At 53.5% G+C, this 57671-nt stretch carries 49 protein-coding genes and 2 pseudogenes (2 of these 51 cut by a window edge); 19 read left to right on the top strand and 32 right to left on the bottom strand.

Annotation, left to right across the window (positions count from 1 at the left end):
* From SYN7336_RS04175 to SYN7336_RS04160, 4 genes are all read right to left on the bottom strand, one after another.
* Nucleotides 1-860 carry the 5' portion of a sulfotransferase gene (locus SYN7336_RS04175; RefSeq protein WP_071590739.1) on the bottom strand. It extends 133 nt beyond the left edge of the window, so the window shows 860 of its 993 coding nt (coding positions 1-860); its start codon is at nt 858-860; its stop codon lies off the left edge, out of view.
* A gap of 108 nt (nt 861-968) precedes the next feature.
* The gene (locus tag SYN7336_RS24410) at nt 969-1943 is read right to left on the bottom strand and encodes a glycosyltransferase family 2 protein (protein WP_017324667.1); all 975 of its coding nucleotides are present in this window, start codon (nt 1941-1943) and stop codon (nt 969-971) included.
* A 54-nt stretch (nt 1944-1997) separates the two neighbouring features.
* Nucleotides 1998-2768: an SDR family NAD(P)-dependent oxidoreductase gene (locus SYN7336_RS27670; protein WP_156820021.1), complete on the bottom strand. Its 771-nt coding sequence runs from the start codon at nt 2766-2768 to the stop codon at nt 1998-2000.
* Between the two features lie 5 nt (nt 2769-2773).
* A complete protein-coding gene (locus SYN7336_RS04160) occupies nt 2774-3655 on the bottom strand; it encodes a phytanoyl-CoA dioxygenase family protein (RefSeq protein ID WP_017324665.1) in 882 nt (293 codons plus the stop codon).
* A gap of 277 nt (nt 3656-3932) precedes the next feature.
* On the opposite strand from SYN7336_RS04160, the gene SYN7336_RS04155 reads away from it, so the two are divergent.
* On the top strand, nt 3933-4733 hold the full coding sequence (locus SYN7336_RS04155; RefSeq protein ID WP_202951136.1) for an RNA methyltransferase: 801 nt from the start codon (nt 3933-3935) through the stop codon (nt 4731-4733).
* 184 nt (nt 4734-4917) lie between these two features.
* Here SYN7336_RS04155 and SYN7336_RS04150 read toward each other — a convergent pair whose 3' ends face one another.
* Nucleotides 4918-5454, bottom strand: a complete 537-nt coding sequence (locus SYN7336_RS04150; protein WP_017324663.1) for a Uma2 family endonuclease — start codon at nt 5452-5454, stop codon at nt 4918-4920.
* Between the two features lie 290 nt (nt 5455-5744).
* Between SYN7336_RS04150 and SYN7336_RS04140 the strand changes: the two genes are divergently transcribed.
* Both SYN7336_RS04140 and SYN7336_RS04135 read left to right on the top strand, forming a co-directional pair.
* On the top strand, nt 5745-7526 hold the full coding sequence (locus SYN7336_RS04140; RefSeq protein WP_017324661.1) for an ABC transporter ATP-binding protein: 1782 nt from the start codon (nt 5745-5747) through the stop codon (nt 7524-7526).
* Between the two features lie 227 nt (nt 7527-7753).
* A complete protein-coding gene (locus tag SYN7336_RS04135; protein ID WP_193789875.1) occupies nt 7754-8014 on the top strand; it encodes a hypothetical protein in 261 nt (86 codons plus the stop codon).
* A 177-nt stretch (nt 8015-8191) separates the two neighbouring features.
* Here the strand turns inward: SYN7336_RS04135 and SYN7336_RS28615 are convergent, their stop codons facing one another.
* Entirely contained in the window at nt 8192-8509 is a 318-nt protein-coding gene (locus SYN7336_RS28615; protein WP_071590738.1) for a transposase, read from the bottom strand.
* A 12-nt stretch (nt 8510-8521) separates the two neighbouring features.
* On the opposite strand from SYN7336_RS28615, the pseudogene SYN7336_RS24400 reads away from it, so the two are divergent.
* Nucleotides 8522-9644 (top strand): annotated as a pseudogene (locus SYN7336_RS24400) (IS256 family transposase); the annotation flags it as partial.
* A 60-nt stretch (nt 9645-9704) separates the two neighbouring features.
* Here SYN7336_RS24400 and SYN7336_RS32895 read toward each other — a convergent pair.
* From SYN7336_RS32895 to SYN7336_RS04115, 4 genes and pseudogenes are all read right to left on the bottom strand, one after another.
* Nucleotides 9705-9887, bottom strand: a pseudogene (locus SYN7336_RS32895) (transposase); the annotation flags it as partial.
* Complete coding sequence (locus tag SYN7336_RS24395; RefSeq protein ID WP_051039748.1) at nt 9827-10354, bottom strand: IS110 family transposase; 528 nt, start codon at nt 10352-10354, stop codon at nt 9827-9829. The pseudogene SYN7336_RS32895 and the gene SYN7336_RS24395, both read right to left, overlap by 61 nt.
* 251 nt (nt 10355-10605) lie before the next feature.
* Entirely contained in the window at nt 10606-12159 is a 1554-nt protein-coding gene (locus tag SYN7336_RS04120; protein WP_017324658.1) for an ATP-binding protein, read from the bottom strand.
* Entirely contained in the window at nt 12156-12656 is a 501-nt protein-coding gene (locus SYN7336_RS04115; RefSeq protein WP_156820020.1) for a hypothetical protein, read from the bottom strand. Before SYN7336_RS04115 ends, SYN7336_RS04120 begins: the two co-directional genes overlap by 4 nt.
* Nucleotides 12657-13663: 1007 nt before the next feature.
* On the opposite strand from SYN7336_RS04115, the gene SYN7336_RS04110 reads away from it, so the two are divergent.
* Together SYN7336_RS04110 and SYN7336_RS04105 are read left to right on the top strand one after the other, a co-directional pair.
* A complete protein-coding gene (locus SYN7336_RS04110; RefSeq protein WP_026100678.1) occupies nt 13664-15040 on the top strand; it encodes an efflux RND transporter periplasmic adaptor subunit in 1377 nt (458 codons plus the stop codon).
* Between the two features lie 17 nt (nt 15041-15057).
* Entirely contained in the window at nt 15058-18282 is a 3225-nt protein-coding gene (locus SYN7336_RS04105; RefSeq protein WP_017324655.1) for an efflux RND transporter permease subunit, read from the top strand.
* A 50-nt stretch (nt 18283-18332) separates the two neighbouring features.
* Here the strand turns inward: SYN7336_RS04105 and SYN7336_RS04100 are convergent, their stop codons facing one another.
* Together SYN7336_RS04100 and SYN7336_RS04095 are read right to left on the bottom strand one after the other, a co-directional pair.
* Nucleotides 18333-18965, bottom strand: coding sequence for a pentapeptide repeat-containing protein (locus SYN7336_RS04100; protein WP_017324654.1), 633 nt, complete (start codon nt 18963-18965; stop codon nt 18333-18335).
* Complete coding sequence (locus SYN7336_RS04095) at nt 18962-20374, bottom strand: HD domain-containing phosphohydrolase (protein ID WP_017324653.1); 1413 nt, start codon at nt 20372-20374, stop codon at nt 18962-18964. The genes SYN7336_RS04100 and SYN7336_RS04095 overlap by 4 nt, the downstream gene beginning before the upstream one ends.
* Before the next feature lie 237 nt (nt 20375-20611).
* Between SYN7336_RS04095 and SYN7336_RS24390 the strand changes: the two genes are divergently transcribed.
* The gene (locus SYN7336_RS24390) at nt 20612-21370 is read left to right on the top strand and encodes a peptidylprolyl isomerase (RefSeq protein WP_017324652.1); all 759 of its coding nucleotides are present in this window, start codon (nt 20612-20614) and stop codon (nt 21368-21370) included.
* On the opposite strand, the gene SYN7336_RS24385 is transcribed toward SYN7336_RS24390, so the two are convergent.
* The 4 genes from SYN7336_RS24385 to SYN7336_RS32145 form a co-directional block, all read right to left on the bottom strand.
* On the bottom strand, nt 21351-22898 hold the full coding sequence (locus tag SYN7336_RS24385) for a hypothetical protein (RefSeq protein ID WP_017324651.1): 1548 nt from the start codon (nt 22896-22898) through the stop codon (nt 21351-21353). The two genes, SYN7336_RS24390 and SYN7336_RS24385, sit on opposite strands and share 20 nt — an antisense overlap.
* 103 nt (nt 22899-23001) lie before the next feature.
* Nucleotides 23002-24705, bottom strand: a complete 1704-nt coding sequence (locus SYN7336_RS04080; RefSeq protein ID WP_017324650.1) for a glycerol-3-phosphate dehydrogenase/oxidase — start codon at nt 24703-24705, stop codon at nt 23002-23004.
* A 180-nt stretch (nt 24706-24885) separates the two neighbouring features.
* Nucleotides 24886-26400: a glucosylglycerol-phosphate synthase gene (gene ggpS, locus SYN7336_RS04075; RefSeq protein WP_017324649.1), complete on the bottom strand. Its 1515-nt coding sequence runs from the start codon at nt 26398-26400 to the stop codon at nt 24886-24888.
* Between the two features lies 1 nt (nt 26401).
* The gene (locus SYN7336_RS32145; protein WP_156820019.1) at nt 26402-26635 is read right to left on the bottom strand and encodes a hypothetical protein; all 234 of its coding nucleotides are present in this window, start codon (nt 26633-26635) and stop codon (nt 26402-26404) included.
* Between the two features lie 949 nt (nt 26636-27584).
* On the opposite strand from SYN7336_RS32145, the gene gghA reads away from it, so the two are divergent.
* The 4 genes from gghA to SYN7336_RS04055 all read left to right on the top strand — a co-directional run bounded on the left by gghA (nt 27585) and on the right by SYN7336_RS04055 (nt 32880).
* Nucleotides 27585-30242: a glucosylglycerol hydrolase gene (gghA, locus tag SYN7336_RS04070; RefSeq protein ID WP_017324648.1), complete on the top strand. Its 2658-nt coding sequence runs from the start codon at nt 27585-27587 to the stop codon at nt 30240-30242.
* Between the two features lie 25 nt (nt 30243-30267).
* On the top strand, nt 30268-31770 hold the full coding sequence (gene glpK / locus SYN7336_RS04065) for a glycerol kinase GlpK (protein WP_017324647.1): 1503 nt from the start codon (nt 30268-30270) through the stop codon (nt 31768-31770).
* A gap of 529 nt (nt 31771-32299) precedes the next feature.
* The gene (locus SYN7336_RS04060) at nt 32300-32635 is read left to right on the top strand and encodes a DUF6883 domain-containing protein (protein ID WP_017324646.1); all 336 of its coding nucleotides are present in this window, start codon (nt 32300-32302) and stop codon (nt 32633-32635) included.
* The gene (locus tag SYN7336_RS04055) at nt 32632-32880 is read left to right on the top strand and encodes a hypothetical protein (protein ID WP_017324645.1); all 249 of its coding nucleotides are present in this window, start codon (nt 32632-32634) and stop codon (nt 32878-32880) included. Before SYN7336_RS04060 ends, SYN7336_RS04055 begins: the two co-directional genes overlap by 4 nt.
* Before the next feature lie 94 nt (nt 32881-32974).
* On the opposite strand, the gene stpA is transcribed toward SYN7336_RS04055, so the two are convergent.
* Nucleotides 32975-34264, bottom strand: coding sequence for a glucosylglycerol 3-phosphatase (stpA, locus tag SYN7336_RS04050; protein WP_017324644.1), 1290 nt, complete (start codon nt 34262-34264; stop codon nt 32975-32977).
* Nucleotides 34265-34498: 234 nt separating this feature from the next.
* Between stpA and SYN7336_RS04045 the strand changes: the two genes are divergently transcribed.
* Nucleotides 34499-36013 (top strand): YcjF family protein, encoded by a 1515-nt coding sequence (locus tag SYN7336_RS04045; protein ID WP_017324643.1) that lies wholly within the window; start codon nt 34499-34501, stop codon nt 36011-36013.
* Between the two features lie 27 nt (nt 36014-36040).
* Here SYN7336_RS04045 and SYN7336_RS04040 read toward each other — a convergent pair whose 3' ends face one another.
* The 6 genes from SYN7336_RS04040 to SYN7336_RS04015 all read right to left on the bottom strand — a co-directional run bounded on the left by SYN7336_RS04040 (nt 36041) and on the right by SYN7336_RS04015 (nt 42926).
* The gene (locus SYN7336_RS04040) at nt 36041-38104 is read right to left on the bottom strand and encodes a cation:proton antiporter (RefSeq protein ID WP_017324642.1); all 2064 of its coding nucleotides are present in this window, start codon (nt 38102-38104) and stop codon (nt 36041-36043) included.
* 198 nt (nt 38105-38302) lie between these two features.
* Nucleotides 38303-38764 (bottom strand): YaiI/YqxD family protein, encoded by a 462-nt coding sequence (locus SYN7336_RS04035; RefSeq protein ID WP_017324641.1) that lies wholly within the window; start codon nt 38762-38764, stop codon nt 38303-38305.
* Nucleotides 38765-38830: 66 nt separating this feature from the next.
* Entirely contained in the window at nt 38831-39865 is a 1035-nt protein-coding gene (locus SYN7336_RS04030; RefSeq protein WP_017324640.1) for a DMT family transporter, read from the bottom strand.
* Between the two features lie 41 nt (nt 39866-39906).
* Complete coding sequence (locus SYN7336_RS04025; protein WP_017324639.1) at nt 39907-41706, bottom strand: sugar phosphorylase; 1800 nt, start codon at nt 41704-41706, stop codon at nt 39907-39909.
* Nucleotides 41707-41937: 231 nt separating this feature from the next.
* Nucleotides 41938-42633: an ATP-dependent Clp endopeptidase proteolytic subunit ClpP gene (gene clpP, locus SYN7336_RS04020; RefSeq protein ID WP_071590860.1), complete on the bottom strand. Its 696-nt coding sequence runs from the start codon at nt 42631-42633 to the stop codon at nt 41938-41940.
* A gap of 11 nt (nt 42634-42644) precedes the next feature.
* Entirely contained in the window at nt 42645-42926 is a 282-nt protein-coding gene (locus SYN7336_RS04015) for a hypothetical protein (protein WP_083885876.1), read from the bottom strand.
* A gap of 166 nt (nt 42927-43092) precedes the next feature.
* On the opposite strand from SYN7336_RS04015, the gene SYN7336_RS24380 reads away from it, so the two are divergent.
* From SYN7336_RS24380 to SYN7336_RS04000, 3 genes are read left to right on the top strand one after another with little or no spacing between them, the layout of a single operon-like run.
* Nucleotides 43093-44400 carry a CRISPR-associated endonuclease Cas3'' gene (locus SYN7336_RS24380; protein ID WP_071590737.1) on the top strand — a complete coding sequence of 436 codons (1308 nt, stop codon included), beginning with the start codon at nt 43093-43095 and terminating at the stop codon, nt 44398-44400.
* Between the two features lie 34 nt (nt 44401-44434).
* Entirely contained in the window at nt 44435-44800 is a 366-nt protein-coding gene (locus SYN7336_RS04005) for a type II toxin-antitoxin system RelE/ParE family toxin (protein WP_017324635.1), read from the top strand.
* Nucleotides 44801-44802: 2 nt separating this feature from the next.
* Nucleotides 44803-45135, top strand: a complete 333-nt coding sequence (locus SYN7336_RS04000) for an XRE family transcriptional regulator (RefSeq protein ID WP_017324634.1) — start codon at nt 44803-44805, stop codon at nt 45133-45135.
* Between the two features lie 292 nt (nt 45136-45427).
* On the opposite strand, the gene SYN7336_RS24375 is transcribed toward SYN7336_RS04000, so the two are convergent.
* Nucleotides 45428-46348, bottom strand: coding sequence for a Sll0314/Alr1548 family TPR repeat-containing protein (locus SYN7336_RS24375; RefSeq protein ID WP_017324632.1), 921 nt, complete (start codon nt 46346-46348; stop codon nt 45428-45430).
* A gap of 305 nt (nt 46349-46653) precedes the next feature.
* Here SYN7336_RS24375 and SYN7336_RS03985 point away from each other — a divergent pair, with 305 nt between their 5' ends.
* A complete protein-coding gene (locus SYN7336_RS03985) occupies nt 46654-47289 on the top strand; it encodes an ABC transporter ATP-binding protein (RefSeq protein ID WP_017324631.1) in 636 nt (211 codons plus the stop codon).
* A gap of 87 nt (nt 47290-47376) precedes the next feature.
* Here SYN7336_RS03985 and SYN7336_RS03980 read toward each other — a convergent pair whose 3' ends face one another.
* Together SYN7336_RS03980 and SYN7336_RS03975 are read right to left on the bottom strand one after the other, a co-directional pair.
* Nucleotides 47377-48996: a glycoside hydrolase family 57 protein gene (locus SYN7336_RS03980; RefSeq protein ID WP_017324630.1), complete on the bottom strand. Its 1620-nt coding sequence runs from the start codon at nt 48994-48996 to the stop codon at nt 47377-47379.
* Nucleotides 48997-49198: 202 nt separating this feature from the next.
* On the bottom strand, nt 49199-50422 hold the full coding sequence (locus SYN7336_RS03975) for a DUF4912 domain-containing protein (protein WP_026100676.1): 1224 nt from the start codon (nt 50420-50422) through the stop codon (nt 49199-49201).
* Between the two features lie 370 nt (nt 50423-50792).
* Between SYN7336_RS03975 and SYN7336_RS03965 the strand changes: the two genes are divergently transcribed.
* The gene (locus SYN7336_RS03965; RefSeq protein ID WP_017324627.1) at nt 50793-51209 is read left to right on the top strand and encodes a thioesterase family protein; all 417 of its coding nucleotides are present in this window, start codon (nt 50793-50795) and stop codon (nt 51207-51209) included.
* On the opposite strand, the gene SYN7336_RS03960 is transcribed toward SYN7336_RS03965, so the two are convergent.
* From SYN7336_RS03960 to SYN7336_RS03940, 5 genes are all read right to left on the bottom strand, one after another.
* Nucleotides 51206-52582, bottom strand: a complete 1377-nt coding sequence (locus tag SYN7336_RS03960; RefSeq protein ID WP_026100675.1) for an AMP-binding protein — start codon at nt 52580-52582, stop codon at nt 51206-51208. The two genes, SYN7336_RS03965 and SYN7336_RS03960, sit on opposite strands and share 4 nt — an antisense overlap.
* Nucleotides 52573-53520, bottom strand: coding sequence for an o-succinylbenzoate synthase (locus SYN7336_RS24370; protein WP_017324625.1), 948 nt, complete (start codon nt 53518-53520; stop codon nt 52573-52575). The genes SYN7336_RS03960 and SYN7336_RS24370 overlap by 10 nt, the downstream gene beginning before the upstream one ends.
* A 28-nt stretch (nt 53521-53548) precedes the next feature.
* Nucleotides 53549-54511, bottom strand: coding sequence for a DUF4351 domain-containing protein (locus SYN7336_RS03950; protein WP_026100674.1), 963 nt, complete (start codon nt 54509-54511; stop codon nt 53549-53551).
* Nucleotides 54512-54659: 148 nt separating this feature from the next.
* Entirely contained in the window at nt 54660-55505 is an 846-nt protein-coding gene (locus SYN7336_RS03945) for an undecaprenyl-diphosphate phosphatase (protein ID WP_227498595.1), read from the bottom strand.
* A 74-nt stretch (nt 55506-55579) separates the two neighbouring features.
* Complete coding sequence (locus tag SYN7336_RS03940) at nt 55580-56134, bottom strand: DUF2808 domain-containing protein (protein WP_071590736.1); 555 nt, start codon at nt 56132-56134, stop codon at nt 55580-55582.
* A gap of 101 nt (nt 56135-56235) precedes the next feature.
* On the opposite strand from SYN7336_RS03940, the gene queG reads away from it, so the two are divergent.
* Nucleotides 56236-57198, top strand: coding sequence for a tRNA epoxyqueuosine(34) reductase QueG (gene queG, locus SYN7336_RS03935; RefSeq protein ID WP_017324621.1), 963 nt, complete (start codon nt 56236-56238; stop codon nt 57196-57198).
* Nucleotides 57199-57231: 33 nt separating this feature from the next.
* A complete protein-coding gene (locus SYN7336_RS03930) occupies nt 57232-57468 on the top strand; it encodes a hypothetical protein (protein WP_017324620.1) in 237 nt (78 codons plus the stop codon).
* 98 nt (nt 57469-57566) lie between these two features.
* Here SYN7336_RS03930 and SYN7336_RS03925 read toward each other — a convergent pair whose 3' ends face one another.
* Nucleotides 57567-57671: the 3' end of a 2Fe-2S iron-sulfur cluster-binding protein gene (locus tag SYN7336_RS03925; protein WP_026100673.1), read on the bottom strand. 210 nt of this gene lie beyond the right edge of the window; the window shows 105 of its 315 coding nt (coding positions 211-315); the start codon falls outside the window, past its right edge; it ends in the stop codon at nt 57567-57569.

The raw sequence follows: 57671 nt of genomic DNA, 5'->3' as shown, positions 1-57671 counted from the left end.
AATAGGCCAGAGAAGTATCTTTTCTGACCTACCGTATCCATGGCAGAACCTGCGTAAGCCTCAAAGATTGCCAAATGAACTTTACTCATCGCTGTTTTCCAACGATTAATATCTGAAGGACTGGGGGGACGACTAACCTTAGAATGTATAGAGTTCTCTTTTTCCCAAGGCGATATCTCGCCACTTGACTTGAGGTAGAAGTGATTTAATTCTGGCTCGTAATGTTCGCCCAAAAAATGACAGATATTTTTAAGCATTGCTTCCGTTTTGAGAACTAAATCTTCATAGTTTATCTGCAAATAATACTTGCCGCCGAGCTCGTTCCCCGCAGATATGCCCGACGTTACCGAATGACTCCAATAATTTGCGATATCCTCAATTGAGTGGCCGTACCAACCAACTCCTCCTAAAGAAAGACAGACATCGCGGCCATCGCGGATGACATGTATAAACTTGGCGTTCGGGAACAGCTCGTGCAAGCGAAGCACTTCATGAACGTACTTAGGTGTCTTGTCTCCCCAGCGAGGTTTGCCTAGTGGGTTACTACAGTGGCGGAAGATTGCATCAATCAACTCAGACAATGTGGGTTGATTTAAATTTGTTAACACAGCCATCAATTCATCATTGGAAATCTCCCATTCTTGCCATCGACGATGATTGGCAATTAGTTGAAAGGCATCTTTGACTTCTTGGGGTGTGAGAGGTCGATCGATAGAAAAACTATCCATTAGCTCAGGAATGAACCAGGATTCTCTAGGAATGCGTAAACGAGAATGCATGTTCAGCATTAATCTGAGCATGGTTGTGCCCGAGCGATCGGAGCCAACTATGAAAAATGGTGTATTATCAAAAACTTCCATATTAATACTCCAAAACGGCAAGATAGAGATTAGCAAACACAGGCTCTAAGAAAAACAATCATATAGTCAAATAATTAATTTTACTCATTTCTAGAAGAGATTTTTAGTTTATAAAAAAAATCTCTTCTTCCATCGATAAGAAAGCAAGTTTAAAGTATGTAAAAAATAAAGGAAAAATTGAATTGGATCGCCTCTAAAATCTCTAACGATCTCTGTCAATCGACGATTGCGAGTATTTTCTTTGACTGCATGATAGGCATAGATACGCATTAAAGCTCGATGTCTTCGATCGATGGCTGAAATAATAGTACTGTCTCTATATTTCTTCTTAAGATATAAACTAGACGATATTCTTTGCCGCAACCCTAACATTGCTTCTCTTGAACGGGTTGTGCTCGATTCGTGTCTGCGATAAAAATAGTAAGCTTGAGGTACAACTTGTAGCTTTGCACCATTCATCAAAGCCTCAAAATAAAATAGTGTATCTTCGCAATAAGCGATCTCTTCGTTAAAGGTGATATTATTTTCGGCTAGGAACTCTTTTTTAAAGATGGGCTTGATGAGACCCATCATTGGATTGCCAGGACCGGGCATATTGCCTATGATAAATTCTTTGGCTGTCAGAAAGTAGGGCTCGGCCTCAAAAAAGCTATCAGAAAAGAGAAGTTTATGGGCCTTAAAGTTGTTTCTCGATAATTTTCTACCGTATAGGATAATGTTATCTGCGATCGCATCAACATCCGACTTTTGGGCTTGAATCAATAGCTCTTGGATTCTAGAAGGTTTCCAGAAGTCATCAGCATCCAATAAAGCAACCCATTCCCCTCGCGCTTGTGCTATCGCAAAGTTTCGTGCTGCTGAGACACCGCGGTTGCGTTCCAAACAGAAGAGACGGATGCGCTCATCCTTAAACTGCTGTATGACGCTAACTGTATTGTCACTTGATGCATCATCAACAATAACTATTTCAAGATTATCCTCAGTTTGATCGAGTACCGACTGAATACATTCCTCAATATATTGACTGGCATTGTAGGCGGGAACGATCGCAGAGACTACTGGTCTTTGTAAGGAAGAAGTCACTTTACATCCAATGCATACATAAATGAATAGCTTTTACACATCATAGAATTACAACTATCTTCCACGAATAAAGTTGAGGATTTTCAGGATGCCATCTTTCCAAGTCTCGGTGCTGCTTGAAGAATCGCAATAATTGTATAGTTTATCTCTCAGAAATATTTTCCCATGGGTTCTCGATGCTGGCATCGCTAAAATATTTCTCAGCATTGGATAGACATTCTCGGGAGGTTGGCCTCCAGGACACATACTTGTCTTCGTTGGCCCAGGGATAAAATCGCATATAGAAATATTGCTGTAGTGATGAGGTTCTAATTCGACGGCTAGGGCTTTAGTGAGAATGCTGACTCCCATTTTCGAGACAGAGTAAGCGGAACTTCCCTTAACAGGGGCCATCGCCTGTCGAGAAACAATATTGACTATTTTGCCGCGCTCTTGAGGGATTATATGCTGCATTAATGCATGACGAGTACATAGCGCTACCCCAAATAAATTAATCCCAATCGTGTTGAGCCAATCATCGTGCTCCATCTTTAAGAATTCCTGATTTGGATGGACTCCAGCATTGTTGATTAGCATGTCGAGTCTGTCATGTTTTGATTTCACCAAATCGAATAGTTCCTTCACATTAGATTCCGATCGGACATCACCCACGATATAGTCATGTTCTCCATGACAAAGCGCAATGGTTTCCTGAAGAGCGGCTTCAGAGCGTGCAATTAATACTAGTTTTGCCTCGTCTTTGCTCAAACCAATCGCTACTGCTCTACCGATGCCACGACTTGCACCGGTCAAAACGATGACTTTTTGACTCAAAGATGATTCCATTGCCTTCACACCTCTGTTGTCATGTAATTTTTGATTTCATCTTCGTACTTCTTGGTTTCTCCTGTGAGGGGGACACATTTATCAACTCTTGGTAGAGTCTGTTGGAATGCCTTTGGATATACTTCAACCTCTGGCGTTGTGACCCGCATTCCCAAGGCCAAACGGACTGTCGAGGGGTTCTTTTTTTCGCTATGAGGCCGATCGTTCCAAGATTCCATGGCCCGACTAAGCTTGTGCAAAGCTTTGGAGATTGGAGATGTTTTCTTAAACCTCTGACTCATTTCATGAGAATGATTAGATGCCTTACGATCGATCGATCCATGCATGAGTTGGGGATGAAAAACAATGAACTCTCCAGGTTGTAGCAAAATAGGAACCTTATTAATTTCTATCTGTGGCTCTCTCTCGAAATGAGGCGTTCCATAGGAATCTTTTTCAGTGCCCGGTATTAATGTGAATCCTTTCTGCTTCAATTCAGATGATGGCCATTTGTGCGAACCCGGTATGACTGACAGGCAGTTATCGGGAAAAGATTGTGTAATCCCCAAGTGAACCGAAACCTGTTTGGCTGTATCTTCTATTAAGGTATTATATTGGTCTTGATGCCAGCCTAGTCCCATGCCTTGTTTCATGGCAAAAAAATTGGATCTCCACAACGTCAGATCTTTGCCAAGAATTTGCTCGATACTTTCATAAATAACTGATGATTGACAAAGTAGATCGACTGAACTGAGATCCAAATGTCTATTTCGACTGAAAGCAATTCCTTTCTTAGCAAATACATCCCTTTCAAGTTCGTCAAGCAACTGGCTCATGCGATCGGGGCTAAATGCTTGAATGGGACCAATGAAGCCATCGCGCTCGTACTTTTCGGTTAGTGTCAGCATAAATCAACCTTGAGGAATTACGTTTGCTCAAATATTAATGTGCGTAACTTGCTGTAAAGCTCGCCATCCACTGTCGGTAAATATACTAATTCTTCAATAATTTTAAATCAACCTAGCTGCCCCTGCGAGTTTACCCCGAATTGCCCATTGCCATTTTTGAACGGTGTCTTAAAGCCTTACAAAGACTTGGTTCTAGAGCTTTTCCACAAGCAGCAGCCTGTCACGTTTCAAGGCTCCTATTAACAGGCGTCAACTCCTTACAGGACAGGGATTCTAGTTGATTGAGCCTGTAGGCTTGCGAGAGATGCAGGTATTCTGGCTTAGGCTGGGGAAACGCATGGGGATGTCAATGGACGATCGCACGTTAGAGGCTCTGATTGATTATTTTGCGCAGTTTGTGACGGAGCACAAGCGATCGCGGATGGAGGAGGTGTTGGCCCAGCGCACCCGCCACATTGCGGTGGTGGTGGAGGATATTCTAAAACCCCACAATGCCAGTGCAGTGGTGCGCAGTTGCGATTGTTTTGGGGTGCAGGATTTTCACGTGGTGGAGAATCGCTACGAGTACGATGTCAATCCGTCGGTGTCGCGGGGGGCGTCGAAGTGGGTGGATGTGATTCGCTATCGGCAGCCGGAGGTGAATAACACGGAGACTTGTTTTGGCTGGTTGAAGGAGCGGGGATATACGATTTATGCGACTACACCTCATGGGGACAGTATGCAGTTGCCGGAGGTGGGGGTGGGGGGAAAGGTGGCATTGCTGTTTGGCAATGAGTTGGAGGGGGCGAGCGAGTATGCTCTGCAGTATGCCGATCGCCGTTTGGCGATTCCGATGTATGGGTTTACGGAGAGTTTTAATTTGTCGGTGAGTGCGGCGATTTGTCTGTACGATTTGACCTGCAAGTTGCGGGCTTCTGGGGTGGATTGGCGGTTGAGCGATCGCGAGGTGAAGGAGATTAAGTTGCGCTGGTACAAGCGGTTGGTGAAGCATGCGGAGCGTTTGCAGGAGCAGTTTTTAAAGGTCCCCACCCCTAGCTCCTCTCGCCAGTTTGGGCGAGGAGAGTCATCTGTGCTCTGAGGGGCGATCGCAATCTTTGAGGAGCGATCGCAGTCTGTCAATATCTGAGTTCGATGGCGCTGCATTGCCCTCACCCCCGGCCCCTCTCCCTCGGGAGAGGGGAGAAACAGCCTCAAATCCTCAATCTGGCGTTCGGTTCTCTTCCTCCAATGCTGGGGGCACTTCCCCGCTCCTCATAATGGGTTCATTGCTGCTGGGTCATTGCGATCGCAGTTGCCACAGTCAAGTTTGAAATGCTGCCGAGGGTGGGAAGTACGTCAGTACCGGAATAAATCATGGGTAGCTCTCGATCCTGCCAAACCCAAATTTGCTGGCGCTGAATATCGATGAGCCAGACGAGCTCAGTCCCGTTGCTCAAACAGTGCAGAACTTTACTCTGTAGATCCAATGTGCTTTGCTCGGGGGAGCGAATTTCAATCAGCCAGTCCGGTGGGCCTTGCAACGGACCATCCTCCTGTGAGAGACGATCGATCTTAACAACCGCAATGTCAGGTACGGGAGAGAAGGGTGGGACGATGCAGCGGAGTTCTTGGATAGCTTCGTAGGCTTTGGTTTGATTGTTAATCGCGTTAACGAGGTTGTGTTGGAGGCGGGAGTGAAAAAGCGTTGGTATGGGCTTCTGTTGGGCGCGTCCGTGAAAGAACTCCCATGCAGGAGACGCTTCAATGTTGGGTTGCTGAAGAAAAGCTTCTAAGGGGCTAGTTGCGGTAGGAGATTGCATAGTTGCCTGAGAAGCATGAGGGCGGGCGGTAACAGGGTCTTAGATTTATTGTAAAGTTTAGGATATGTCAACCGAAGGTGTCATCTGTGCTCTGAGGGGCGGTCGCAGTCTGCAAATGTGCCTCTAAGGCTGTTGTTGTGCCTGCTGGATGGAAAGGCGATCGCGGAACTGTTTAAAAAAAAGCTCTGTCTGCAGCAAAGTCATCTGCTGACCCCTCGGAGCCGTCTACAGCGATCGGTCAGTTGGGGTACCCTGGTTGCAATCCTTGTGCTGATGGCTGCGAAGTATTTATGAAAGAGCCAATCTTGAGCGTGCGCGATTTAAAGATTGCATTTCGATCGCACGATCGCCTCACAACAGCCGTCAACCAACTGGATTTCGACCTAGCCTCCGGTCAGACCTTAGGCATCGTGGGAGAATCGGGCTCGGGCAAAACAGTGACATCGCTGGCCATTATGGGTCTGTTGCCCCCTGCCACCACGCAAATTTCTGGTGCAGCTTACTTGCGCGATCGCCCCGACAGCGATGCGAGGGTCAATCTGTTAGAACTCAGCTCCGAACAGATGCGCGCCTACCGAGGCGATCGCATTGCCATGGTGTTTCAAGAACCCACGAGCGCCCTCAACCCCGTCTACACCTGCGGCTTTCAAGTCATCGAAACCATTGTTGCCAATGAAAACGTCAGTCAGGCCGAGGCTCGACAGCGCACCCTCGACCTGTTTCGCGAAGTCCAACTCCCCGACCCCGAGCGCATCTTAAATCGCTATCCCCACCAACTGTCGGGGGGACAAATGCAGCGGGTCACCATTGCGATCGCCCTCTCGTGCAATCCCGAAATCCTCATAGCCGACGAGCCCACCACCGCCCTGGATGTTACCGTGCAAGCGGAGATCCTGCGACTGCTAGAGGCACTACAGCAGCGACGCAATATGGCGATTTTATTTATCACCCACGATTTGGGTGTGATTGCCGATATTGCCGACTCGGTGGTGGTGATGTATCGCGGTCAGCGGGTGGAACGGGGCACGGTCTCCAACATCTTTCACAATCCCCAAAGTCCCTACACCAAAGGATTACTCACCTGCCGCCCCTCCCTCGATCGGCGCATGAAAGTGCTGCCCACCACCGCCGATTTCATGGAGGTAAAAGAACGGTCCGACGGGACCCTCGACATTGTGGAGAAACGGGCCGGTTCGGTGCGTCAGGCGCTCCTGGATGCCGAAATGAGCCGCAGCGAACTGGAGGTGCGACTGGCTCGTTTGCGAACCCAAAAGCCTCTGCTGCAGGTGCGCCACCTCAAAACCTATTTCCCCGTGCGGCAAGGGGTGTTCGGTCGCCAAACCGGCGTTGTCAAAGCCGTTGACGATGTCAGTTTCGATTTGTATCCGGGGGAAACGTTGGGCTTGGTGGGGGAATCTGGCTGCGGCAAATCCACCTTGGGGCGATCGATTCTGCAGTTGATTCGGCCCACGGCGGGAGAAGTCATCTACGACGGCGATGACCTCGCGACCCTCTCCGATCGCCGCCTGCGATCGCTGCGCAAACACCTGCAAATTATTTTCCAAGATCCCTTTAGCTCCCTCGATCCCCGCATGTCGGTGGGGGCGTCGGTGATGGAGCCGATGGATTTGCACGGCATTGGCCGCAATCGCGCCGAACGTCGCCAAAAGGCCGCCGAACTATTGGAGAAAGTGGGTCTAGACGGTTCGGTGTTGCGCCGCATGCCCCACGAGTTTTCGGGCGGACAGCGGCAGCGCGTATGTATTGCCCGCGCTCTGGCTTCGTCTCCTCAGTTAATTATCTGTGACGAGTCGGTGTCGGCGCTAGATGTTTCGGTGCAGGCGCAGGTGCTCAATCTCCTCAAAGATTTGCAAGCGGAGTTCGAGCTCAGCTACCTGTTTATTTCCCACGATTTGAGTGTGGTCAAGTTTATTAGCGATCGCATTATGGTGATGAATCGCGGTCGCATCGAAGAAATTGCGACTGCCGACGATCTCTACACCAACCCTCAAAACGACTACACCCGCAGCTTGATTTCGGCAATACCCGGTGCGTCACTCGCCCAAATCTAATGATGTCTACTTGGCAGCCTCCACTACGACCCGGCTACTTCCGCTGCTGAGAAGTTGAGTGTGTTTCAATCCTAGTGGACTGACAAAAGTTGAGTTTCAGTAAGCGTAAGCGTTGGTGGCTGGGCGGTTGGAGAGGTTGACGAAAGGAAGGGGAGCCAGCACGCTCAGACAAGAAACCACTCAAGACTGAAGAGTACTGTGAAAAAAACTCTTCTCTCTACAATGCATTGAAGACTTGGTTGGGGCAAGCCTGCCCGTGGATGCACCAAGCCCATCTGACCACTTGCCTGTGGGTGGTCATGTCGCTGCTTCAAACAGGTGAAGTCAATCTTACTCGCTGGCTGCCCTACTTCCCCTGCCAAGGTCGATACGCTCAAAGCAAACAGAGACGCATCAGCCGCTGGCTCAATAACTCTCGCATCAACATCCATCGACTCTACAAGCCACTGTTTCGAGCAGCGTTGGCTGAGTGGAGAGAAGCTGATTGACTGATAAAACATGACTGACAAAGCCCTGAGACCCCTTCCTGGCAAGCCTTCTAGGCTGCTAACAGGCACTCTACCTTTGTTATAAGCTGAAAGCCTTTTGTCATATAGCTTTCAGCGGCTTCGGGACAAACTATTGTCAGATGCTGTCTTGTTTGGCAAGACAAGTTGAACTTGTGTCTAACTGCATTGAGAATGAGCCGAGTAGTTTGGGTCAAACGGACGGTTGTGCTTGAGCGCGCCATAAACGATATGTAAGAGCTTGCGCATGACCGCTCCCACTGCAGCCATCTTGCTCTTGCCCCGCTCTAGTAAGCGTTGGTAGAACTCTCGCAATACAGGGTTATAGCGACTGGCGCATATGGCTGGCATGTACAATGCCTTGCGTAAGCGAGCATTGCCGACGCGCGACAGACAGGGTCGCTTGTGCACCGAAGTCCCCGACTGCCGGAGACAGTTCAGAATTTTGTGTAAGCGGTCTAGAATCCGAACAACCAAGGAGACCGCAGGATGATCTTACGAAAGCAAGCCAGCAAACGAGTGGATGAACTGCTCGACGAGCTGCTAGTGGAAGTATCGAACCCCGGAGGACATCCTCGGGGAGTTAGGTTTGCTCAAACAACTGAGCAAGCGGCTATTCGAACGAGCCTTAGTGGGGGAGCTGAGCCACCATCTCAAAACAGAAGAGGCCCAGCAGAGCAGCGAACAGGACCCAGTCCACCCCTCACAACGCAATAGCCGCAATGGCTTCTCGAAGAAAACCATCCATAGCGAACAAGGGGAAATGGAGCTGTCGATCCCTCGCGATCGCCAGGGTGCGTTCGAGCCCATCCTGGTGCCCAAGCACCAGAGACGACTGGCGGGATTAGATGAAAAGATCCTCGCGATGTACGCCCGTGGGCTGAGCGTGAGAGACATCAGTGCCCAGCTAGAAGAGCTCTATGGAGCGAAGGTCTCAGCCGCCCTCATCAGCGAAGTGACCGATGCGGTGCTCGACGAGGTCAAAGCTTGGCAGAGCCGCCCGTTAGAGCCGCTCTATGCGATCGTTTACCTCGACGCTCTCTACGTCAACGTCAAGGTGTCAGGGCGGGTGAGCAAGCGAGCCGTGTACGTCGTGCTGGGGGTTAACCTTGACGGCCACAAGGAGCTACTGGGCTTATGGGTAGGAGAGGCTGAAGCCGAGGGGGCAAAGTTCTGGCTCAAAGTGCTCACCGACCTCAAAAATCGGGGGCTCAAGGATATCCTGATTGCTTGCTGCGATGGCTTGACGGGGTTCCCCCAGGCGATCGGGGCAGTTTATCCCCACACCCAGGTGCAGCTGTGCATTGTCCATCTGCTGCGCAATTGCCTGCGCTACGTGCCTTGGAAGGAGAGTAAAGCCGTGGTCGCGGACCTCAAACCCATCTACCAAGCGGCCACTTTAGAAGAGGCCGAAGCCGCCCTCGATGCCTTTGCTGCCAAATGGGATGAGAAGTACCCAGCCATTAGCCAAATCTGGATTCGCCATTGGGAGAATATTATTCCGATATTTGACTACCCTATGGCCATTCGCAAAGTCATCTACACCACCAATGCCATCGAATCCCTCAACCGCTCTCTGCGCAAGGTGATTAAGACCAAGGCTGTGTTTCCCATCGCGAGGAGTCAATCCACAATAGGCCGCAAGTTGTCTGGCGCTCTCAAACGCTTCAATCTCTCCTAGTTCTGCTAACAATTGAGCCGCTGTTTTCTCGCCGATGCCTGGAATCGAGGTGAGCAGCTCTTGCTGCTCGCGTAGATGCGGATATTGGTCGATATGGTTGCGAATCGTCGTTTTCAGATGCTCGATTTCGGCCTCCAAATGGTCGATATTGCGCTGGATAGATTGCTGGACCACAACGTTACCGACTGCACCAGTCGGTTGCTCTCCTGCTGTTGCATGGCCTCTACAGCACTCAGTCGCCGCATCAATTCCTGCAACTGTTCGATTTCAGCAGTTGGGGGAGCCCACAACTCTGGCTTGAGAGTGGCGCAAAAGCGGGCAATGGTCAGAGCATCCATCGCATCGGTTTTGGTGCGCTGCATGAGGCTCGCTCCAAAACCCTTGATGCGATTGGGGTTAACGATACTGATCCGATGGTCGCGTTCCCACAAAGTGTGGGCGATCGCTTTGCCATAATTCCCTGTGGATTCCAGACAAGCATGTACTTTACCAGCATCTGCTTGCTCCAGCCAGTCAAGCAAAGTCTGGTGACCGGAAATAGTGTTGTCAAAGCTATGGGAATAAACCTTGCTATCCGGTGTGAGCAAGCAAACCTGCAACTTCGCTTTGCTAACATCGATTCCAAGTACAGTCTCAGACATGGCTGAACCTCGCTAATCAACGACTCTTGAGACAAACCAGTTTCCGAACTATTCTTGTGTATCCAAGCTCATCTTCCTCAGATGCTGTCCAGTTTCGGTGAACTGGCTGATGGCGAAGGGATGGACGCTTATCTGACAACCAGGCTCGTCGGCCTCAGTCAACCACCAGTCTCATCCATCCTTTCCTTCCCTTGTAAGCTGTCGCAGAGTCTCAGTGCTACTCTCTGCTTCAGCTAACCCCAAGATACAAGTCAACCAGCCGTAGGCAGTTTAAATCTAGGGAATTTTCGTAGCTCTTGAGCTTGTAAGGGCTTAGGCTCTTTTGCAAATAGGTCTATACTCTTTGCAGTACGTAGGCCTACGTAAAATCCGTAATCTAGCATAAGAGCCATATAACGTCTGCCAACCTCTTTCGGCGTAAAGCCAGAAGATAAAATATGAAGGAGACGTAGAGCTATCAACTCCTCAATTTTATGAAAAGCTGGACTTTCATTTTGAATCTCTACCAGGAAGACATTTTTACGTTTCTCGGTAACACAGAAGTTTCGAATTGACTCTAGGAGCTGATTGACCTCCTCATATTTACCGGAAGCATCAATCTTAATATCTCGGAGTTTCTCTTCGGTCATTTCAGACGCAGCGACATTCACACTAGTAACAGAAACCTTTTTATTGCCTTTTACACTAGACTCACTAATTGCCCTAGCGAACAAATAGAGCGCATCGCGTGGAACCCCTGCTGCCACCCAGACCAAACGATCTATTACACCCTTTCCACAAATATAATCTACACTTTGAAGGCCACAATAAGTTGCATGTGAATTTAAGATTTCCTGAATATGATTCTTGGATTTATCTGGCATCGTTAGATTGTAATCTAGCCGAATTACTTGAATGTCACCTGGCGTCTCAAGTCCTTGGCGTGAAGCGGGGTCTCGTAATTTAACAAACTGCTCAATACCAGAAATTTTCAAGAAGACTCGGTTCCCTCGACAGATAGAATATAGTTTATCTAACAAGATAGGCTGAAGTACTTCTGAAATAACATGTATATCATCCAGAAAAACAAATATTCCGCTCTCTGAGACAATTTTACCAAAAGCTCTCCTTATCCGAGGAATCAATCGGTTAAGTTGCTCAATCAACTCATCATCGTTTTTGTCAAGAATCTCTTCAAGATTAATTAATAATGCGTCAAACCCACTTTTATCGGAAGCATATCTCTTCAATTGATCTATGATATCAATCAGCACTTCAGATATAGTCGATATATCCTTTCGTCCACTGTAAGTTTGTATTGTTACCCAGGCATAAGGAGAAGGCAATTGACGTAGCCTATGCATCAAGTAGGCTAGAAGGCTTGATTTTCCCGCCCCTCTTCGTCCATAAACAATATGATTTCCTTGACTTATAATTTGTTCCTCATCTCCAGACACCGACCTAATATATCTTGTAAAAAAATCATCGGCAAAGCTGTGTTCAGTTACAGTAAGACTCTCAGATAGAACCGTTCTCAAAAATTGCGTTTCTGGCAATTGAAGTCGATTGCTAGATTTTGATACCCTTTTCTTGATTGTCGTTCTTTTCTTATAGGGGTTTTCTTCGGGTAAGGTGTCTAAACCTTGCTCAAGTAACTTAAAGAAGCGATCAGTTGGATTGTGTAGGTAGATAATCAGATAGTTGCCTTCAGATCGTTCTTTTGTATCATATGCAACCTGAGTCAGTCGGGTTGTTTGCTTGAATTGGCTTATTACTTCTTCTAAATATTTGTCCTGGTCTACCGTTATTGTTGAACCTGTACTCATAAAGCTATTCCTCTACTAACTAAGTACAACCGCGCATCCTTCAGAAAGTCTGTGACAAATCGTTCTGCTTCATCTTGTGTAAGAACCAGGTCAGCCTCAGAGGCGGTGTGATCGTAATCTGATAGATTTCTATCCTCTCGTAAAACTCGAAGCTGATTTGTATAGGTACTAGAATTGTTTAGTTTATCTGGGAGTCCAGTCTTTTTATGATCGTCTACATCTGTTCCAAAAGAACCATCCTCATGAAGATTTATAGCGCGCCTAGCATTATAAGCGCCATAATAAAGCCTGGAAATCCTTTGCCGCCAATGACTTTTTGCTAATTGTTTTGCAAAAAGGTAATGTGATTCTCCAAGATCAAACAGTAGTTTTACATTTTTATCGATTTCACTTCTGATGACATTACATGCTGAAGCATCTAGAATATGGGAAAGGTTGGCAAGCATCCGATTAGGATTTGAAGATGCAAGTAACAGATGCGGCGATTTCAGGCCCATCAACGGCTCCAGAAGATGGCTAGTTACGTCATAGTTCTAGGAATTTTAACTTCTCTCCCTTGAATTCCTACTCTGAATCTATGCATAGCTTCAGAGTAGAGTCTACATAATAAGAGTGCAGTACCTGACAGACAGGTGCTTTTAACAGACCACTCTAACAGATAACGAACAGCTAGATAGGCTAATTTACAGGCTCAGTTTTAGCCAGACAAACACTCTATATTTAGCGACCTTCTCGCTGAGCATAGCTGTTTCCTATAGCGACAGTTCGACTTAAAGGGAAGAAAGTTAGATTTCGAAACAAAACATTGCTTTGCCTGTTCAAGCTTTGCATATCTTTATGCTAATCAATGGCGCACTGTACTCTCTATTTGCTTATTGGATGATATGAGGTGTCTTGACGCTTTCGATATGGGGGCTTTGTTGTGACAGCAATCTATTGACAATGCCGAAGCCTGTTGGGGTAAGTCCCTCTAGCGGTTGCCACACTTTCAATGTACGGGGCTCTCCACCTACGGCGACCTGGTTGACTGACAATAGTTTGTCCCGACGCCGCTGAAAGCTATATGATAAAAGGCTTTAAGCTTACAACAAAGGTAGAGTGCCTGTTGGCAGCCTAGAAGGCTTGCCAGGAAGGGGCTTCAGGGCTTTGTCAGTCATGTTTTATCAGTCAATCAGGTTTCAATCTCCATCACAATTACCCTCTGCCAAGAGTTTCTCGCCCTCGGGAAAACTGCCCCCATCTCGATGCTGACCGCCAAAGACACGACTCGATGCTCAGGTGGCGGGGCTGGACGCCGGAACGGTTTTTCTCATCGAATTGCCCTGTAGTTCTGGGCGATCGCGCGGTTTGTAAGTTTTTCCTGTCATTTTCCTATCATTTTTCTGTCATATTTCATTGTTAAAGTAGGGCACATAAGTTTACTAAACAATACAAAGAGCAGCATTTGCCCGAGCGATCGCTGCTAAGACTGCTACCTAATCGGCATAGTCCGGCGGAGTTTCCGATGTCTGCCCGTGAAAATCAGCCAGCTCTTCTAGACCGAGCTTCAGTTGACCCCAGCTCCCTTCCTCAAATGGTCTCCGGTCGGCCCCGCTGGACGGGATATCTTCTGGCAGTCATTCTGTTGGGGGGCGGGATCTTAGTTGGACGCTCCTTGCCAGTGTCACAAAACCAATCCAGCCTTGCAGCAGCGACCGAGCAAGGTCCCCCAGCTCGCGCTGTTGAAACCATTGCTCTTACCCGAGGCAACGGTGTCCGGCAGGTGAGGCTGATTGGGCAGGTGGAACCCCGTAGTAGTGCTGTGATTCGTCCTCGGACAGAGGGAACCGTCCAGGAGATCCTCGTGCAGCCCGGCGACAGAGTGCAGGCAGGAACTCTCCTGGCGGTTTTGGACAATTTAGATCAGCAACTGGCCCTATCCCAAGCTCGAGCCCGTCTGGCAGAGGCAGAAAGCGAACTGGCTCGCTTGGAGGCGGGCACCCGTCAAGAAACGATTGCCCAACGTCAAGCTGCCCTTCAGTCCGCCAGAGCTAGAGAGTTAGAAGCTCTTGACAATTACGCACGCACGCAAGCCCTCGTAGCAGAGGGAGCTCTCTCGCGGCGCTTGCTGATTGAAACGCAAACCCAGGCCGATGCCGCGATGGGCGCTCGCTTAGAAGCTGAGGCTGCTCTTGCTGAAGCCACCGCCGGACCCAGATTGGAGGAAATTGCGGCCCAAAGGGCTATCGTCGCGGCAAATCAGATCGCCGTCGAGCAAGCTCAGTTGGTGTTGGAGAGAACCGAGATACGGGCGGCCACGGCAGGGGTTGTTCAGTCCCGCTCGGCCAGCAACGGAGATTATCTGGAAGCCGGAGATCCTATCTTGACCATTGTGGACAGCAATACCTTGGATATTTTCTTAGAAGTTTCGGAAGAGCTAAGTCACCAGGTCGAAGTGGGGATGCAGGTTTCCCTCTCTAGCCGCGCTCTACCAAACTGGCAGCTACAAGTTCCGATCGACGCCATCATTCCGACTGCAGATTCAACCTCCCGCCGACAGGAAGTCCGGATTCAACTCGATACTCCCTCAGCAGATCTGGTACCCGGTATGGCAGTCCGAGGGGAAATTGCGCTCCCCGTGCAAACGGAAGGCTTTGTGGTTCCCCGAGATGCCCTGACCCGCCAGGGAACCCGTTGGGTTGTCTTTACGGTTAACGATGATGGCACTGCCCGAGAGCTCGAGGTCAGCCCCCTCGCCGACATGGGCGAGCAGATGGCGATCGCTCATCCCGAACTTCAGACCGGCCAAACCCTTGTGGTTCAGGGGGGAGACGGCCTGCAAAATGGTGCTCCAGTGAAAGTCATCCCTCGGCAAGTTGATGCCGTCAGCCTCGCCCAATAGCCCTCGAGAGATATGCCATGAGACTCATCGAAACCGCCGTTCGCTGGCGGCACGGAACGTTTGTTTTGTTTTGCTTGCTGGCTCTGTTTGGGGTTCTCTCCCTGCTGAATCTCCCCTTGGAACTGCAACCCGGCGGCGATCGCCCCGAGATCTCCATCACAACGCCCTATCCAGGGGCCAGCCCCGCAGAAGTGGAGAACCTGGTCACCCGCCCCATTGAAGACCTGCTAGAAGAAGTTCAAGGGGTGCAGGAAATGACCAGCACCAGTCAGACAGGACGGAGCAGCATCAATCTAGAGTTTCGTTGGGGCACCGACATTGACGAACGCTTTGTTGACGTGCTCAACAAGCTGCAACAGGTGGAATCGTTGCCGGTAGAAGCAGATGAGTCCGATGTCGAGATTGTCAGCGGCAGCAGTCGCCCCATGATGTGGACTATTTTGGTTCCCAAGGAAGGATTTGCGGCAGATGATTATCGCTACCGAGACTTGGTCGATGATGTGGTGATTCCCCGCTATCGCCAGGTTGAAGGGGTCGGTCAGTTATTTGTCTCGGGGGGCCGAGAGCGAGAAGTAGAGGTCATCGTCGATCCCCAGGCGCTAGCCGATCGGAATCTGACCATCGCCGATGTGGTTCAAACCTTGCGTCAGAACAATCGAGATATCCGAGGGGGACCCCTCGTGCTGGGGCGGCGGGAATATCGGGTGCGGACCGTCAGCCGCGCCACCGATGTCAAGCAGTTGGAGGGGTTGGTGCTGCGCCGAGATGCTGCCGGGACAGTTTATCTCTCAGATGTGGCTACGGCACAGATGGGGCGAGAAATACAAGATCGCGCTCTCGTGCGGGATGGAGAACCTGCCGTGGCTGTTGGCATCATTCGCCAGGTGGGGGGGAACGTCCCTGAAATCTCTAGGGGCATTCGAGAGGCGATCGCCGAATTGGAAGAGCGCTTCGACCGGGAGGGCGAGGGAGTGCGCTTTGACATTCCCTATGACGAGAATGACTACATCCACCTCGCTATCTCCTTTGTCCAGGGGAACTTAATGATAGGGGCCATGCTGGCATCCCTGGTGTTGCTCTTGTTCTTGGGTTCCATCCGCACCGTTGCAGTCATTGCCCTGACCATTCCCGCCACCACGATCTCGGTATTTATTGTCTTCGCGGCTCTGGGGCGCTCCCTCAACACGATTAGCCTCGCCGGATTGGCTTTTGCCGTGGGAATGGTTGTGGACAACGCGATCGTGGTCCTAGAAAATATCTTTTCCCACATGCAGCGGGGCAAATCGCCTGTTCGCGCCGCCATTGATGGCACTCAGGAAGTTGGATCGGCCATGCTGGCGTCCACTCTGACGACAGTGGCAGTTTTTGCACCGATCGTGCTCGTCAAGGGGGAAGCCGGACAACTGTTCTTTGACATTGGCATTGCCTTATCGGCGGCGGTTCTGTTTTCCTTGTTTGCTGCCCTTACGCTGGTACCCATGCTTTCCGGGCTATTTTTGCACCGGGCCGAAGCGCAGCAAATGCTTCAAGGAAATGTCTATCGGGGGGGCAATCCGCTGGAGAGGGGGATTTCTCGAGCTTCGATCGCCTTCTGCTGGCTGCAAGGACAACTGGAGCGCTTTTTGCTGGCAACGGTTCGCTGGTCTTTGGGACCCCGCCGTGCTGGCCGACGCTTGGCCGTACTGGCCATCCCTCTGACTCTGCTTTTGGCGAGTTTCCCCCTGCTCCCCGCCGCTGATTATTTGCCCGAGGGGAATCGGAATCTAGTTCTCTGGCTTGCAGAGCCCTTGCCCGGTACCAGTATTCCTGAAGCCTTGCGGCTGGCAGAAGAACCCAGTCGGCTCGTCAGCGAACAGCCAGGCATTATTCGCACCATCTTTGTCCTTCGTCCTGGGTTGCGAGCGATTGGTGCTTTCCTAGATCCCGAGCAGTCCACTAGCAAAAATCTCAATGCCCTGGTCGATCGCCTGCGGGAGGCCAGTTCCAACTTTCCCGGCTATCGGTTCATGGTCCCGATTCGCGTTTCCATCTTTCAGGATCCCGGTAAAGAATTTGAAGTGCAACTCATCGGCCAAGATTTGGATCGCCTGGATCGACTTCAGCAACAAGTGGGCCAGGAGCTGCGCGCGCTGCCCGGGGTGCAGAATGTGCGCTCTGACTTCGTTTTGGGAGCGCCCGAACTACAAGTGATTCCAAATCGAACGCGCCTTGCGGAAGTCGGACTCTCCGAGGCAGAACTCGGCGCTGTCGTGGAATCGGCCTTGGGGGGATTGCAAGCCTCGGAGTTTGTGGATGGCAGACGAGAGTTGGATGTCACCGTCGAGCTGAAGGATACCGCTGTCAGTACCCCCGAGGAGTTGCGTCAGCTAGCGATCTATACAGGCGAGGGGCGTCAGGTACAGTTGGCTGACGTTGCGGAAGTGCTGGAAACCACGGGACCCGACACTATCAATCATGTCGGGATCGAAAGGGCTGTGACTCTAACGGTGCGGGTTGCGCGGGAGGCTCCCCTTGGCGCTTTACTAGAGACCGCAGAAGAACGAATCCTCGAACCCCTACGAGGAACGCTCCCCTCCGGTTTTCGAGCCGAACTAGCCGGTTCTGCTGACGTTCTGGCCGAAACGCTCTCGCAGTTGGCCTCGGCATTTGCACTTTCGCTCGCAGTCACGTATTTGTTACTTGTAGCCCTCTATCGCTCCTTCAGCTATCCCTTAATCATCATGGTGACAGTGCCCGTGGGAATGACGGGCGCGGTCGTGAGTTTAGCGATCGCCAATGCTATGCCGGGTGAGGTCGTTCCTCTAGACATGATTACCGGCTTGGGATTTGTGATTCTGACCGGTGTCGTGGTTAACAATGCCATTCTCTTGGTCGATCGCGCACTCCAGTTGCAGCGGGAAGAAGGGTACAGTTTGGACGCCTCACTAGAACGGGCAGTTCGCGATCGCCTCCGGCCAATCTTTATGTCTGCCGGAACGAGTGTGCTCGGAATGCTGCCTCTGGCACTCTTACCGGGGCAGGGGGCAGAACTCTATCGAGGACTGGGAATTGCTCTTACGGGGGGGCTAGCCCTTTCCACACTGTTGACTCCTACGGTTGTGCCTGCGCTAATGCGACTTTGGCAAGATATCACTCCCCTTCCAGCTCAACAGCAACATCCTGTGGATGGAGTCGCTTCGCAAGGCTCCGATCGATTTGCGAATGAACCGGTCTCGATCGCCAAGCACAGAACCGAGCTTTAAAGCCTCCACTGCAGAGTTGTTCGCAGAACTCCTCAAGTGAAGTGTCACTCTCAGTCGCCAGTTTTTGTATCGTGCTGGATTGCCGTTAGAGAGGTGCCTTCTAGACAAGCCCCTTGCAGAAGAGCGCCAGTCCAGACCGCTTGCTCCACCCGAGCGCACAGAAGATTTGCCCGACTTAGATTTGCACCGCGCAGCACCGCACCAGACAGGTTTGCTTCTTCTAAATCCACTTGCGATAGATTTGCCCCAGACAAATTGGCATTGCTGAAGTCCACTTGCCGCAAAATCGCTCCCTCTAAATTGACACCTCGCAAATCTGCGCCTCGAAAGTCGGCAGCAGTGAGATCGAGGTTGCCAAAGTTGGCCCCAGCCAAAAATGCTCCAGCAAAGCTGATTTGATGGCACTCAATGTCTGACAAGAGCGCCCCTCTCAAATCGGCATTGCGACAATCTGCTCCGGCAAGGTTAGCCCCGCTTAAATCTACACCGCGCAGATTCGCCCGCAAAACCGCCCGCACCAGATTCGCACCGGCTAGGTTGGCCCCGGTTAAGGTCGCTTGGGAAAAATCGCAATCCGACAACTGCGCTCCAGTTAAATCGACCCCTGCCAAGTTGGCACTGGCCAGCACTTTCACTTTGCCGCTCCGAATTGCTGTCAGATCGAAAGACATCACATCGCTCATGGTGCAACTCCCGGTCGAGCGGAACTGGTCTCTGCAGTTTCTTCCAACCAGACGGTAGGAATTTGACTGGGACGGTCTGGTAACTGCATGAGGCCCAATTCAACTAAACGGATGACCGAACCGAGCGACTCTACCAAAGCCGGATCGAAGCGAGTGCCTCTAGCTGCTTCGCAGTGTTCGAGTGCCTCTGCCGGACTGAAGGCCGCCCGATCGCCTCTGGGCTGAGTCAATTCCTGAAAATATGCCACTAATCCCAAGATGCGCGATTCAAGCGGAATCTCCTCCCCTTGTTGGCCATTGGGCCGACCGCTGCCGTCCCATCGTTCTAGCTGATGCAAGACGATTTGGGTGACGGATGCCAACTCTGGCATGGATGAAAGGAGCTGAGCGCCGATGGAGGAGCGATCGCGCCAAAACGTCGGACTGATTTCGTCGAGCTGGCGATCGGTTTGGCTGAAAACTTCGGCAGGGGCTTTTGCCAGCCCGATGCGGAAGAGCAATCCAGCGAGCCGCAAACGCCTCAATCGCAGGGTGGGTAGATCCAAAATCTGTCCTAACACTTCGGCTAGGGCAGACACCTGCAGAGACGCAACGGGATTGTCGCGATCTTTTTCGTCGACTTGTTGGGCCATGCGCAAAAATGCTTGTAGCTTATTGGCTGTGAAATTGCGATTGAGCCGTTGAGCTTGTCCTTCCAATTCCCACAGTTCGCGGGTTTGACGACTGACTGCGACTAATTGTTCTTGACTGCTCTGCAAATAGGTGACGATTCGGGCTACGACATCACTGAGGTCGGCGGGTGTGGCACTTAACGATGTGCCGATCTCCTGCCGGTGTTGGGTCAGATCGCTTGCCAGTGAAGCATTGTAGGGTCGCATGCGATCGATCGTAATTTCTGCTGTTTTATCGACCAACTGGCGATCGAAGGTCCACAAGCCGTAAAACTTGCGCTCCATATCCCGCTCGGGCTGACTGTCCTCTCGATAGTCTTCTGGAGACAGTTCGTGGCACAGAACCATAGCAGCATAGTCGGGGGCCAGAATAACCAGGTTCCACTCTTCGATCAAACTGTCAGTACTGTCGAGATGAATCAGAGAAACACTATCCAGTTGGCTGGTTTTATGGCTGGCAAACCCACTGTCGGGAACAGCGGCGATCGCCACGTGCCGAGAGCATTGGGCAATCTCAAAATACCGGTCCGCTTCTTGCAGATACCACTTGCCCCGCTGAAACGCGACTAAAACGAGTGGAGCTCGCTCGGGCACATCGGCAGCATTCTGCAGGATTTGGTCTTCTAAGGCATGACACAGAGCCACCAGTGTGCTTTTGTAATAGACGCCATAGCTGGAGGGGAGCTGGCCATCTGGTTGCGCTGCTTTGAGCTGGTTGAGAGTTGACTCCGGTTGCATTGCGAATCGAGCTACTTCGTACGATTATCTATACGATCTCATACTTTCAAACAAGTTATCAAAAAACATCCCTCACACTATCAGTCACAAATTTTTGATGCAGTCAAACTGCATTATGCAAAATTTCATCGGCCTTGTTGAGATCCTATATCTCATAACAAATATTTACGTTCTGATGGTAGGTTGTCTAGCTGAGTGAAGCTGGGGACAATGGTGGAGTTGTGTTAGAGGCTAGGGATGTCAGTATTGCGATCGCTGCCATGTCAGATTCGCCAAGGCTTTAAGCTGCTTTGCGGGGCTGTCCTGCTCTTCTCGTTCTTAACGGCCTGCGGTCCGCCTACTTCAGATGTCGATCTGGCTAATGAGGCGATCGCGGCCCAATATGCCGATCGCCCCCACCTGGAGGGAACCGCCGAGATCGACATGGTGGTGGATACGGCTGCTGCGGGACGGGGTACGATTGCAATTGTGTTGAATGGGGATGCGGCTCCTCTGACGGCAGGCAATTTTATCGATTTGGTGGAGCGCGGATTTTATCACGGATTGACCTTCCATCGGGTGGTCGCGCGGCCCGATCCTTTTGTGGTGCAGGGGGGCGATCCAAAAGGTGACGGCACAGGTGGGTTTGTCGATCCCGAGACGCTACGCACCCGCCAGATCCCGTTGGAGATTTCAGTCAAACTTTCCAGCAAAGACGGCATTCCCCAATACAAAACCTATTACAACAAGTTCTTTGACAGGGCAGACATTTCTAAACTTCCAGCCCTTTCCCACATTCGCGGAGCTATAGCTATGGCGCGATCGAGAGCACCCAATAGCGCCTCGTCACAGTTTTACTTCACCCTCTCCGATCAACCTCAACTGGATGGCCGCTATGCAGTATTTGGCTATGTCGAGGAAGACAGCATGGCTTGGGTCGATCGCATCCAAATTGGCGATACCATCGTATCGACCACAGCCACAATCGAAGGAAAATTCACGAATGGCAGCCAATAGTTTCAAATGACTTACGCACACTTTGTTCGATATAGTCCATGACTCGTAAGTATGCCGGATCGTCCGGCTGAACTTCTCTTTCTTCGATCGCGCAATCGTTATTTAAAATAGCCTTTCTGGCATTGTCCGCAATGATAGTGTTAGCAATTAGCTCCAGAGCTTCGGGTCGCCCTATATTGTTTAAAGCTTCGGCATATTTGCGGCTATGCGTATGTCGCACTGACTCCTGACAATAATTCGATAATTCTCGACTTTCAGTCATGACTTCAAAAGCAAAATCTTTTTCTTCTTCGCGGCCATATATTCCCTTGTACAAAAGATTGACCATTGAAGCATCGTGATTGGGGATGGCATATTTTTCTTCGATTTGAGGCCAATATCTTAAAGCCTTTAACCCCTCTAAAGCACCTTTATTGAGTCCTCGCTGCTCGCACCATTGTTCGAATTCTTCAACATTGACAGGACAGCGATTATTTGCTGTCATTCCTCGGGCTAGTGCCTGACCAGCTTGAAAATTCCTCGTGGGTTGACCTCGAACGGGCAGCATCATACTGCCTCGTACATCAGCTACTATGGCTGTTAGCTGAGAAAAAGTATGATCGCGGGCTCTCTCGGTGAAACCACCTTTATCTAGAGTTGCTTCAATTCGCGGAACGGCATATCCCAATTCAGTCAAAGCGATCGTTTGACGATTGTAAAGTTTGTGGCGGTCTTTCCGAGACATGGAAACAGTTGCCGCTTGATCGAGGCACTGATTGAGAAGCAACGTCAGCAACGTTGGCAACATACCAGGATTTTGCTGGTGGAACTCATATCCAAAGCCCGCAAAAATGGACGACATGTTTTTTGCAGCTTTAATATATTGTGCTTCAACATTATGAATTCCAGGGGACACCTGAATGTTTGGAGAAAGCCTATTGAGCATGTGCGCGCCTAACAAAGCTGTAAGTGCATTAGGATGGCAAAAATTAGCCGTAAAGCTATCAACTGGATCGCGCAAGGCCCCATGCCTGTGGAAACCAGAGAAAAATGCTAAATTAGTATTTTTCTCACACAATACATATGAATCATCTTTGGCTTCATCGTGGTTGAAGGAGCCTGCCAAGCAGGTTAAAACGACATTGGGTCGTTGTAATTTTTCTTTGATGGCTTGAGCTTCAGCTAGATCTTGTTCGATATATTTACTGTTCGCACTCAACAGCACCAGATCGCACCTAAGAATCAAATATTCCAAACTGTTTGGAACAGATTGACCTTCTTCTTTGTGATGGGCCATGCGGATCATTTTGGCCACATGCTTAGGATCCATGCCGTGAATTTCTTCTTCTGAAAATGCCCCAAGCAGCTCTCTTCCCGGACGGGGAGCAAGCAATAAAGATTTCTCACTTTTCTGCATTGCCGAATTGTAAGCCAGGGAGGCTGGATATAGCCCAATGCTATAGAAACCAATTTTTGCTCTGCTTAATTGACGGATGCGTTGTTTGAGGCTTCTTTTGTCTAAGGAATCGCTAAAGAAGTTATTCTGCATAATTTGTACAGTCCGATAAAGCTCTGCTCGAGTTGTCAGTGTCCGAGATAGCGACAGTGAGTGCTTCGGAAGCTGGGACTCTAGACCCACTGTCTGACGCTCGCTAGCCAGCGGGCTGCAGAGAACGAGAAGCCTCGGGGAGAATGTCTTCGGCGTAGTCGGGAATGCAATTTTCCTCCATATAGGTGTAGTGCTGGGCAATTTGTGCGTCGCAGGTTTGGGGATCCCAACTGCAGTGGCGCACTAAGACATCGGCGATCGCCTTCACCGCTTCACAACCGTAACGGTCTAGTACCGACAAAGCGGTACGGCGGTTGGCAATATCGGTCAGGGTGCGGGCATATTCGCACTGAACGGCATAGACTGCTTGCGCTTTAATGTCGAGCAAGCCTTTGACAATGGGTTCGAATAATTCGGGGGTACTATCCCCCAAGGCCAGAACTGCAGGGGCCTGACTGCCATACAGATCGAACAAGTGGTAGATGGCGAGGGGAGAGAGGCGATCGCCGTAGCGCTGCAAACTCTCCGCGATCGCTGGATCGCTGGCGTCGATGGCACCGGGCAGTGGGGTTTCTGCCGTGTTGCAGGGGGGAGTTGCTTTGCCCAATTTAGTGTAGACCTCATCCACCATTTCCTGGCTGCTGCTGCGGTGGGTGGTGAGTTTGCCGCCAATCAGGGAGAGCAGATTGCCGATCCCCCCCTCTTTGGCATGGTCGAGAATGATGTGCTTGCGGGTGATAGCTCCCGCTTTTTTGCTTTCGCGATAGGGCAGGGGACGCACCCCCGAGTAGGTGAAGCGCACGCTTTCTCGCGTCAGTTGGGCAGCGGGCAGCATGGCGTTGGTGGCTGCAATCAAGTAATCGATTTCGTCGTTATCTGCTTTGACGCGATCGAGATCTCCTTCGTAGCGAAAATCAGTGGTGCCGATTAAGAAGCCCCCCAACCAAGGAACGATGAAATAGGGGCGTCCGTCTTGGGCCGCTTCTGCGTACAGGGCAGTGCTGGGGGCTCCAGGGAAGGGATCGACAAAAATGTGGCTGCCTTTGGTGCCACTCAGCAAGCGGCGATCGCACAAAGGCTGCGGTTGACCCGATCGAGTTCCGAGCTGACAGACGCGATCTAACCAAGGACCGGCGGTGTTGACTACCACCGTATTGGGGCCAACTGAGATGCCGAACTCTACCCCCGTCAGCACGTCGCGGCACATCACTCGATCGATGCAGCCGTTCTGCTGCTGCACGTCCGTCACTTCGGTGTAGTTCAAAACGGTGGCCCCCACTTCAGCCGCCGACTGAATCACTTCCAAGCACAAGCGCTCGGCATACTCCGCCTGAGCGTCATAATATTGAGCTGCTCCCAGCAAATCGGTGGGGGCAAGCGAGGGGAAGAGGTGCTTGCACTGGGCAGTTCCTAAGATGCGGTGGTTGGGGAGCGACTTGTCGTAACTGAGTATGTCGTAGAGCAACATCCCCGCTTGAATGGTCCAGCTTTTGTGGGACTGGTTGCGGTAGAAGGGCAACGTGAGCTGGATGGGTTTGACTAAGTGGGGGGCGTTGCGGAGCAAGATTTCCCGTTCCCGAAGTGATTCCCGCACGAGGGGAAACTCCAGGTACTCCAAATACCGCAAACCGCCGTGGATCAGTCGGGTGGACCAACTGGTGGTGCCGCCACCGAAATCTCCTTTCTCGATGAGGATGGCTTGCAATCCCCGCATGGCTGCATCTCGCACGACTCCCGCCCCATTGATGCCACCTCCAATGACAATCAGATCGTAGTGGGCAGATTGAATGGCTTGCAAGTCGTGCATGTTTCTATTTGAATTCAGCAAACCCTTGCCAGAGATGGGCGATCGCCCTAAGCTGGCTCGGATGGTAAGCGTCTCCGAGCGGAGTCTTCGCAAAGTGTCTCCAAGGGAGAAAGGGGCTCGCGGTCGGGCAATCTGGCTTTGACTTCGCTCGGCCAGAGGAGTTGCAGGACGATTACTCGGTTAGGTAATTGTGGCTAAGAACTTCTCTGCCCCCGAGTTGTCGATCGCCATCGCCTCTCTGAATAGGTGATTGGCCCACTGGTTGACATCATAGCGGGTAACGGCCTTGTACAGCTTTTGCATGCGCCGCTGTTGCTCTTCCAGAGGCATATCCAGCGCCTCGTCGAGACTGTTATTCAAGGACATAAAGGAATGGGGGTTCGCCAGAATTGCATCTGGTAATTCCACTGCAGAACCGGTAAATTCCGACAAGATCAAAGCGCCGCCAGTGCCCTGTTTGGCGGCAATATATTCTTTGGCCACCAGGTTGAGACCGTCCCGCAATGGCGGAATAAAGGCGACATCGGCAGCTCGGTAATAGGCAACGATCTCTTCGAAGGGAAAGGGCTTGGTGAACAGGCGAATGGGAACCCAGTTGAGGGTGGCGAAGCGACCGTTAATCTTGCCGGCGAGTTGCTCGATCTCTTGGCGGTATTCTCGGTAGACTCGCATGCCTTCGGCAGCTGCTACAGAGACATTGAGCAAAATCACTTTGCTATGCAGTTCGGGGCGTCGTTCCAGCAGGCGCTCGTAAGACAGCAGCAGTTCGCGGGTGCCCTTGACGTAGTCCACGCGACCGGCGGAAAGGATGAGCTTGCAATCGCCAATTTCCTCGCGAATTTTGGCAATTCGCTGGCTGGTTTCCGGCTTTTCCAGGATGCTGTCGATCAGTTTGGGATTGGTGCCGACGGGGAAAGCGTCGAGACGAATGGTGCGATCGCCGTATTGCACCTTGGTGGTCATTTCCCGCTGGGCCAGTGCCGGACCGAGCTTGGTGAATGCATCATCCACTTCGCCGCGTTCGAGGACCTCTAAATGGCGCACGCTACCGGCTGCCGAGACAAAGTTTTCCACGTAGCGGGGAATGTGGAAGCCTAACAGGTCGCAGCAGAGCAAACTATCTACAATCGCCTGACGCCAGGGCAAAATGCCAAAAATATCGGCGGAGGGGAAGGGGGTGTGGTGGAAGAAGGCAATCCGTACGTTGGGTTTCTTCTCCCGGATGAAGGCAGGGGCCAACCAGAGGTTGTAGTCGTGAACCCAAATTAGGGCATCGTCAGCAGCTTCTTTGCAGGCGGCATCTGCAAATAACTGGTTGATGTACTTGAAATTCTCCCAGTTAGCCGTGTCGTAAGTGAACTGGCTGGGGAAGGAGTGCAAAATGGGCCAGAAGGCTTCTTTTGAGGTGATGTGGTAAAAGTCGCGCACCTCTTGGGAGCTGAGGGGAATGCGACGGACGATGCAATTTTCGCCCTCGCCCACCGAGACGGTTTCCTGAAACGTCTCCCGCTGGCGGGTAGTGACTTGCTTCCAGGCGATCCAAGTGCTCTGGTCCGCATTCAAGAAAAAGCTTTTCAGCGTGGGCACAATGCCGTTGGGCTTTTTCTTTTCTTGATAGAAAACTTTCCCGTCTTTGCGCACCTCGTCGTAAGGTTCGCGATGATACAGGATGACTAAAGAAGATTTCTCACGCATGCTACAAATCCCTCAACGTTACTCTGAATGACTGCAAACTATCCCTCGTCGGCCCCAAAGCGATCGCGCTGGAATGGAGGCCGAGACCAGTCTGGGGTGTTACCAATACGGACCGACGCGATCGCCCGCAATGCTGCTTACTCGTGCTCGAAACTGTTGCCGATGCTGCCAATTGCCGCAATGCTGCAGACTGTCTCGATAGATTGAAGCAGTAGGGGGAGCGTTTAGAACTCATCCTCTCGCGCTCGTTAGCGCTTCTATACAACAAACAATCCGTATGAGGGGTGGCAGCTTAACTCGCACCCGCAAGAGACCTTGCAATCCCCCCCACGCTCAGCTCCTTAGCAGTCGGACGAGCTCTAGAACATTGAGGGATACATGATGTTATACCTTTCACAGCCAATCCATCCTCGAACTGGTCGGAAGAGCTTGCAAACCCGATAAAGCTCAGCAAATATCGGTGTGGTTGGTACCAAAGGGATGGAATTGATACTAAAAACATGCGGTGGGCGTGAGTCTGCCTAGCCTCAAACTGAGGATATCTCTCTTGCAATTTACATCATTTTTGTGAGAATAACCTGAAAAAGCAAAGTAGATGTCTCCCCAAACGGCGGCATTTGACCCCTGCAAAAAACCTGAAACGCTTTATAGATAAGCAGATCCAGGTGATTCCACGGTGGCTTTTGCAAGCCTTACAACCATGTCATGTTAACACAATAAATATCATTGACATCGTGTTAACTTCTGTAATGCCCGATACGTTGATAGGCGATCGTAGTCTCGAGGCTCTAAGTTTGTTAGCTGCTTATTGCTGGGATAAGACTTGTGGAAGCGAAAAAAGAATCAGTCTAAAGCGGGGTTTTGGGGAACTGGGTAGGGGAAAAGAGTTGAATTCCATGCCATACACGAGTCCCGAGAGATCGCGACCTGAAACGCCAAGAGTCTTTCCCGGCCGGGGATTTAGGTATTTTATTGCGATTCTCCCTGAAATCCCTAGAAGGTCATCTACTCAATGAAGAACGCTTTAAAATGTACGATATTAAAAAATTGCTTCTGGTTCTGCAGCTTTTGCATTACATTCACAGAAGTCGATACGGTGAAGGAATCGCGATTGGGAATGTTTATCGAAGCTAAGCTATGACTTTGCGATTTCAAATATTCACAACCATAGGGATGGAACCGTTTTGAACCAGGTAAGCACGGCACATGCAGACGACCCCCTGCAAAGAATGCAGGCTAATGCGGGGCAGTCCGAGCTTCGCGATGGGGCGATCTCGCCAGCCTCCAACATTGCAGTCCGCCTCGATCGCGAGGCCACTCAAGAGATGTTGGATTGGGCGAATGAAATTGAATCCTCCAACGAAACCCTGTTGCGCAAAGCCCAAATACTGGCAACGCGGCTCGGCATGCACTGTCGTCCCGACGGCAGCGTCTCCATCGGCTTCTGGGCCCCGGAACTAGCCCCCGGCACCATTCTGCTAAAAGACGTTTATTTGGAGGTATTCACCCCCCTAGAACCGGTGGATTTTCCCCAACCCAGCCAAACGGTGCGCTTTCAGCGAGACTACATTCAACTGGAGCAGCGGGGGGAATATGTCTGGGGGGTGTTGCGAGGGTTAACCATTGGCGATCGCCACCAGCTCGGCTCTCTCTATTGGCTGCGCTATTTGAGCGAAAGCTTAGACCCCAACGAAGTGGGTCTCTCCGTGCGAACGGTGATTCACGATGTTCTGGCCACCTCTTTACCGTTTGGGATATTTGCCCCAGCGGAGGTATACGATTTCAATCGCTTGCAACGGGGGCGGGCAGACCTAGAACATTTTGGCCCCGTGCAGATGGACCCCTCTGCCGCCGTGCGGGTGCCCACCCCCACCAATATTCTGCAGTTGCATGTGGGTACGGCCTCAAAACAAGGCTCGATCGCGGGCTTGACCCAGGTCTATCGCAATCTTGCTGCCAAAATTTCTGCTGGCGAGCCCCTTACCCCCGCTGAAGAAAACTATGTGGAATACGATGCCTTACAACTGATGCCGGTGGAACCCACTGTGGAATATCGCGGCGAAGGGCATCAATTTTGGCAGCCCCTGAACGACGACCCCGGCATGAGCCAGGTGGATGTCGTGCTCTACAAACCCAATACCCAAAACTGGGGATACGATATTGTGCTCTCCGGCATGGCTGCCACCAACCCCGCTCTCTTGGAAACGCAGCGACCCGACGAACTGGTGGACTTTATTGAAACGCTGCACACCTTTCCCTCGGGTCCCATTCAACTGATTTATGACATTGTTTACGGTCACGCCGACAACCAGGTGCTCGATCTCTTGAACGGGCGCTATCTCAAAGGCCCGAATATGTACGGTCAGGATGTCAACCATCAAAACCCCACTGTGCGGGCCATGTTATTGGAGATGCAGCGGCGCAAGATGAATACCGGTGTGGATGGCCTGCGGATTGACGGCGCCCAAGATTTCAAATTTTTCAATCCTCTCTCTGGGAGAGTGGAATACGACGACGTCTACTTACAGGCGATGGCGGACCTCAAGCAGAATATTGGCGGTCGCTGTCGCAAGCTATTCTGCATTTTTGAAGATGGCCGTCCTTGGCCGGAAGAAGGTTGGGAAGAATCGTCCACCTATTTAGATCTGATTCGGATCATGCCCGACTGCTATCAGTGGGGACCGCTCATTTTTGCCCACAATACGCCTGCCCTGATTGGTTTTTGGGAGGATAAGTGGGGTCGAGTGCAAGAGACTATCTACCACGGATCTCATTGGATTACGGGTTGCGGCAACCACGACACCGTCCGTCGCGGCACCCAGATCGATCCCGACGGATTGATTAATTGGAACTTGGGTGACAGTCTCCAGGAGGTGTTGAAAAACGCCTACGACAATCCCGCTACAACGTTGCTGACTTATGGGTTTATGCCTGGTCTGCCGATGGACTTTATCAACGCCACCGCTCGATCGCCCTGGGGATTTGTTCGCAACACAGATGATTATTACGGCGTCAAGGTGGTGGCAGAGGAGGGGGGCTTTCTAGAATGGCAGGTGCCACCGGAGATGTATGCCGCTGAAGGAAATTTCGAACGGCTGAAGCATTTCGGCTTTACGGACTATGACGAGCTCAAGGCATTTATCCGAGGACTGCACGAAGCCATCAGCGTGATGGAGTTCAATTTGGAGGGGGTGACCCGCATTTGCCAGAGCTGTTTGGCGGATGATGTAGACTTTTCCACTTGGGACGATGGCGAAATTCAGGACTATGCCTCCAGTTGTGCCACCTATGCCCGCGCCCTCAGCCAGCTCAATAAGCCGGGGAAATCGAAGGGGCTCTCCAGCCTGAATGTGGAGCGGCTGCAGCGGTTTGCGCGGGCCTTTATGGAAGATTGCTACGACATTTGCAATGTGTCTTTGCACCAGTTGGCCCTAGACCCGATCCAAACTGCTTACAATCGAGCCGTGCGCCAGTTTCGCCGCCATCACCGTTGGCTGCGACGCAATCTGCGCACCAAAGAGGATATATTCGAGTGTTTGGGGAATGCAGAATCGACGGTATTCTACGGTATGCGGACTGAACCTCGGGAACTCGTTCAAACCGATCGCCTGCCGGAGCAAGTGGCAATTGTGGCCCATATGGGGGGTAACCCCGTCGAGATTTCCCTCGATCGCCTACTGCAGATTTCGCCTGCGGAATGGAAGGTGGCGATCGCCTCTCCCGGTCTGGGGTTAAGCGGTAACTGCGAGCAAGTGGGTCCCTTCGAACTCAAAGACTCTCAGGCGATTCTATTGATGCGGCAAGGGCGGGCAGAGGCACTGGGAGAAGGGGGCGTCACATAAAAGTCGTTTAAAAAGAGGTTTTTGCGTGAGTTATATTCTGGCCCTCGATCTCGGCACCACAGGCAATCGCGCCATCTTATTTGACGCTAGCGGCCAAGCGATCGCTCAAGCATACAAAGAATTCACCCAGTACTATCCCCAACCGGGCTGGCTGGAGCACGACGCTAGCGAAATTTGGCGGGATACCCAAGCGGTGATTCGGGAGGTGTTTGCCGGTTCCGGCATTGCGCCTACTGCCGTCAAGTCGGTGGGGCTGACGGTGCAGCGGGAAACCTGCTTGCTCTGGGATAAAGCCACTGGAGTGCCTTTGCACAGAGCGATTGTGTGGCAGGATCGCCGCACGGCGGCCAACTGCGATCGCCTGCGGGACGAGGGACATGCCCAAACGATTGCAGAACGCACGGGATTGGTGCTGGACGCTTATTTCTCGGCCACCAAGTTGAGTTGGCTGTTGAACGAAGTCAAGCAAGCTCAGCCGGATCTGGACCTGAATAATGTCTTGGCGGGGACTATTGACACTTGGATCTTGTGGAATCTAACGGGCAGGCAAGTTCACGCCACCGACCACAGCAACGCCAGCCGCACGATGCTGTTCAACCTCGACTCGGGCGATTGGGACGATACGCTGCTCGATCTGTTCGGCATTCCTCGCCAACTACTGCCGGAGATTAAGCCGAGCCTGGGGGAATTTGGCCGGTTCGAACCCTCTATTTGCGATGCAGAACTGCCCATTACCGCCATTTTGGGGGATCAACAGGCGGCCCTGTTTGCCCACGGCTGCGATCGCCCCGGATTGATGAAATGCACCTACGGCACCGGCTGCTTCCTGGTCTCCCATACGGGGGCAGAGATGGCGCGATCGCAGAATCAATTGCTCACAACGGTGGCCTGGACAGAACAAACGAACGGGAGCGGATTCAAGGCGGGTTATGCCCTAGAAGGCAGCATGTTTACGGGGGGTGCCTGCATTCAATGGCTGCGGGATGGTTTGAAAATCATTCAGTCTTCTGCGGAGACGGAGGAGATTGCCCGCTCGGTCCCCGACAGCGACGGCGTCTTTTTTGTCCCTGCCCTCAGCGGTTTGGGGGCTCCCCATTGGGATATGAGCGCGCGCGGCGCATTTTTGGGCATTACCGGCGGCGTACAGCGAGAGCATATGGTGCGGGCGGTGTTGGAGGCGATCGCCTATCAGGTGTGCGAGATTGTGGAGTGCGTCAATCTCGACCTCGGTACCCCTATCCGGCGGCTGAAGGTGGACGGGGGGGCCTGTCAAAATAATTTCTTGATGCAGTTTCAGGCGGATGTTGCCGGGATTGAAGTGGAACGTCCGGCGATCGCCGATGCGACGGCACAGGGGGCGGCGTTTGCGGCGGGTTTGGCGGTGGGGTTTTACCCCAGCTATGCCGAGATGGTGGCGCAGCGGCAGATCGATCGCGTGTTTGTGCCGGGGGAGGGGGCGCAGCAGGCGCAGCAGAATTTTGGCTTGTGGAAGGAGGCGGTGAAGCGGGCGAAGCATTGGGCGGTTTGAGGGCTTTGCATGGCCCTCTCCCCCGGCCCTCACCCCAGGGAGGATACTGCTGACCAATTTAACATTTAGAAATATTGGCATGGTGCAAGTCCTCTGCATGGCCCTCACCCCCCGGCCCCTCTCCCAAACTTGGGAGAGGGGAGAAACAGCCGAAAATCCTTACGGGGCCTTGTTCCCCTGCCCCCAAAGTTGGGGGTAGGGGTTAGGGGAAGGGGGCCATAGGCATCTAGACAAATGGCCAATGTTTCGGAATATGAATTTCGCCAGCAGCATCAGGGAGAGGGGAGGGATAGCCGATGGAAAGGTTGGGGGCTATTCTGCTGAGGCTTTGGGGTTGCTGAAAATGGCTTTGGTGCGTGGGGGAATTGGGTTGGGTTGTGTGCGATCGCTTTAGGGTGCTTGTAGCAAGGGTACGGCCCTGATGGGGTCGTTAACGAAGTTTAACGAAGTGCTAAACTTACCGATGCAGTTTGCCCAGTACTGACGGAGCTAACCCGAGCAATCGAAATAGCCAAGCCAGAGCGATTTTGTGAAGATTCCAGACATTGCCGTCATATCCAACGAGAAGATAACCCAGTACTTACTCGTTCGGAAAACCAGGAACGATAAATCAAAATTCCTGGCAAGGGCAGGGTTTACACCCGATAATCCCGCAGCACTGAAGTTAGCTATCCGGTCCATTGCCCGATCTGGTGAAGCAGTTGAAGCAAGAAGAAACGAGTATGGCGTCTTTTATCAGGTTGCCGGAGAGTTGGCTGGCATCAATGGTGTAACCCTTCCTGTGGTTACAATTTGGCTACAACAGCAGGCCGATGGCACATTCAAGTTCGTGACTCTCAAACCTTTGAAGGAAGGGCGATCGTGACTCTAGAACTATACAGAGAAGTCGCTTTAAGCCGAGATCTGCCCGAGCACGATCTCAAAGCGGGGGATATTGCAGTATTGGTCGATTTTGTCCCACATCCTTCTGGAGGCGAAGAGGGCTGCGTTCTGGAGGTCTTTAATGCTGTGGGCGAGTCAATTAAGACGATCGCCGTTCCTGTCTCTGCTGTGGAGACTCTACGTCCAGACGAAATTTTGACGGTTCGTCCGTTTGCGGACGTTAGCTAGTGCTCTGGCTAGCGGCGATCGCCCCCAACGATCTACCAAGAGCGCGCGCCCCTCGCCCCCTAATTCACCGAACCCAGCTCGGAGGGAATACCCTTCAAAAATTCTCTGCTCGCTGCTGCGCCGCCGCTCGAAACACTGAAATATATTCTCGATGCCCCCCCGCAAACACCAGATCCAACGTCAGCGGTTCCGCCTCATCCAATGGGTCTCCCGGCCCCTCGATCGCCACTGGTTTCTCGGGATTATTGCGATCCACCCTGACGGGCTTGCGATTTTTCACCTCTCCACCGCTGCTGTCGATATAAGCCACCACATTGCCCACATTAAACGTGCGACCAATATCTTGAACGAGCTGCAGAAAATTGCGATCGCTACCCCCCCGCCGCACCTCTAGCCGTTCCTGCGCCTGCACCACAGAGCTATTGACCGTATCCCCCACCCCCACGATCGCCGGCATTGCCGCAGGGTCGAAATTTTCCAACACCAATTCCAACAAAGCACTGTGTTCTTTCGGTGCTTGGCGGGCACTAAAGTTTTCTCCCAACGGAAACTCCCCCGTGCGCTGGCGGTAATAGCGATTGAGCAGCGCCAAAACCCCAGCCTCTTTCACCGCCCCCCGCAACATCAATTGAAAATCCGTTGTGCCCGAATCGGTATCGCTCGCCCAGCGAATGCGCTCGTTGCCTATCTCATCTCGCCCTAAATTGGGAGCCAAGTGTAAGAAGAAAGAATCATTTAGCCCTCCCGTCGCCGCTTCTGCCAAGAGTGTTTGCATCAAATCCAACACCCGCCGTTGCAACTCGATGTAGAGGTCGGTGCGATCGCCCAATGCCGCGTGAAAGGTGTTTAGGTTCGCGGTGGGGGAGGCCATGTTATCCAACAGGGAGGACTGAATGCAGCGATCGGCTTCCTGCGAAGGTAATGCCTCGGGATGCTGCTCGATAAATTGCCGCAAACACCTCTGAATGCGCCCCGGCACAGCAGCCAAAAAGGACAGTTCTGCCGAGCTGACCCCAGGACAATCGAGGTTGCCAAAGCGGTCTTGCCACTGCACGCCACCGGCCGCCAAACCGGGCAAGTACAGCCCTTCCGATCGAACCCGATCGCGATCGCCGAAGGCCCGTTCCACAATGACATTCATCCCCCGCGTTCCCACATGCTCGCCGTTGGTGAGCACGTAAAAATGGCGATCGAATTGCTGGGTGGCCACCACATAAGTAGGGTCGATCTGGCGATCGAGGGGATCTTTGACCAATTCCATACAGACCCCATCGAGGTCTTGGACAATCAGCACATTGGGGGTACTGCCCAGTAGATGGGCCAGTTTGTGGGTGTTGAGGGAGAGCGGGGGATCGTTGAGGAGGGGATGCAGCTTGGCAGACATAGAATTGACATGAGTGAGGACACGGGGTCGCAGGCGAATTGCGCATTCAGCACAACCCTAAGCCATTTTACGCATCGGATTCATCCCACTAAATATCCAGATTTTCCCCACTCCGAACATCCAATAGCCCTTTCTCCAGCCCCCAGAATTGCGATCTAAGCATCGAACCGCCCCCTGCCACAATGTGTTAGAGGGAAACAAGGGGTATGCGCGCCCCCTCTGTGGAGTTCTGCCATGTCGCCATCGCTCAAACTGGCCATCTATCTCGCCCTCTTCGGCATCTTCGTGGGCCTCTTGGTCTGGCTGATCCGCACCTTTCTCGATCTGATTTATGCCGTTCGCTTCACCCCTTGGCTGACCTATATCTTAGTTGGGATCTTGGCTGCTATCCTGCTAGGCTGCCTCGCAGCCGCCGGATATTTCCTCATCGTGCTCACCCGATCGCCGCAATCCGCCCAGTCATCCCCCAGCCAAAAGAAACTCCCCGAATCGGCCAGCGAAAAGCAGGCCGCCACCCGAGATCGTCTCGCTGCCGTGCAGCAACAACTCCACCAAATCGAAGACGAAGTGGCCCGAGAGGCGATCGCCGCTAAAGCCGCCGCCATCGATCGCAACCTCGCCAACCAGCGACTCAAACTCGCGATCTTCGGCACGGGCTCGGCAGGTAAAACCTCCGTTCTCAATGCCTTGCTGGGCAAGACGGTGGGGACAGTCGGAGCCGAGTTGGGCACCACCACTGCTTCCGCCCTACACCGCTGGCAACTGCCGGGGATTGCCGACCCCATCGACATCCTCGATAGCCCCGGCATTTTAGAAATTGGCGCGGCAGGGCTCGATCGCGAAGGGGAAGCGAAAGCTCAGGCTGCGGCTGCCGACCTGCTGTTATTCATCGTCGATGGCGATCTGACCCAATCGGAATACGAACCCCTGATGGCCCTAGCAGAGTTGGGCAAGCGATCGCTACTCGTGCTCAACAAAGCCGATCGCTACACCGAATCCGAGCAGGCGCAGTTGCTGGCCCAGTTGCGCGAACGGGTGCAAGGAACAATTGCCTTCGAAGACGTCATTTTGGCGGCGGCACATCCTCAGCCAATTGTGGTGGCAGGGCAGAGCTATGCGGTGGAACCCAAGCTAAAAGAGCTCAAGCAGCGGATTCATCAGGTGTTGTTGGCGGAGGGGCGATCGCTGGTGCTGGACAATGCTTTGCTGCAATCGGAGCAGTTGAGTGCCGAGGCCCGCCGGATTCTGGGCCAGCAGATGGAAAAGGAAGCGGAGAAAGTGGTGGAGCGGTTTCAGTGGATTGTCACGGCGGCGGTGTTTGCCAATCCTTTGCCGGTGGTGGATCTGCTGGCGGCGGCTGCCATTAACGCCCAGATGGTGGTGGAAATTGGCGGGGTATACGGCTGCAAACTCAATCTCGCGCGGGGGAAAGAGTTGGCCTATTCGCTGGCAAAAACGTTGGCGGGCATGGGGTTGATTGAAGGCAGCATTCAGTTGATGACGGGAGTGATGGCGGCGATCGCCGAGGTTACGCCAATCGGTTTTTTAGTCACCGCTCCGATCCAGGCGGCGAGTGCGGGCTATTTGACGCGGATCGCGGGGCGCAGTTTTATCGAATATTTCAAGCGCGATGGCAGTTGGGGGGCTGAGGGGATTGAGACAATCGTGGAACAACAGGTGCAGCGGGCAGAGCGAGAGAAGTGGTTGGAGCCATTTGTGAAAGATACCGTGCGGCGGTTTTTGGGTTGATGGAGGGCTGCCGCCTGCATTTCGCGCTCAAGCCTGCGGCTCCCCCAACAAAACAACAGAACAGGACAAGCGCTCTAACACTTGCGTAGAAAGATCGCTGATGGCCAAACCGCCACTGGTTCTGCGGCGAATGGAACGCAACATCACCATGTCATAGCGCTTGGCAGTTTTTACGATCGCGCGGGCCACATTGTCGTAGCGAATCACTTTAGCAATGACCGGTACGGGTAATTGCGTGCGCTCGGCGATTGCCAGCATTTCGCTTTCAAACGCCTCCATTTCCTCGCGCGTGGCATATTTGGAGACGTGGAATAGCTTCACTTTAGCGTTGTGGGTGTCGGCAAATAACAGAGCGAACTCGATCGCGTGTTGGGAGTTGGAGGAGAGATCGCGCACGGGCACGAGAATGCGATCGATCTCGACGGGCTCTTGCACCAATCGCACCACTGCTACCGGACAGTGGGCCGCCCAAAACACGCTATCCACCACACTGCCCGCCAACCGCTCTGTCAAGCGGGTGCTGCTACTCCACCCCAGCAAGAGTAAATCCGCTTTGGCTTCCTTAGCCGAACGGCTAATTCCCCTAGCAATATCGTCACTGATACGAATCCACGGCTTAGCTTCGACCCCGAATTCGTGGCCCACCTCCACAGCTTGCCGTAACAGTGCTTGTGCTTGTTGCAAGCCTTCGTCCAGTTCGGGGGCATCCATACGGACGTGGCCTTTGGCGATCGCGAGCGGAAGCAATCGCCCAGTTTCGTGCTTGACCAATAGAGCACCCAACTCAATTAAGTTCCGCTCAGTTTTGGGGTTGGCCACCGGCACCATCACCGTAAAGGGTTTGCCTAGGGGGGCATTGAGGAAAGTATCCGCCTCGGCGGACGAGGTCGCACCGCCATCCTCTGGCAGTGTCGCAGCAGAGATATGTGGCGCAAACTTAGCGGTCAAGATCGGACCGGCAACGGCTGTCACTAACATCAGCACAATCACTGCGTTAAATATGGCCTGCGGTAGCAAGCCGGCATTAAAGCCTGCCAAGGCTGCCGCCAATGTCGCAGCCACCTGCGGTAGCGACAGGGACCACATTGTCGCGGTCTCGTTCCAGCCATATCTGTAGAGCAGCCGTGCTGTCACCGCCGCTAAAAATTTTCCGCCAAACAATGCCGCTAAAATGGCTGCGATTAAGCCCAAATCGGAGGCAAATGCCGCAATAAATTGGTCGAGATCGATAATCAGGCCCATCCCCACAAAAAAGAAGGGAATGAACAGGGTGCTGCCCACAAAAACCACCTTGTCTTCTACAGGACTGCGACCCACCACATCGTTAATGGCCAACCCGGCTAGAAAGGCACCCACAATTTTGTCGACATTAATCACCTGTGCGCCAGCCGAGACAATAAAGACTGCGAGCAGAACAAACAGGAATTGATTGCTTTCTTCGTCCCCCACCAACTGGAAATATTTGCGTCCGGCCCAATCCAAGCCAAACAGAACTAGAGCGGCATAGAGCGCCACGACCGCCAATTGAACGACCAGCGTGGTGGCAGTAAACTCTCCACTATGGATGGAGATGCAGATCGCCAGCACCAGCAGAGCGGCAATATCTGTAAAGATGGTGGCACCAATGGTGGCGGTGACTGCCGGACTGTTGGCAACCCCTAGCTGGCGCACGATAGGATATCCCAGCAAGGTGTGGGAGGCTAGGAGCGAGCCCAGCAATATCGATGCATTCCAGCCGAAGCCAAAGCCGTAGCCAACCAGGGTTCCTGCCGCCAACGGCAGCAAAAAGGTGGCGAGGCCAAACCCCAACGCTTGATATTTTTGCTTGCGAAAGTCGTCTAGATCGATTTCCAGACCGGCCACAAACATCAGATAGATCTTGCCGATATCCGAAAGCAGTTTGATGGTTTCGGAGGCGGGATCGAGTAATTGCAGCCCTGCTGGCCCCAACACGACGCCGGCGAAGAGCAAACCCACCAAACCAGGCAACCGCAGTCGCTCGAACAGAGGGGGCAGGGTGAGCACTACCAATAGCAGCAGCGTAAAGCCCAGCAGCGGGGTACTGGCAACTTCGTTCAGAAGGGTTTCCATAACTGCTCGATGGAAAGAGTTTGGGAGCGAGCTCGGGCCGAATGGCGAAAACGGCGATCGCTAGGTTGTCGCCAGATCAATGTATAACAGGTTTGTTTGCAGCAGGGCTTCGACAGGGTTCGCTCGAAACAGGGGCATCTTGCCTGACGACCGGCAGCCATCGCCGCAGGACCTGAGTCAATCTCGTGGGGTGTTTCATTATCGCCGGTCTGACCGATAATGTTTGGTGAGAAAGCGATCTAACTGATTGGCAAAAGCTTGCCGATCGCGCTGGCCGAAGGCCGCTGGTCCCCCCGTATCCACGCCACCACTGCGCAACTCGTCCATAAAATTGCGCAATGCCAACCGCTCCCGGATCGAATTCTTCGTATACAACTCCCCCCTCGGGTTGAGGGCGTAACCGCCCTTTGCGATCGCCTCTGCTGCTAGCGGAATATCTGCAGTCACAACCAAGTCTCCGGGCTGCAGTTCTGCCACGATGCGATCGTCTGCCCCATTCAATCCGGGTGGGACCTGAATGGCTGAAATCAAGGGCGAGGCGATCGGCGGCAGCGGCTGATTGGCCACCAACGTCACTGGAATCTGCACCCGCTTTGCTGCCCGCAACAAAATGTCTTTAATCGCATTCGGACAAGCATCTGCATCCACCCAAATTTGCATCGCTGTGGCTCCTGAGGCGATCGCGCTCCCGATCGGTCATTACGCTTGCAGCATAGCGCTGCCAGCTCAGTCGGCGACAGACTCTACAGCGATCGCCTCCAACTCCAGCTCCTCAGTTGGGCCTTGCGCGGCCGAACGGCTAGATTTCGCCAAATATAGCCCGGTTAACACCACCGCAAACCCAATCCAAGTGGTGGGGCTGAGACGCTCCACAAAAATCACCCAGGCCAAAATCGCACTCACAATCGGCTCTAACAGCAAAAACAAGCAAATAAAGCTGGAGGAGAATTTGTCCATACAATCGGCCAAAAGACGCTGGCCCATCCCTTCACTCACCAGCCCCAACCCGAGCACCGCAAAGATGGCAACCTCGGTGGTGGGAAGCACTTGTCCCTCGACAACTAACACCAGGGGCAACAGCAACAGGCTGCCAATCGCCCCTCTCCACAGCAAAATCGTCGTCGCTGAAAACCGACTGCGCAGTTGCTCCACTATCAGGAAATAGCCACCCAAAAACACCGCCGAAAGCAATGCGAAGATATCTCCAACCAGCAGCCCCTCGGCACCATTGACATCCTCCAAGCCCAAGCCAATCGCCCCCGACAAGGCGATTGCCATCCCTAGCAAAAAGCGGCGATCGAACTGTTTGCCAAAAATCGTCCAACTGCCCAAGCTGGTGAAAATAGGGGTGAGATTGTTCAACAACATGCTCTTGGCCACCGTGGTGTATTGCAGTGAAATTGCCCACAGCACCAACGAGAGAATGGAAATCACCCCGACGCTGGCTAACAATATCCATTGCTGGCCAGTCGGAGGCTCGGACGACTCAGACTCGTCCGCAGGCGCAAGCCTTCCAGCGATCGCCCGACCCAGCCCAAACACCAAAACAAAAATGAAGAGGCGGTTGAATACCGTCCCGTTAGCCCCCAACTCCGTTTCGCTCAGGCGAATGAAAATTGGCGCGAAGGAAATGGAGAGTAGGGCAATGCAAAGGGTAAGAAAGGCAGCGGAACCGGGCGGCTGATGCTGACCGTCGGCGAGATCCTGCTGAGCGATCGTTGCGTTGGGAGGTTCCCAAACGTCTTCCACGGTGCTGCCCATAGATCGCTCCATTGAGTCCTGTAGAATACACTGCAGACATTTTAGGTACACACGACTTGACAGTAACTGTGGGCCGATTCACTACCTGATTTGTTTGAAATCCAAGCGGATTGGTAAGGTCTCAGCACGAAATCTGCATAATTATCCTCGATCTGTTGGTCTCCCAACAGATCGAACCAGGGCTCGGTACCGATTAGATTCAGCTCCCGCAGCGCTAGCCTTTGGGTGCGGGAGGTCAAGTTGTGAATGGAAAAGATGCTCTGATCGCGAGACATGCTCTGCCGCCAGAACGCAAATAGAGAGGGTTTCAGGTGGAGGGTGTACTGGGTGGCATTGGGATGGAAGGCCGGTTGTCGGCGGCGAATGGCGATCGCGCGGGAGAGTTCTCGAAAGACGATCGCGTGGGGGGAGTTTGGCCTCTGGAGCTGGGCTTTCAGCTCGCTATAGTCCCATTGGTGGCGGTTGATCGAGCGCTTCCGCCCCGTGCGTTGCACCGCCTCGCGATCGTTGGAGGTGGCTAGCAAGCTATGAATGTAAAAGGCGGGGATGCCCTCTAGAGACATCATGATGATTTGCGAACAGAGAAAGCGTTGAATCTGCCAGCGATCTTCTCCTTTGGCCGTGCCTTTCATGGCATCGAAGAAAGAGATGTTGACTTCGTAGGGGCTTTCAGAACCATCCGGGCGAGTGCGCATACTGATTTCGCCTCCAAACTGCTGCATGCAGCTTAAAAAGGTGTTGTACTCGCTCTCATCCAGCAGCCCCTCGGTGGGACGCATGCCGATGCCATCGTGGGAAGCCGTGAAATTGAGATAAGCGCACCCAAAGGGGGCGGGGGGCATGCTCATCATCCAAGTTTTGAGATGTTTGGAACTCCCTTGCAGCAGCGCGTTAACCACGAGAGGAGGCAAGCTGAAGTTATAGATTAAATGGGCTTCGTTGCGATTGCCAAAATAGGTGAGGTTCTCGCGATTGGGGACGTTCGTTTCTGTGACTAGAACCGCCCCTGGCCGCAATAAATAGAGAATTTCGCGGATGAGCTTGACCAGGGCGTGAGTCTTGGGCAGGTGGATGCAGGGGGTGCCGATCGCCTTCCACAGATAACCGATCGCGTCGAGGCGGAGGATGCGGGTGCCTGCATTCAAATAATGGATGAGAATGCGGATACATTCGAGCAATACGTCGGGATTGCTAAAGTTGAGGTCGATCTGGTCGTGGCTGAAGGTCGCCCAGACGTGCTGCTGGCCCTGAGGCGTTTCCACGGGCCGCAGCAGGGGCGTGTTGCGAGGGCGCACCACTTCCGACAGATCGGTGTCGGGGGCAACGGCGATGAAGTAGTCGCACCCTGGAGCTTGTCCGCAAGTCAATTGCTGGAACCACTCACTTTGGCTGGAGACGTGATTGATGACGAGATCCACCATCAAATCGAACTGGCCCGCGATCTGGCGAATATCTTCCCAATCGCCTAACTCGGGACTGACTTGCCTGTAGTCGATGACGGCGAATCCGTCATCCGAGCTATAGGGGAAAAAGGGCAAGATGTGAACTCCTGTCACCGTCCCCAACAGGTAGTCGCTTAAAAATCGATACAAGGTGTGCAACGGTTTTCCCTGCCCGCGATCGCTGATGCTATTCCCATAGGTAATCAGCAGCACATCGTCCTGACTCCAACGTTCCACAGGTTCAACCGCTGTTGCTGCCAGGTGGGGTTCGAGGAGGTCGTAAATGCGATCGCACAGGGCGTCCACATCTACCCCTAACTCTGCATACACCAATTCCACGAGGGGCTGAACCCGCTGAGTAAAATATTCTACTGGCTGAACGGAGAGAACTCGATCCATAGAGCTGACGAGCTGAAAGCGATAAACACTACCCTAGCTTTCCAAAATGAACCGAGCTACTTCAGATCGAATGAATTTACAATCTCGTGAAGTCCGGCAGCCTTCGCGACCGGTTGCTACTTGCAAGCCGCGTTTCGATCGCTAACTGAAAACAGAGCGCTTGCCGCGATGGAATAAAGTGCGGCAAGCGCTCTATAGAAGTGCGCACTGACTTTCGACAGATTTGGCTGGTTAAACCGCAGTGAGTTCCGGTTTGGGGCGTTTGGTGACGACGCGATCGACCAGGCCGTACTCGCGGGCTTCTTCGGGGGACATGAAAAAGTCGCGATCGGTATCTTGCTCGATGCGTTCGATGGGCTGACCGGTGTGGTGTACGAGCAGGCCGTTGAGATTCTCTTTGATGTAGAGAATTTCTTTCGCCTGAATCTCGATGTCTGTGGCTTGACCTTGAGCGCCGCCGAGGGGTTGGTGAATCATGATGCGGGCGTGGGGTAAAGCCATACGCTTGCCTTTGGCTCCAGCGGCGAGCAAAAAGGCTCCCATGCTGGCAGCCAGACCGACGCAAATGGTGGAGACATCGGGTTGGATGTGCTGCATGGTGTCGTAGATTGCCATGCCCGAATAAACCGAACCGCCAGGGGAATTGATGTAGAGGAAGATATCTTTTTCGGGGTCGTCAGATTCGAGGTAGAGCATTTGGGCCACGATCAGGTTGGCGCTGGCATCGGAGACATCAGTCCCTAAAAAGATGATGCGCTCGCGCAGGAGGCGAGAGTAAATGTCAAATGCCCGTTCGCCGCGAGCCGACTGTTCGATAACTGTGGGGATCATGAGGCGTTTGCTTCTGTGGCTTTTCTTTAGTGTAAGTGGATTAGCAGGCTTCTGGGCAGGGGACTGGCGGTTATCCGCATTTCGAGCGCAAGCGATCGCCCCACGACTCAATCCTGACTCAGCAGGTAATCCACGGCTTGTTTGAGCTGGGCGGTTGATTCGGCCAGTGCGTCAATCTGCCTTTGCGATTGCTGCTGGGCCTCTCGTAATTGGCCGATTTGCTCGCCCTGTTGGGCAACTTGCCTGCCCTGTTGGGCAATTTGCTCGCCCTGTTGGGCAATTTGCTCGCTCTGTCGGGCGATCGCTTCGAGATTGTTGGTGCTCGTCTGGAGATTGAGTGAGGCGATTCTTTCCAGCCTGTCCAATTCTTCTCGGATCTCGGGGGTCATGTCGGAATGCACTCAGTTTCTTAGAGCTTAACTGGTTGGCGCGATCGCTCTTTATCTGCGATCGGTTCCACATCACTCGCACCTCAGCCGAGTTGAACTGCATAAGTCCTCTCATGTAGGAACTATAACGAAAAAATATACTGTTAATCTTCAGGTTTCAAAATAATTGACTCCTTTTGCGTCAGCACATACCCCCAATACGATTGGTCAATGGCATAGCCTGAAAGAACACCTCATCAGTGTTGCCCAAAGAGCTTCGTCAAATGCGGAAAAGTTGAATTGCTCGCGTTTGGGATACTATGCAGGGCTCTGGCACGACCTGGGGAAATACAATCCTGACTTTCAGAGCTACCTAAAACGCTGCCACCGAGCATCCCAATCGGGCGATCGCGCTCCCTCGAAGTCAGTCCCCCACGCCGTGCAGGGGGCCATGCTGGCGGCAGAGATTTGCGAGCCACTGGCCTGTCTCATCTACGGCCACCATGCCGGACTGCCTGAACCTTCTAAGCTAGATCAATTGAACGATCCGAAACTTTCTGCGTCGTTTGCAGCAGCCTGTCAAAATGCCGTATCAGAAGGTATTCCCCTCGCAGTCGCTGACAACTTACTGCAGACTGGATTGCCAGAGGCTGAAGATGCTCTGGGCTGGGAACTGTTCCTGCGCTTGCTGTTTTCCTGTCTGGTGGATGCCGATTCTCTCGATACGGAACGGCATTTCGATCCGGAGCAAGCCGAGCTGCGCGAGCATTCCACGACCATCGATCGGCTTTGGCCCCTGCTAGAGCGATCGCAGCAGGCACTGATGGCCGAGGTTAAAGATCGAGACACGATGGTAAACCGAGTAAGGGCCGAGGTTTATCGCAATTGTGTGGAGGCAGCAGGTCAAGCTCCGGGAATCTTTCGTCTGTGCGTGCCGACGGGGGGTGGCAAAACTCGCAGCGGCTTGGCGTTTGCAGTGCGACATGCGGTCGCGCACCATCTCGATCGCGTCATTGTAGCCGTACCCTATACCAGCATCATCGAGCAGACGGTTGGAGTGTACCGCGAGATTTTCGAGTCGCTGGGGAGTCGCACTGTCTTAGAACACCACAGTGCTGCCCAGTTTGAAGGGGAAAGGCGACGCAACGACGGAACCCCAACGAGAACGCTGCGCGAAGAGACTTACGAGGAAAACGCTCGACGGGAATATGCGGCGGCCCGCCTAGCGACCCAGAACTGGGATGCCCCGCTGGTGGTGACGACGACAGTTCAACTCTTCGAGAGTCTGTTTGCGCGCAAGCCAAGCCGCTGTCGCAAGCTGCACAACCTGGTGGGTAGTGTCATCGTGCTATACGAGTTTCAAAAGGCTGAAGATAGCCGTGGGGAAATTGTGCCGGGGCTGTGGTTGTGGAGGGGTGGTTACGACCGAGAACTTAAGGGGATTGCGCTTGGCGATCGCCCTATCGCGTACGATCCTTTAGAGCTAATACTGTGACGAGCCGAAGGCTATATCTTTTTGCAGCCATACTATGAGTAACGGTTGGACTGTTCTCTTTCACAGAGTGTTCAAAGCTGAATTTGCCGAATTCGCGGAGGGGGTTCAGGATGAGATACTGGTGTCTGTTGGTTTCTTAAAGTTTGCAGGTCCGCAGCTAGGTCGGCCTCGGGTCGATACGCTCAAAGGCTCAAAGCACTCGAACATGAAAGAGTTGCGTTTCAAAGCTGCTGGCGGTGTGTGGCGTGTTGCCTTCGCGTTCGACCCTGAGAGACGAGCCGTTCTTTTGGTTGCTGGGAATAAATCTGGTACGAGCGAGAAGCGATTTTACCAACGGTTGATTGCGACGGCAGATGTGAGGTTTGACGAGTATTTGGCAACTTTGCGGAGGGATCGTTAATAATGGGCGAGCCAATCACCACACCCTTTGAGGACATCTTGGCGCAACTACCGGAGGAGCGGCGCGCGCGGATCGAGCAACGTACGGAAGAACTGATTGCGCGGGAAATGGCGTTACAACAGTTGCGAGAATCCCTAGGTCTCAGTCAACCAGAGATAGACACCATCTTAGATATGAACCAAGACAGTGGCTCGCGACTGGACAAACAGCGCGAATGCCTGATCTCGACATTACGAGAGTATATCGTCGCGGCAGGCGGTCATTTGCGACTGGTCGCCGAGTTTTCCGACGATCGCCCCCCTATAGATCTGTCGATCTTTGCTAATGACATTTGATCGACAGTTCCACCTGCAACTCGATGTGGGTCGAATAAGTTTTTGATTTGCCTTGCAAGCCATCTTGTTGGTACGACTCGCGATCGCATCGAGTCATCACATCAGTACAAATGCAGCTTCCGGCCCGAAGGCCGGGAGAGGATTGAACCAGACAAGCATTTTCTTGATTGCGATGCATGGGAATTGCAGCTTCCGGCCTTCGGGCCGGGAGAGGATTGGAACTTTGCCTGTAGCCGACTGACCTTCAGTTCGAGGCAGCTTCCAATCTCCGGGGATGCAAGCCCCTCAGTCGCTAAGTTTCGCTCGAAGCTGCAGCCTGTTGCTGCAAACGCTGAAAATGTCTGTTGGTGCGACCGCGTTCGTATTGAATTTGCTCGATCACAGGCTCGGGGAGTTGGTCGGAATAGGCGAGGGCTCGATCGAACCAATCCAAACTCGCCTGATGCTCTTGCAATTTGCGCAGAATTTGAGCTTTGAGATAGTACAGCTCGGGGTTGTCGCAGCCGGTGGCGATAGCGAGATCCACCCTTTCTAAAGCTTCCTCGTCGTTGCCCATGTCGCGAAAAGCCAGCGCCTGAGCGCGGTAGGCCAGATGGGGGGGATAGTTCACCCGCTCGAATTGCTCGATCGCCTCCTCGTGTCGCGTCAGCAGCAAATCGATAAACCCACTCACCAGATTCAATTCCGGGTCATTGGGGTCGATGCGGCGGGCGGCCCGCAATTCGCCAAACATTTTGTTGACATCGGGCAGGGCACGAGGCAAGCCCAGAGCGATGCCGTCCTCCACCACCCGATGGCCGGCTCTCATGCCGTAACTCACCCCAGCGTAGATGTGGCTGCGGATGGGATCGCTCGCCTCGAGGGCGGTGGATACCTGCAGAGTTTTATCCACCATTGGGGGAATGGCCTCGTAGTCTTCTTGAATGTAAGCGTATGCCGCTCTGGCTAGATACACCATCGGTTCATTGGGGACTGCCGTCTCTGCCGCATCCAACTGGGCGGGCAAGTGGGTGTAATTGCCCTCGCAAAAGTAGGTGTCTATCGCTGTGGAAACTTCTGGAGGCATTGGGCGTGCCTCGCTGCCGACCCGGAAGGGATCGCTGGCCCGAGCGGCAGGAGCCTGCAGGAGGAGGGCGGTCCCCAGTGCGATCGCACAGGTCTGCACTAAATGGGGATGAGTAAAGGAAAAGAAGCGATCGCGAAGGTTCAGCATTACCACCTCTGGCAGGTCACAAAGAGATTGAGCCGCCGAGTGCAAACGTGCTGTTGCAATTCAGGCAGCTCGGGGCAGCCTATGTTCGGAGAGTTTCCTGTATGGCTAGTGTCCCCATTCGAGCATTGGGTTCGATCGATAACAGATGGGACGGTCTCACCCTGATTTGAACTGTATCAAATGCTTCTACCAAGAAGCACCTCGCGAACTGTCAACAATCATTACGGTTGCTGGCAGTGGATGCGACGGGAAGTTCTCCGCTAGAGTATCGGAGATATCCCACTGCTATTCTCCACTCGCGCTACATGTTTGCGATCGACCGCCTCACCTATCATCCCGCTGCCGCCCCCGAACCGATCTTGCGGGAGGTTTCGCTGCAGTTGCCCCCTCGTCAATTAGGGGCGATCGTGGGAGCGAGTGGGGCAGGTAAAAGTACGCTATTGGAGATGCTGGCAGGCTTGGCACGGCCCACCCAAGGGGAGATTCGCTGGCAGGATAAGGGGCTGGCACCGGCTCAGTTGCGGAAATTAGCGGGGTTGGTCTTTCAGTTTCCAGAGCGGCATTTTTGCGGGTTTACGGTGGTGGAGGAACTGCGATTTGGGCATCCCGAACTGCAACTGGCAGATGTGGAGCGGGTGTTGGAGTTGGTGGGGTTGGAGGAGCTCCCGCTAGAGCGATCGCCTCTCGACCTGAGTGGCGGTCAGCAGCGGCGCTTGGCGCTGGCGGTGCAGCTGATTCGCAGTCCTGCTCTGTTGTTGCTAGACGAACCGACAGCGGGCTTAGACTGGTCGGTTACCCGCCAGGTTGTGGATTTGTTGGCGCGGCTGAAAAAGAATTGGTCCATTTTGGCGGTCACCCACGATCCCGAATCCATGCGGGGGATTGCAGATGTGCAGTGGCGGTTGAGTGACGGCTGTTTGACGGAATTGGCGATCGCCTAGCTTCAAGAAGAGAGCCACATTGTCAAAGTCACGCCTCCACAAGCTCAGCAATTACTCAAACAGTGGGATGCTGACAGGATTGAATGGTCATTCCCCATTGCCGGCTGACAGTGCTGCCCCTAAAGGGCGATAGGTACGGTAGTTTATTTCGGGGAAAATATTGTCCATATATTCCACACCTTCCAACCACTGCTCGTCAATCTTGCCAGCATTGAGGGAATCGTAGAGGCGGTTGAATCGCAGTAGGTGCGATCGCGTGCGGCGAATGGCATAGGGAACCATTGTGCCCGTCTTCATAATGAAGGCCCAGTCAGAAGATTGGGCCAGCAGTAACTCCCTGGCCGCTTGGTTGAGGGCGCGCCATTCGACTTCGTCAGCAGGTTCGCGATGGCTCAGCTCGATCATGCGCTCGGCAGCCTTGTGCAGGTGGGGATACACCCACGCATTGGTGTCATTGAGCCAATATTCGTGGAAACCTCGCGCCCCCCAACTGGATTGGGCTGGTCGGCAAACCTGCTGAGTGGGATTCTCCCGCAGATACTCGGCTAAGTGAGTCATGCGGAAAGTATTTTGGTCGTAGTAGCTCTTGCGGATGAAATAGTCGATAAACCACGGCCCTTCAAACCACCAGTGACCGAATAGCTCGGCGTCGTAGGGAGATACCACAATGGGCGGACGCCCCATCACCCCAGCTAAATTCTCGATTTGGCGCTCGCGGTTGAACATAAAGTTGCTGGCGTGTTCTGCCGCCTTTTCCCGCGCCCAATAGGGATCGTAAAGTCCTTTCTCGCCCAGGTCCAAGCCGCGACCGGTGATTTTGTGATACTTGATGCCCGTATTCTTGCGCTGGCCATTAGGCATGATGTAAGGCTTGATGTACTCGTAATCGGCCTCAAAACCCAGATCTTTATAGAACTCTCGGTAGACCGGATCGCCGGGATAGCCCACCTGAGCCGACCACACCTGCTGAGAGGATTCGTGATCGCGCCCGAAGACCGCGACTCCTGTCTCGGTGACGATGGGGGCGTAGGTGCCGAATTTGGGGCGGGGTTTAGCATACAAAATACCGTGGCCGTCGGTAATCAGATAGCGCAGACCCACATCGGCGATCATGCGCTCTAGGCCGGGATAGTAGGCACATTCGGGCAGCCAGATGCCTCGGGGCCAGCAGCCGAAGTGCTCGTTGTAGCTCTGGCAAGCCACTTCTAACTGAGCCCAGACAGCCTCGGGATACATCTGCATGAGGGGCAGGTAGCCGTGGGTGGCTCCGCAGGTGATGATTTCGAGGTTGCCGGCGTCTTGGAATTTTTTGAAGGCGGAGATGAGATCGCGATCGTAGCGCTCCCACAGGTCGCGAACTTTATGAAATTCGTCGACATAAAACTCTGCCAGATATTTGATATGCCCGTTGGTGAGATTGCGCTCTGCTTCTAGCTGTGCTAGTTCTTCTAGTTTGCTGAGATACTCGTCATAGCGGTCTTGCAGGACTGGGTCCCGGAGCATTGACACTAAGGGTGGCGTCATCGACATGGTCAGGCGAAAATCAACCCCATCCCGCTCTAACCCCTCAAACATGAGTAGTAGGGGTGCATAGGTTTCCGTAATGGCCTCGAATAACCAATCCTCTTCCAAGACAAAATCTTGTTCGGGATGGCGAACGAAGGGTAAGTGAGCGTGCAGGACCAGCGCGAAATAGCCTTGGGACATAACAACCTCTAATCCAATTCAATCTCTAAAGACGTTCGAATACGCAGGAGCAAGCGCTATTCGAGTCGCGAACTCGCCAGCGCTTGCCCAATCGTTCATCACCTCAATGCAACTGGTGCGATACAGGTGCAGTCAGTCTCAAATCACATTCGCGGTATTGACCTGAAATCCTGACTGCCTTGCCAAAACCAGTTCCCTTGATTTAAAAGAACTCCTCGACAGCTTCTGCTTTGGTATTGGTGCGACGGGAGAGAGTGTCGCGATCGAAGGTCAGGTGGATCTCGCGGTTTTGCTCGCCATCGGCAGCGACAGCAAAGATGGGGAAGTCGATGTTGCCATCCGGGAAAGCCATGTGGAAGCGGAAAGTACCATCGGGATTCAGCTCGATCTTGCGGCCGGCAACGGTCACAGTGGCGTCGGGCTCGGTAGCACCGTAAACAATCAGCTCGGCATCAGCCACCAACCAGAACTTGCGGGAGCGCTGGGGCAGCGATTCGGATGCGCCCGAGAACAGGCCCAAGCCAGAGCCGGAAGCCATCCACGGCGCAGCAGCAGCCATGCCTGCACCAGAGGGGAAGACAAAAGAGCTGACAGTTTCTTCAGGCACCATCTGTCGGCTGCCGAAGAGAGAACCGGCGACATGCTGACTGTCGAGACCGCCAGCATGTTTGAAGGTTGCGGCAGTCACAGAGGCCTCGTCGGGACCGAATGCCCCCATACCGGCAGCGCGCTTGTAGGGCTCGCGCAGCTTGTAGATGGTCTTGCCGTTGAGGTCCATGTCAAACGGCACGGTAACAAAGATGTCTTCGATCCAGTCGGAGGGGTAGGTGGGAGGAATGGTTACGGCAGCAGAGGTGGCCAACTTCAGCCAGCGACCGTCGGCGCAACGATAGCCAATTTCTACGATGTAAGAGCGATCGCTGACGGGAATGGGCAAATACCACTCGCGGGCCAGCTCATCGCAGGGATACTCCTGCAAGTTATGGTAGCCCTGGCTGTAGAAGTCGAGGTCGGTGACATCGTACATGCGCAGCGCCAATTGCTGCCCCCCTTGGCGGCGCAAGTCTTCTTTGTGCTCGTTGGGGATATCCCAATAGGTGTAGGCCCATTGAGGATCGCGAGGCAGCAGAACAATGCGGCTCGTGCCGTATCCGCCGGGGAGTTCGCCCAGATCGGCATCGACATCGGATAAAGTGACGGGATCCATCACACCACCAACGCTAAATTTGCTGGCAGACACGGTATCTTGGCTGACAGGCTCGGCCACTTGACTGTTAGAGGTCGAGAACTTAGCTTCGGCATCTTGGATGGCTTGCAGCAGTTCTTCTTTGCGCATGCGGCTGTAGCGAGAGACGGAGTATTTGGAGGCGATGACGCGCAGTTCGCGCAGTGTCATCGCTTCTAATGGGGGACGTTCTGTGCTCATGGTGCGGGAAATACCTTAGCGGGACTTCATTGAGATAAAAATTGCAATTGCAAGAGGAGTAAACAACAATGGTTGGCAATGAAAACCAATGGAAAAAATTGCAAATTAGCGAGGGTAAGAGCTTGTAGAGCTCGCGCCCTTCTCAGCAATCGCCGTCAGGGGATCGATCGGGATCGCTTAAGATATCTACAATAATGCACAGGCAATTCCAATTGGTCAAGGGGTGGGGATCGTCGGGGATCGTTTTGGAGAGAATGGGGATCGAGAGCGAACTCGAGGAATCTCAAGCGATGGAAGCCTTACGGGGAAAGGCTGAGAGTCAATTTCAAATGGGCAGCTCTAACGAGCACAAACCAGTAACAATGGCAAGATGAGATTCGAATACTGTCGCACCATTCGGTTTGGAGATACGGACGCCGCTGGAGTTGTATATTTTGCTGCTGTCTTGTCAATCTGCCATGAAGCATATGAAGCATCGCTAGCCACAACAGGCATTGAGCTGCGACAGTATTTCAGTCGTGGCGGCATTGCAGTTCCGATCGTGCATGCTGAAGCGAATTACTTTCAGCCGATGTATTGCGGCGAAGTGTATAGAGTGCAGTTAAGACCTCAATCGCTGTCTGAGAGTAGCTTTGCGATCGCCTACGAGCTCTATCCCGAGGGGGATTGGGAACGAGTAACAGTGAGGGCTGAGACCCGGCATATGGCGATCGACCCTAATAACCGCAGTCGCGTTCCTCTGCCAGATTCGATACAGGCATGGTTGATGAGTTGGAGCGATCGCTAGAGGGGGCGAGCGTTGCGGGCTAGGGCTTGCAGTTGGCGGCGATCCAGTTTGCCGCGATTGTTGCGAGGCAGTTCCGCCACTGCCAGCCAGCGCCTGGGATGTTTGTAATGGGCTAGTTGACCGTCCAGAGCCATTTTGAGGCTGTGCCAATCGGCCGTTCGATCCGCTAACACGCAGATCGCCGCGATCGCCTCTCCCCATTCCGCGTCGGCAACTCCCGTAACTGCGACATCTCGTACTCGGCCTGTGGCGCGAAGAGCAGCTTCGACCTCCAGCGGGTAGACATTTTCGCCGCCGCTCAAAATGGTATCGCTGCTGCGACCTAAGACGTGCAGGTAACCGTCTCCATCGAGATAGCCGATGTCCTGCGGGCTCCAGAGGCGATCGGGCTGAAACCGGTCGGGATAGTAACCCAAAGCAAGGCAGGGGGAGGCGATCGCGATTCGTCCGGGGCGATTGGGGGGGAGAGGGCGATCGTCCTCATCCAGAATGCTGAGTTGAACGTGGGGCAAGATCTGGGCGCAGCCTTGCTGGCCTGCGAGAAAATCTGCAGGTTTGAGGGTGGCGACTTGGGCGGCGGTTTCGGTGGTGCCGTAGGTGGGGGCGAGGGGGAGGTTGAGGCTGCGGGCGCGGGAGAGCAATTGTGGCCAAGCAGGGGCTCCGCCCAAGAGGACGGCTCGACAGCGGCTGAGCCAGCGAACGAGGTCTGGGTGGGAGAGCGATCGCTGCAATTGAGTGGGAACCAGCGAGATAAACCAGCCTTCTGGATCCAGATCCAGGCAGTTCCCGCCCAGAAAATCTGAGGAGGAGGCGATCGCCAGTTGACCGCCCGTGAGGAGCGATCGGACGAACTGCATCAAACCGCTGACGTGAAACAGCGGCAGCGTACAAACCGAGTTGACCTGCGATACACCGAAATGCTGTTGAAATCCGATTGCAGCCGAGCTCAAGCCGGACCAGGTATGCATTGCGAATTTGAGCTGGCCCGAGGTGCCGCCTGTGGGAATCGCGATCGCGTTCCCAGGCAGATCGGTTCCCACTGCCCTAGATTCGATAGCAACCTCAAGCTGGCATTCCCCCCAAATCCAATGAGGTTGCACGATTTCCTGCATTTGGCTCCATTCGCGATCGCCCCAACCCGGATTGCAGAGAAACACTTGGCAGTTTGAGGTATGAGCGGCGGCAAATCGAGCTAGGAATCTATCCGAATCGCGCTCGGCGAGCGCGATTCGGATAGATTCCTCTTGCCCGCTCCGAGTCTGCAGTTCCTTGCGAGACTTCCAAAATAGCTGCTCGAAGCGATCGCCCCCACCACTGGCGAGCCAAACACCACCGGATCGCTGCTGAAGTAGCGAGAGCAAATCTATTGCCATAAGCAATGGGGCCATTGGGGCGGTTCGGGAGGAAACCAGCGATCGATGCCGAACCCAACAGCACGATGGGAACCGATATGCGCCGCAACCCGCAGAGCCGATCGCCGCCCGACCGAGGTTTCTAGGGCTGAGGAGATCGCAATATCCAATTGGTGCAGCGCGCAAAACTGTTGCAATTGTGTGGGGAAACCGGCGATCGCGGGCTTGACAACAAAAATACCGCGCCAGCCGCCTGCGTAACAGTCCTGTAAATCCTGCAAGCGGGCCACAGATTCATCTAAAGCGATCGGTGTGGAAAAGCGATCGCTCAAGCGCATCATCTCTTTGAGAGCCTCGGGGGGTAAAGGCTGTTCGAGAAATTCGATCGAAAGGCGATCGCAAGCTCGCAACCATTCGCGAGCTGTGGGGAGATCGAGTCCGCCATTAGCATCTAAGCGCACTGTTGCGGTTGCAGGGAGGCGGTCTAACAGACCTTCGAGCAGCGCAATCTCCACGCGCCAATCCGCCATGCCAATCTTCCACTTCAATGTGCGATCGCCCGCTTCCCACAAAGGTTGCCATTCTGTCAGAGCCGCTGTTCCCGCAGGCAGCAAACCGCATCGATCGAAGTGGGGAAGCTCTGTCGTTGGTTGCTCTAACTCCAGCCGAGCAGACTCCAATGCAAAACGGCAGGCACTCAAGTGAGAGGGAATGGCCCGAATCTCCAACCCACTCACCGAGGAACCGAGGGAGTGACAAAACCTTTCAGCCTCGGCGACCGTCTCGGTCCCAAACCAGGGAATCGGCGCAATTTCTCCCCAGCCGAGGCGATCGCCCCCAGCCAACCGCACCACAATTCCCTCCCGTACAGCCCAAGGACCGTGGTGGGTGTGCAACGGCTGCAGAAACGGGCGTCGATATCGCCGAAACTCAAACCGGTACGTGGCGCGATCGTCCATCCCGCTGAGGCATGTTCTCCATCAAAATTTACCGTTCGGAGAACCTTTGGGCCAAGGATTCGGCCAGTTGTTCGAGTGAGGCGGCGGTTAGCACTGAATCGAGTAACTCTTCTAGCTGCACTACGGTCAGCTCCTGAAGTTGAGCCTGCAGTGAACTCGGAATAGGGCCAAACCGACCTTCCATTAAACGCAGCAACATGCGGAGCGCTTCTTGCTGTCGCCCCTGTTCGAGCCCTTTTGCCAAACCAATTCTTTCCACACTGCTGATGTAAGGCATCCTCTGCTCCCGCTCGTAAGCTTGAATCTCCTCCCAAACCTCTTGCTCCAACTCCTCCGGCAATGCCATCACCCAATCGATGAAGTGAAAGAGCTGGATGATATCCTCGCGCTCGTAGCCCCGCTCGTACAGCCGCCGAATCAACCGCAGCTTCCATTGCAGGCGATCGCGCTCGTTCCGGCGGGTGGCTTGTGCCTGCAGGTGAGCCATCGCAATGGTTGCAAACGGATTGCTGCTGGCCTCCAATTCGGCCCAGCGCTGCTTGTAGCCTAGCAACTTTGCTGTGAGAAAGCGGAATTCCAGACGACAGCCCAAGACCTCGCGCACAAACTCGCTGGGCTGCCAGTTGGGACTGGTGTCGCAGAGAATGGCTAAACTCGCCACGGGGCGACCGTAGCGCTCGGCAATGCGGGTGTTGTAGATATACATGCGCTCGGGGAAAGAGTCATCTCTCTGGCCCTGCACTTCCACATGAATGAGAATCCACAGGTCCCGTCCGTCCAGCAGCCAAACCCGCACCAGTTTGTCCGCATAACGACGGCCCAATTCGGCATCGCGGGCGATCTGCTGGAGCTCTTTGTCGAGAAACTCGTAGGGACGCGACCAGTCGATTTGGGCCTGAGCGGCGGGGAAGAAGAGCCGGAGACAGGGCTCAAAATAGAGCTCCAGCATCTCCTTCCAGGGGGTATCGAAGTCTGCTCGGGGTGAGGTCATGTCTCGGCGAACCACAACGTTCCACTCACCCTACCGCACGGACACAGTAAGGTCGAGGCTGTCGAATGGCCCTCACAACCTGCCAGCCGCGATCGCGGACTGCAGGACAGACCTCGCTTGGCCGGTAACTTCTGAGCTGGAAATCGACCTACTCGAACAAGCCCGCGAACGCGCCCAACAGCAGAAACGTTCCCATCGCAATTCGGTACGCCACAAACACGTCGGTATTCTTCTTCTGCAAATACTTCAGCAACCAATCAATCGACAGATACGAAAAGAGCAGTGCCGACAGAGTCCCCACCGCTTGAGCGGGCAAGCCCTGCGGCGAATAGTCCGAGACAAATTCCACCATACCTGCCAGGGCGAGGGCAGGAATGCCCAGCAAGAATGCATACCGAGCCGCCATTTCCCGCCGCATCCCCAAAAACAAGCCCGCCGTAATCGTCGAGCCCGATCGCGACACCCCCGGAATTAAGGCCATCGCCTGAGCAATTCCCACGCCAATCCCATCCGCAACGCGAATCTCGTGCAAACTGCGCAGTTGCTTGCCCTTGCGATCGCCCCACGCCATCAACATCCCCACCCCGATCAGTGCCAAGCCAATCACAGTCAGTTGGCGGGGGGGGGCGCCATAGGTCAATTTGACGGCCAATCCCAGCATCACAATCGGCAGCGTGCCGATCGCCACCCCCAAAAACGTGCGGAACTCCTCTGAATCAAACTGACGGGCTCGCACTGCTGCGACCGTTCCCGTTAAGACGCGGCGCAGGTCGCCCGCAAAATAAATCAGCACTGCGATTAAACTGCCCAACTGAATCACAGCCGAAAAGGAAGCACCAAAATCTGGCCAGCTCAGAAGGGCTGGCAGAATGCGCAGGTGGGCAGTACTGCTAATGGGTAGAAACTCAGTCAGTCCCTGCACCATCCCCATGAAGAATGCTTGCCACAGACTGGGTTGCTCCATACCTGCAGCCGCGATCGCCGTTACCAGCACTCACCCTCTCCCCACAATCGGCGGTCGATCTAGCTCGGCAGTCAAGGCATTCCAAACCCTCGGCACCCTCAGACTTATGCCCCCCGAGAGCTGCGGCGCTCGATACTGAGCACCCACACGCCCACATAGCGAAACAAGGGATTGGCCTCCGTGCCCAGCACGCGCGCTTGAATGCGATAAAACCCCGGCCGATCGGGATTGCGGGTGCGCGATAGGACCAATTTCATCCGTTGCCCTGCAGCAACGGGCTCTTCCAAAACCACTTCTAAAGACTTAAACTCTTCCGACCAGAACACCTCGTCGATATCTACCGGCTCTCCTTCAACTTCCAAGCGGACTTGTTCGGGATTGACAGTGCCATCAAAGCGGGCATCGAAGTTAGCTTGCACTTCAGCCACAGCCACATCCTGAGCGGGAATGTTGAGGCGATAGCGATCGAGGCGGCGGACTAAACCACCAAAGTCGAGGCTGTAGCGCAAAATTTCTTCGCGATTGGGGACTCCCTGAATCAAGAAACCAGAACCGGAACTTTGGGCTGCAACAGACTGGACCCAAGCGATTCCTCCCGAAACCAGCAGTAAGCTGGAAATCGCAATGGCTGCAGCAGACTTAGGTATGAAGTGTTGCATCTCGTTCACTCACTCGTTATGTCAGGTCAGGCAACTAAGCTTTAGACATTGTAATCTATCTCAGCAAAGCGTCCCTGCCGCTATTGCTTCAGGCAAGTTTTATGCACCCGTCCGCAGTTGCAACTGCCATCAAACAGGCCGCACTCAAAGTGGGGTTTGACAAGGTCGGGATCGCGCATGTGGATTCACCCCCAGATTTATCGGGGCTGAACCAGTGGCTGGCAGCCGGCCATCAGGCAGACATGGGCTGGATGGAAAACCCCAAACGCTGGCGTCCAACTGAGATTTTGCCAGGGGTGCGATCGCTGGTGTGTGTGGCCCTCAACTATTACACTCCCCACGCCCACAGCACTGACCCGCAAGCGGGCAAGCTATCTCGCTATGCCTGGGGGCGCGACTACCATCGAGTTTTGGGTAAACGACTCAAAGCTCTGTCGGCCTGGATGGAATGCGAATACGATTGCCGCACTCGGTTTTACGTCGATACCGGTCCCATCGCCGAAAAAGCCTGGGCTATGCAAGCGGGGCTGGGATGGATTGGTAAAAACAGCTTGCTGCTCACCCGAGAATTTGGCTCTTGGATATTTTTGGGGGAAATCTTAACCAGCCTCGATCTACCCCCCGATCGCCCCCACAGCTCCCATTGCGGCACCTGCAGCCGCTGTTTGGAGGCTTGCCCTACCGAGGCGATTGTCGCTGACGGTGTAGTGGACTCCAACCGCTGCATTGCCTACCACACCCTCGAAAGCCATGCCGCCGAACTGCCCGAGGCGATCGCCCAGCACTTGGACGGCTGGGTGGCAGGTTGCGATATCTGTCAGGATGTCTGTCCGTGGAACCAGCGCTTTGCCACCCCCACGGCGATCGCCGATTTCGAGCCCTACCCCCAAAATCTCGCTCCCCCCCTCTCGAAATTAGCCGCAAGTACTCCTGAAGACTTCAGCCGTCAATTCCCTGCCTCTGCCCTGCGCCGCCTCAAGCTGGAGCGCCTTCAACGCAATGCTCGCGCAGCCCTCCGCACGGCAGGGGATAAAAGTCATTCGAATTCAGTGGATTGGGAATAATAGTGGCTGACTTGCTTACTACAGGCGATCGAGATGCCCAGAAAACCTGACGAGTTTAACGTTCATATCCTGTTAGATGGCGGACACCGCGAAGAAATCCGGGTCAAGGGACCGAAGGAAGTCACGAAGTTGATGAACGACATCTTTATGGGCAGTCCGGGAGAAGACTTCATTCGGCTGCCCAAAGAGTTGGAGAATGAGTTTTTGATTGTTCGCCCCAGCCGCGTCTCGGGGGTTGCTGTCGAGGCACTCTTTAACTCCAGCATCTAGCTCCACTTGCTTGACGGTAAAACCGCAGCTAGCTGGACTAGCTGCGGTCGATCGCAATTTCTGCACGACGCGATCGCTTGCGCGAGCTGCAGAACCGGCTAAAACTCGGAAATGCGCGATTCCATGTGGGTTTCGATCGTGCAATCGGACTTGGGCCGACCGATGCACAGCAAGCGCAACCCTGCAGCCCGCTGGTCCTTATT

This window comes from Synechococcus sp. PCC 7336, from assembly GCF_000332275.1.
Lineage (GTDB): Bacteria > Cyanobacteriota > Cyanobacteriia > Thermostichales > PCC-7336 > PCC-7336.
The sequence above is the reverse complement of the archived record's forward strand: the minus strand, read 5'-3'. Positions and strand labels throughout refer to the sequence as shown.

Coding starts and splice junctions, on each gene's coding strand:
- SYN7336_RS04095 (WP_017324653.1), bottom strand. CDS start 20,374: ATGCAACCGGAGTCAACTCTCAACCAGCTCAAAGCAGCGCAACCAGAT.
- SYN7336_RS04005 (WP_017324635.1), top strand. CDS start 44,435: ATGAGTAACGGTTGGACTGTTCTCTTTCACAGAGTGTTCAAAGCTGAA.
- SYN7336_RS24390 (WP_017324652.1), top strand. CDS start 20,612: ATGTCAGTATTGCGATCGCTGCCATGTCAGATTCGCCAAGGCTTTAAG.
- SYN7336_RS03985 (WP_017324631.1), top strand. CDS start 46,654: ATGTTTGCGATCGACCGCCTCACCTATCATCCCGCTGCCGCCCCCGAA.
- SYN7336_RS03950 (WP_026100674.1), bottom strand. CDS start 54,511: ATGACCTCACCCCGAGCAGACTTCGATACCCCCTGGAAGGAGATGCTG.
- SYN7336_RS03965 (WP_017324627.1), top strand. CDS start 50,793: ATGAGATTCGAATACTGTCGCACCATTCGGTTTGGAGATACGGACGCC.
- SYN7336_RS24385 (WP_017324651.1), bottom strand. CDS start 22,898: ATGCAGAATAACTTCTTTAGCGATTCCTTAGACAAAAGAAGCCTCAAA.
- SYN7336_RS04120 (WP_017324658.1), bottom strand. CDS start 12,159: ATGAGTACAGGTTCAACAATAACGGTAGACCAGGACAAATATTTAGAA.
- SYN7336_RS03980 (WP_017324630.1), bottom strand. CDS start 48,996: ATGTCCCAAGGCTATTTCGCGCTGGTCCTGCACGCTCACTTACCCTTC.
- SYN7336_RS03930 (WP_017324620.1), top strand. CDS start 57,232: ATGCCCAGAAAACCTGACGAGTTTAACGTTCATATCCTGTTAGATGGC.
- SYN7336_RS04115 (WP_156820020.1), bottom strand. CDS start 12,656: ATGGGCCTGAAATCGCCGCATCTGTTACTTGCATCTTCAAATCCTAAT.
- SYN7336_RS04110 (WP_026100678.1), top strand. CDS start 13,664: ATGTCTGCCCGTGAAAATCAGCCAGCTCTTCTAGACCGAGCTTCAGTT.
- SYN7336_RS04025 (WP_017324639.1), bottom strand. CDS start 41,706: ATGGATCGAGTTCTCTCCGTTCAGCCAGTAGAATATTTTACTCAGCGG.
- SYN7336_RS04150 (WP_017324663.1), bottom strand. CDS start 5,454: ATGCAATCTCCTACCGCAACTAGCCCCTTAGAAGCTTTTCTTCAGCAA.
- SYN7336_RS27670 (WP_156820021.1), bottom strand. CDS start 2,768: ATGGAATCATCTTTGAGTCAAAAAGTCATCGTTTTGACCGGTGCAAGT.
- SYN7336_RS04080 (WP_017324650.1), bottom strand. CDS start 24,705: ATGCACGACTTGCAAGCCATTCAATCTGCCCACTACGATCTGATTGTC.
- SYN7336_RS03975 (WP_026100676.1), bottom strand. CDS start 50,422: ATGAGCACAGAACGTCCCCCATTAGAAGCGATGACACTGCGCGAACTG.
- SYN7336_RS03940 (WP_071590736.1), bottom strand. CDS start 56,134: ATGCAACACTTCATACCTAAGTCTGCTGCAGCCATTGCGATTTCCAGC.
- SYN7336_RS24375 (WP_017324632.1), bottom strand. CDS start 46,348: ATGCTGAACCTTCGCGATCGCTTCTTTTCCTTTACTCATCCCCATTTA.
- SYN7336_RS04160 (WP_017324665.1), bottom strand. CDS start 3,655: ATGCTGACACTAACCGAAAAGTACGAGCGCGATGGCTTCATTGGTCCC.
- SYN7336_RS04030 (WP_017324640.1), bottom strand. CDS start 39,865: ATGGGCAGCACCGTGGAAGACGTTTGGGAACCTCCCAACGCAACGATC.
- stpA (WP_017324644.1), bottom strand. CDS start 34,264: ATGTCTGCCAAGCTGCATCCCCTCCTCAACGATCCCCCGCTCTCCCTC.
- SYN7336_RS32145 (WP_156820019.1), bottom strand. CDS start 26,635: ATGAGTTCTAAACGCTCCCCCTACTGCTTCAATCTATCGAGACAGTCT.
- SYN7336_RS04035 (WP_017324641.1), bottom strand. CDS start 38,764: ATGCAAATTTGGGTGGATGCAGATGCTTGTCCGAATGCGATTAAAGAC.
- SYN7336_RS24370 (WP_017324625.1), bottom strand. CDS start 53,520: ATGGACGATCGCGCCACGTACCGGTTTGAGTTTCGGCGATATCGACGC.
- SYN7336_RS03960 (WP_026100675.1), bottom strand. CDS start 52,582: ATGGCAATAGATTTGCTCTCGCTACTTCAGCAGCGATCCGGTGGTGTT.
- SYN7336_RS04105 (WP_017324655.1), top strand. CDS start 15,058: ATGAGACTCATCGAAACCGCCGTTCGCTGGCGGCACGGAACGTTTGTT.
- ggpS (WP_017324649.1), bottom strand. CDS start 26,400: ATGCGTGAGAAATCTTCTTTAGTCATCCTGTATCATCGCGAACCTTAC.
- SYN7336_RS04015 (WP_083885876.1), bottom strand. CDS start 42,926: ATGACCCCCGAGATCCGAGAAGAATTGGACAGGCTGGAAAGAATCGCC.
- SYN7336_RS04045 (WP_017324643.1), top strand. CDS start 34,499: ATGTCGCCATCGCTCAAACTGGCCATCTATCTCGCCCTCTTCGGCATC.
- SYN7336_RS04100 (WP_017324654.1), bottom strand. CDS start 18,965: ATGAGCGATGTGATGTCTTTCGATCTGACAGCAATTCGGAGCGGCAAA.
- SYN7336_RS24395 (WP_051039748.1), bottom strand. CDS start 10,354: ATGTCTGAGACTGTACTTGGAATCGATGTTAGCAAAGCGAAGTTGCAG.
- queG (WP_017324621.1), top strand. CDS start 56,236: ATGCACCCGTCCGCAGTTGCAACTGCCATCAAACAGGCCGCACTCAAA.
- SYN7336_RS04040 (WP_017324642.1), bottom strand. CDS start 38,104: ATGGAAACCCTTCTGAACGAAGTTGCCAGTACCCCGCTGCTGGGCTTT.
- SYN7336_RS04000 (WP_017324634.1), top strand. CDS start 44,803: ATGGGCGAGCCAATCACCACACCCTTTGAGGACATCTTGGCGCAACTA.
- SYN7336_RS04140 (WP_017324661.1), top strand. CDS start 5,745: ATGAAAGAGCCAATCTTGAGCGTGCGCGATTTAAAGATTGCATTTCGA.